This is a genomic window from Microbacterium sp. WCS2018Hpa-9 (assembly GCF_031843745.1).
In the GTDB taxonomy this organism is placed as follows: domain Bacteria; phylum Actinomycetota; class Actinomycetes; order Actinomycetales; family Microbacteriaceae; genus Microbacterium.
On the sequence record NZ_JAVTIY010000009.1, the window covers coordinates 55,663 to 113,333 of the forward strand.

The 57,671-nt window shown below is 68.8% G+C and carries 51 protein-coding genes and 1 tRNA gene (2 of these 52 only partly in view); 23 read left to right on the top strand and 29 right to left on the bottom strand.

Features of this window, described 5'->3' with window-relative positions:
* Positions 1-1,155 carry the 5' portion of an AI-2E family transporter gene (locus tag RQG82_RS17340; RefSeq protein ID WP_311260039.1) on the bottom strand. The gene continues 42 nt to the left of window position 1, outside the view, so the window shows 1,155 of its 1,197 coding nt (coding positions 1-1,155); it begins with the start codon at positions 1,153-1,155; its stop codon lies beyond the left edge, outside the window.
* Positions 1,156-1,234: 79 nt separating this feature from the next.
* Here RQG82_RS17340 and RQG82_RS17345 point away from each other — a divergent pair, with 79 nt between their 5' ends.
* Together RQG82_RS17345 and RQG82_RS17350 are read left to right on the top strand one after the other, a co-directional pair.
* A complete protein-coding gene (locus tag RQG82_RS17345; RefSeq protein ID WP_311260040.1) occupies positions 1,235-2,497 on the top strand; it encodes a DNA glycosylase AlkZ-like family protein in 1,263 nt (420 codons plus the stop codon).
* Positions 2,494-2,979: a hypothetical protein gene (locus RQG82_RS17350; protein ID WP_311260041.1), complete on the top strand. Its 486-nt coding sequence runs from the start codon at positions 2,494-2,496 to the stop codon at positions 2,977-2,979. The genes RQG82_RS17345 and RQG82_RS17350 overlap by 4 nt, the downstream gene beginning before the upstream one ends.
* Before the next feature lie 72 nt (positions 2,980-3,051).
* Here RQG82_RS17350 and RQG82_RS17355 read toward each other — a convergent pair whose 3' ends face one another.
* The 3 genes from RQG82_RS17355 to RQG82_RS17365 all read right to left on the bottom strand — a co-directional run bounded on the left by RQG82_RS17355 (position 3,052) and on the right by RQG82_RS17365 (position 6,263).
* Complete coding sequence (locus RQG82_RS17355) at positions 3,052-3,618, bottom strand: LemA family protein (RefSeq protein WP_056508667.1); 567 nt, start codon at positions 3,616-3,618, stop codon at positions 3,052-3,054.
* An 87-nt stretch (positions 3,619-3,705) separates the two neighbouring features.
* Positions 3,706-5,019, bottom strand: coding sequence for a D-arabinono-1,4-lactone oxidase (locus RQG82_RS17360; protein ID WP_311260042.1), 1,314 nt, complete (start codon positions 5,017-5,019; stop codon positions 3,706-3,708).
* Positions 5,016-6,263, bottom strand: a complete 1,248-nt coding sequence (locus tag RQG82_RS17365) for an alanine racemase (protein ID WP_311260043.1) — start codon at positions 6,261-6,263, stop codon at positions 5,016-5,018. The genes RQG82_RS17360 and RQG82_RS17365 overlap by 4 nt, the downstream gene beginning before the upstream one ends.
* A gap of 313 nt (positions 6,264-6,576) precedes the next feature.
* Between RQG82_RS17365 and RQG82_RS17370 the strand changes: the two genes are divergently transcribed.
* Positions 6,577-6,649 (top strand) — tRNA-Leu (locus RQG82_RS17370).
* Positions 6,650-6,662: 13 nt separating this feature from the next.
* On the opposite strand, the gene RQG82_RS17375 is transcribed toward RQG82_RS17370, so the two are convergent.
* The 11 genes from RQG82_RS17375 to RQG82_RS17425 all read right to left on the bottom strand — a co-directional run bounded on the left by RQG82_RS17375 (position 6,663) and on the right by RQG82_RS17425 (position 16,899).
* Positions 6,663-7,373, bottom strand: a complete 711-nt coding sequence (locus RQG82_RS17375; protein ID WP_311260044.1) for a DedA family protein — start codon at positions 7,371-7,373, stop codon at positions 6,663-6,665.
* Positions 7,370-8,167 (bottom strand): cation-transporting ATPase, encoded by a 798-nt coding sequence (locus RQG82_RS17380; RefSeq protein WP_311260045.1) that lies wholly within the window; start codon positions 8,165-8,167, stop codon positions 7,370-7,372. Before RQG82_RS17380 ends, RQG82_RS17375 begins: the two co-directional genes overlap by 4 nt.
* A gap of 282 nt (positions 8,168-8,449) precedes the next feature.
* On the bottom strand, positions 8,450-9,919 hold the full coding sequence (locus RQG82_RS17385; RefSeq protein ID WP_311260046.1) for an FAD-dependent oxidoreductase: 1,470 nt from the start codon (positions 9,917-9,919) through the stop codon (positions 8,450-8,452).
* Positions 9,920-9,958: 39 nt separating this feature from the next.
* Complete coding sequence (locus RQG82_RS17390; protein WP_311260047.1) at positions 9,959-11,236, bottom strand: S8 family serine peptidase; 1,278 nt, start codon at positions 11,234-11,236, stop codon at positions 9,959-9,961.
* Between the two features lie 11 nt (positions 11,237-11,247).
* Complete coding sequence (locus tag RQG82_RS17395; RefSeq protein ID WP_311260048.1) at positions 11,248-11,790, bottom strand: DUF501 domain-containing protein; 543 nt, start codon at positions 11,788-11,790, stop codon at positions 11,248-11,250.
* 68 nt (positions 11,791-11,858) lie between these two features.
* The gene (locus RQG82_RS17400) at positions 11,859-12,419 is read right to left on the bottom strand and encodes a septum formation initiator family protein (protein WP_311260049.1); all 561 of its coding nucleotides are present in this window, start codon (positions 12,417-12,419) and stop codon (positions 11,859-11,861) included.
* Positions 12,420-12,472: 53 nt separating this feature from the next.
* The gene (gene eno / locus RQG82_RS17405; RefSeq protein WP_311260050.1) at positions 12,473-13,753 is read right to left on the bottom strand and encodes a phosphopyruvate hydratase; all 1,281 of its coding nucleotides are present in this window, start codon (positions 13,751-13,753) and stop codon (positions 12,473-12,475) included.
* A 100-nt stretch (positions 13,754-13,853) separates the two neighbouring features.
* Entirely contained in the window at positions 13,854-14,513 is a 660-nt protein-coding gene (locus RQG82_RS17410; RefSeq protein WP_311260051.1) for an O-methyltransferase, read from the bottom strand.
* Positions 14,514-14,544: 31 nt separating this feature from the next.
* A complete protein-coding gene (locus RQG82_RS17415; RefSeq protein ID WP_311260052.1) occupies positions 14,545-15,495 on the bottom strand; it encodes a type II CAAX endopeptidase family protein in 951 nt (316 codons plus the stop codon).
* 37 nt (positions 15,496-15,532) lie between these two features.
* Positions 15,533-16,552 (bottom strand): DUF1648 domain-containing protein, encoded by a 1,020-nt coding sequence (locus RQG82_RS17420; protein WP_311260053.1) that lies wholly within the window; start codon positions 16,550-16,552, stop codon positions 15,533-15,535.
* Complete coding sequence (locus RQG82_RS17425) at positions 16,549-16,899, bottom strand: GntR family transcriptional regulator (protein ID WP_311260054.1); 351 nt, start codon at positions 16,897-16,899, stop codon at positions 16,549-16,551. The genes RQG82_RS17420 and RQG82_RS17425 overlap by 4 nt, the downstream gene beginning before the upstream one ends.
* Positions 16,900-16,998: 99 nt before the next feature.
* Between RQG82_RS17425 and RQG82_RS17430 the strand changes: the two genes are divergently transcribed.
* Both RQG82_RS17430 and RQG82_RS17435 read left to right on the top strand, forming a co-directional pair.
* Positions 16,999-17,469, top strand: a complete 471-nt coding sequence (locus RQG82_RS17430; protein ID WP_311260055.1) for a DUF4442 domain-containing protein — start codon at positions 16,999-17,001, stop codon at positions 17,467-17,469.
* Positions 17,470-17,518: 49 nt separating this feature from the next.
* Positions 17,519-18,745, top strand: coding sequence for an APC family permease (locus tag RQG82_RS17435; protein WP_311260056.1), 1,227 nt, complete (start codon positions 17,519-17,521; stop codon positions 18,743-18,745).
* On the opposite strand, the gene RQG82_RS17440 is transcribed toward RQG82_RS17435, so the two are convergent.
* Complete coding sequence (locus tag RQG82_RS17440) at positions 18,746-19,549, bottom strand: helix-turn-helix domain-containing protein (protein ID WP_311260057.1); 804 nt, start codon at positions 19,547-19,549, stop codon at positions 18,746-18,748.
* A gap of 2 nt (positions 19,550-19,551) precedes the next feature.
* The gene (locus tag RQG82_RS17445) at positions 19,552-19,785 is read right to left on the bottom strand and encodes a hypothetical protein (RefSeq protein ID WP_311260058.1); all 234 of its coding nucleotides are present in this window, start codon (positions 19,783-19,785) and stop codon (positions 19,552-19,554) included.
* A 102-nt stretch (positions 19,786-19,887) separates the two neighbouring features.
* On the opposite strand from RQG82_RS17445, the gene RQG82_RS17450 reads away from it, so the two are divergent.
* Positions 19,888-20,412, top strand: a complete 525-nt coding sequence (locus tag RQG82_RS17450) for a VOC family protein (protein ID WP_311260059.1) — start codon at positions 19,888-19,890, stop codon at positions 20,410-20,412.
* Here the strand turns inward: RQG82_RS17450 and RQG82_RS17455 are convergent.
* The 4 genes from RQG82_RS17455 to RQG82_RS17470 form a co-directional block, all read right to left on the bottom strand.
* On the bottom strand, positions 20,381-21,193 hold the full coding sequence (locus tag RQG82_RS17455) for an SGNH/GDSL hydrolase family protein (protein WP_311260060.1): 813 nt from the start codon (positions 21,191-21,193) through the stop codon (positions 20,381-20,383). The genes RQG82_RS17450 and RQG82_RS17455 overlap by 32 nt on opposite strands.
* 61 nt (positions 21,194-21,254) lie before the next feature.
* A complete protein-coding gene (locus tag RQG82_RS17460) occupies positions 21,255-22,505 on the bottom strand; it encodes an ATP phosphoribosyltransferase regulatory subunit (RefSeq protein ID WP_311260121.1) in 1,251 nt (416 codons plus the stop codon).
* 65 nt (positions 22,506-22,570) lie between these two features.
* Positions 22,571-23,251: a MazG family protein gene (locus RQG82_RS17465; protein ID WP_396653634.1), complete on the bottom strand. Its 681-nt coding sequence runs from the start codon at positions 23,249-23,251 to the stop codon at positions 22,571-22,573.
* Between the two features lie 34 nt (positions 23,252-23,285).
* A complete protein-coding gene (locus tag RQG82_RS17470; RefSeq protein ID WP_311260061.1) occupies positions 23,286-24,452 on the bottom strand; it encodes a Na+/H+ antiporter NhaA in 1,167 nt (388 codons plus the stop codon).
* An 84-nt stretch (positions 24,453-24,536) separates the two neighbouring features.
* Between RQG82_RS17470 and RQG82_RS17475 the strand changes: the two genes are divergently transcribed.
* Positions 24,537-27,224 carry a phosphoenolpyruvate carboxylase gene (locus RQG82_RS17475; RefSeq protein ID WP_311260062.1) on the top strand — a complete coding sequence of 896 codons (2,688 nt, stop codon included), beginning with the start codon at positions 24,537-24,539 and terminating at the stop codon, positions 27,222-27,224.
* A gap of 150 nt (positions 27,225-27,374) precedes the next feature.
* Positions 27,375-28,745, top strand: a complete 1,371-nt coding sequence (gdhA, locus tag RQG82_RS17480; protein WP_311260063.1) for an NADP-specific glutamate dehydrogenase — start codon at positions 27,375-27,377, stop codon at positions 28,743-28,745.
* 75 nt (positions 28,746-28,820) lie between these two features.
* Here gdhA and RQG82_RS17485 read toward each other — a convergent pair whose 3' ends face one another.
* The 3 genes from RQG82_RS17485 to RQG82_RS17495 all read right to left on the bottom strand — a co-directional run bounded on the left by RQG82_RS17485 (position 28,821) and on the right by RQG82_RS17495 (position 34,183).
* Positions 28,821-30,254, bottom strand: a complete 1,434-nt coding sequence (locus tag RQG82_RS17485; protein WP_311260064.1) for an APC family permease — start codon at positions 30,252-30,254, stop codon at positions 28,821-28,823.
* Between the two features lie 156 nt (positions 30,255-30,410).
* Complete coding sequence (locus RQG82_RS17490) at positions 30,411-33,560, bottom strand: aminotransferase (RefSeq protein WP_311260065.1); 3,150 nt, start codon at positions 33,558-33,560, stop codon at positions 30,411-30,413.
* Positions 33,557-34,183, bottom strand: coding sequence for a gamma carbonic anhydrase family protein (locus RQG82_RS17495; protein ID WP_311260066.1), 627 nt, complete (start codon positions 34,181-34,183; stop codon positions 33,557-33,559). The genes RQG82_RS17490 and RQG82_RS17495 overlap by 4 nt, the downstream gene beginning before the upstream one ends.
* A gap of 196 nt (positions 34,184-34,379) precedes the next feature.
* Between RQG82_RS17495 and RQG82_RS17500 the strand changes: the two genes are divergently transcribed.
* Entirely contained in the window at positions 34,380-35,261 is an 882-nt protein-coding gene (locus RQG82_RS17500; protein WP_311260067.1) for an SDR family oxidoreductase, read from the top strand.
* Between the two features lie 64 nt (positions 35,262-35,325).
* On the opposite strand, the gene mfd is transcribed toward RQG82_RS17500, so the two are convergent.
* Complete coding sequence (gene mfd / locus RQG82_RS17505) at positions 35,326-38,919, bottom strand: transcription-repair coupling factor (protein ID WP_311260068.1); 3,594 nt, start codon at positions 38,917-38,919, stop codon at positions 35,326-35,328.
* Between the two features lie 80 nt (positions 38,920-38,999).
* On the opposite strand from mfd, the gene RQG82_RS17510 reads away from it, so the two are divergent.
* From RQG82_RS17510 to RQG82_RS17540, 7 genes are all read left to right on the top strand, one after another.
* Positions 39,000-39,563 (top strand): GNAT family protein, encoded by a 564-nt coding sequence (locus tag RQG82_RS17510; RefSeq protein ID WP_311260069.1) that lies wholly within the window; start codon positions 39,000-39,002, stop codon positions 39,561-39,563.
* A 46-nt stretch (positions 39,564-39,609) separates the two neighbouring features.
* Positions 39,610-40,473, top strand: a complete 864-nt coding sequence (locus RQG82_RS17515) for a DNA-formamidopyrimidine glycosylase family protein (protein ID WP_311260070.1) — start codon at positions 39,610-39,612, stop codon at positions 40,471-40,473.
* Between the two features lie 272 nt (positions 40,474-40,745).
* Entirely contained in the window at positions 40,746-41,780 is a 1,035-nt protein-coding gene (gene ribD, locus RQG82_RS17520) for a bifunctional diaminohydroxyphosphoribosylaminopyrimidine deaminase/5-amino-6-(5-phosphoribosylamino)uracil reductase RibD (protein WP_311260071.1), read from the top strand.
* Positions 41,780-42,409: a riboflavin synthase gene (locus RQG82_RS17525; protein ID WP_311260072.1), complete on the top strand. Its 630-nt coding sequence runs from the start codon at positions 41,780-41,782 to the stop codon at positions 42,407-42,409. Before ribD ends, RQG82_RS17525 begins: the two co-directional genes overlap by 1 nt.
* On the top strand, positions 42,406-43,674 hold the full coding sequence (locus RQG82_RS17530) for a bifunctional 3,4-dihydroxy-2-butanone-4-phosphate synthase/GTP cyclohydrolase II (RefSeq protein WP_042542090.1): 1,269 nt from the start codon (positions 42,406-42,408) through the stop codon (positions 43,672-43,674). The genes RQG82_RS17525 and RQG82_RS17530 overlap by 4 nt, the downstream gene beginning before the upstream one ends.
* Positions 43,671-44,144: a 6,7-dimethyl-8-ribityllumazine synthase gene (gene ribH, locus RQG82_RS17535; protein ID WP_311260073.1), complete on the top strand. Its 474-nt coding sequence runs from the start codon at positions 43,671-43,673 to the stop codon at positions 44,142-44,144. The genes RQG82_RS17530 and ribH overlap by 4 nt, the downstream gene beginning before the upstream one ends.
* Before the next feature lie 55 nt (positions 44,145-44,199).
* Entirely contained in the window at positions 44,200-44,559 is a 360-nt protein-coding gene (locus RQG82_RS17540; RefSeq protein ID WP_311260074.1) for a Fe-S protein, read from the top strand.
* A 16-nt stretch (positions 44,560-44,575) separates the two neighbouring features.
* Here the strand turns inward: RQG82_RS17540 and RQG82_RS17545 are convergent, their stop codons facing one another.
* From RQG82_RS17545 to RQG82_RS17555, 3 genes are all read right to left on the bottom strand, one after another.
* Positions 44,576-45,661 carry an ATP-binding protein gene (locus RQG82_RS17545; protein ID WP_311260075.1) on the bottom strand — a complete coding sequence of 362 codons (1,086 nt, stop codon included), beginning with the start codon at positions 45,659-45,661 and terminating at the stop codon, positions 44,576-44,578.
* A 137-nt stretch (positions 45,662-45,798) separates the two neighbouring features.
* On the bottom strand, positions 45,799-46,176 hold the full coding sequence (locus RQG82_RS17550; RefSeq protein ID WP_042542094.1) for an SHOCT domain-containing protein: 378 nt from the start codon (positions 46,174-46,176) through the stop codon (positions 45,799-45,801).
* Between the two features lie 44 nt (positions 46,177-46,220).
* Positions 46,221-46,478 (bottom strand): hypothetical protein, encoded by a 258-nt coding sequence (locus RQG82_RS17555; RefSeq protein WP_311260076.1) that lies wholly within the window; start codon positions 46,476-46,478, stop codon positions 46,221-46,223.
* A 159-nt stretch (positions 46,479-46,637) separates the two neighbouring features.
* Between RQG82_RS17555 and RQG82_RS17560 the strand changes: the two genes are divergently transcribed.
* From RQG82_RS17560 to RQG82_RS17585, 6 genes are all read left to right on the top strand, one after another.
* Positions 46,638-49,208 carry a LuxR C-terminal-related transcriptional regulator gene (locus RQG82_RS17560; protein ID WP_311260077.1) on the top strand — a complete coding sequence of 857 codons (2,571 nt, stop codon included), beginning with the start codon at positions 46,638-46,640 and terminating at the stop codon, positions 49,206-49,208.
* 63 nt (positions 49,209-49,271) lie between these two features.
* Positions 49,272-50,396, top strand: coding sequence for an AI-2E family transporter (locus tag RQG82_RS17565; RefSeq protein ID WP_311260078.1), 1,125 nt, complete (start codon positions 49,272-49,274; stop codon positions 50,394-50,396).
* A 14-nt stretch (positions 50,397-50,410) separates the two neighbouring features.
* Positions 50,411-51,853 carry a hypothetical protein gene (locus RQG82_RS17570; protein ID WP_311260079.1) on the top strand — a complete coding sequence of 481 codons (1,443 nt, stop codon included), beginning with the start codon at positions 50,411-50,413 and terminating at the stop codon, positions 51,851-51,853.
* Positions 51,850-53,274 carry a DUF2252 domain-containing protein gene (locus RQG82_RS17575; protein WP_311260080.1) on the top strand — a complete coding sequence of 475 codons (1,425 nt, stop codon included), beginning with the start codon at positions 51,850-51,852 and terminating at the stop codon, positions 53,272-53,274. Before RQG82_RS17570 ends, RQG82_RS17575 begins: the two co-directional genes overlap by 4 nt.
* A gap of 9 nt (positions 53,275-53,283) precedes the next feature.
* Positions 53,284-54,054 (top strand): ion channel, encoded by a 771-nt coding sequence (locus RQG82_RS17580; protein ID WP_311260081.1) that lies wholly within the window; start codon positions 53,284-53,286, stop codon positions 54,052-54,054.
* Positions 54,051-55,673: an MFS transporter gene (locus RQG82_RS17585; protein WP_311260082.1), complete on the top strand. Its 1,623-nt coding sequence runs from the start codon at positions 54,051-54,053 to the stop codon at positions 55,671-55,673. The genes RQG82_RS17580 and RQG82_RS17585 overlap by 4 nt, the downstream gene beginning before the upstream one ends.
* A 25-nt stretch (positions 55,674-55,698) precedes the next feature.
* Here the strand turns inward: RQG82_RS17585 and RQG82_RS17590 are convergent, their stop codons facing one another.
* Positions 55,699-56,682, bottom strand: a complete 984-nt coding sequence (locus RQG82_RS17590; protein ID WP_396653637.1) for a LacI family DNA-binding transcriptional regulator — start codon at positions 56,680-56,682, stop codon at positions 55,699-55,701.
* A gap of 160 nt (positions 56,683-56,842) precedes the next feature.
* Here RQG82_RS17590 and RQG82_RS17595 point away from each other — a divergent pair, with 160 nt between their 5' ends.
* Positions 56,843-57,671 carry the 5' portion of a sugar ABC transporter permease gene (locus RQG82_RS17595; protein WP_311260084.1) on the top strand. Its footprint extends 89 nt past the window's final position, so only the first 829 of its 918 coding nucleotides appear in the window; its start codon is at positions 56,843-56,845; its stop codon lies beyond the right edge, outside the window.

The following is a 57,671-nucleotide window of genomic DNA, read 5'->3' on the forward strand; positions in this document are numbered from 1 at the left end:
GATTAGGTCTGCATTCGGTTGATCACCGGTGCGCCAGGCGCCGGTGCTGACTGTCACCGCGGCGACGTTGACGAAGGCCGCGAGAGGCACCGCGAAGAGCGCCCCGGGGATGCCGCCGACCATCGAGCCTCCGGCGACCACGAGGACGACGGCGAGCGGATGGACCTTGACGGCCGAGCCCATCAGGATCGGCTGCAGGATGTGGCCCTCGAGCTGCTGCACGCCGAGCACGACGGCCAGCATCGCGAGCGCGATCCACGGGCCGTTGTAGACCAGGGCGAGCAGAACGGCGAGCGCCCCGGTCACGACCGCACCGACGATCGGGACGAACGAACCGAGGAAGACGAGCACGGCGACGGGGATCGCCAGCGGAACGCCGAGCAGGGCGGCGCCGACGCCGATGCCGACCGCGTCGATCGCGGCGACCAGCAGCTGGGTTCGCGCGTAGTTGACGATCGTGGCGAAGCCGTTGCTCGCCGCGGCGTCGGCGGCGGGGCGCGCCGCGCGCGGGAAGAGGCGCAGCGTCCACCCCCAGATGCCTCGGCCGTCGGCGAGCAGGCAGATCAGGATGAACAGCGAGAGGACCGCGCCGGTCACGACGTGCGCGGCGGTGGTGCCGACGGCGAGAGCTCCGTTGAGCAGAGCCTGGGTCTGCTCGTTGACGACCTCCAGGCCCTGATCGATGTACCCCTGGATCTGCGACTCGCTGAGGTGCAGCGGCCCGGTGAGCAGGAACTGCCGGAACTCCTCGATCGCCTGGGAGCTGCGCTCCTGCACATCGGGCAGCTGGGCCCGCACCTGCCAGATGACCAGCCAGAACAGCAGGGAGACGATCACGAGAGTGCCGATGATCGAGAGGGCCACAGCCAACCAGCGCGGGAAGCGGTGGCGCAGCATCCACTGGAATCCCGGCCACAGCAGCGCCGTGATGAGGATGCCGACCATGAGCGGGATCACGAGGAGCTTCAGCTCGATGACGAGCCAGATGAATCCGGCCACCACCGCGGCGATCAGCAGGATGCGCCAGGAGTATGCCGCCGTGACGCGCAGCCCTCGCGGGACGGCCTCGTCGGCCTCGGTGGTCACCGTGCGATCAAGGGAGACGGGCCGCGGACGGAAGAGATCTCTCAGCCGCGGACGCTGCTCTTCGCTCATCGCCCAAGTCTACGGCGCAGCCACCGCCGGCCGTGACGGTCAGGGCGCAGATGTCGGCGCTCGGCGCTACCCTGACGAGGTGACCGACACCCTCAGCGCCACCCAGGCCCGTCGCATGGCGCTCGCCGCGCAGGGCTTCTCTCGTGCACGCCCGGCCTCGGTGTCGGCCCGGCACATCCACCGCGTCATGGATCGCCTCGGCGTGCTGCAGATCGACTCGGTCAACGTGTTCGCGCGGTCGCACTACATGCCGCTGCTCTCGCGCCTGGGTTCTTATGACCCGGCGCTCTTCGATCGCGTCTTCCATTCGCGCACGACCCATTACGTCGAGTACATGGCGCACGAGGCGACGTTCATCCCCATCGAGGACTGGCCGCTCTGGCGGTTCCGCATGGATCACTTCCGCGCCAGATGGGCGGCGGAGGACTCCTGGATGAGCACCAACACCCGAACCCTCCGTTGGGTGCAGGACGAACTCCGCGCCAGGGGCCCGCTGCGACCGGCTGACCTCCGAGACGACGCTCCTCGCGAGCGAGGCACGTGGTGGGATTGGGACGACGTGAAGCTCGCGCTCGAGCACCTGTGGCGCACCGGCGACGTCGCGATCAGCGGTCGCAAGGGCTTCGAGCGCAGCTACGCGCTCGCCGAGCAGGTGATACCCGACGCCATACTCTCGCAGCACGTGCCCCGTGAGGACGCGATCCGCGAGCTCACGCGGCGAGCGGCGCGATCGTCAGGAGTCGCGACCCAGTCGGACCTCGCCGACTATTACCGCATCCGTGATCGCGCCGCGGTGTCGCAGTCGATCTCAGATCTGGTCGATGCGGGCGAGATCCTCCCGGTCTCCGTGCGCGGGTGGGACCGCGGTGGTCGCCCACTGCCCACTTGGCGGCACCGTGACGCGGTCCTGCCGCGCAGGATCGACGCTGCCGCGCTCCTGACGCCCTTCGATCCGGTGGTCTGGTTCCGTGACAGGGCTCTGCGCGCCTTCGAGCTCGATTACCGGATCGAGATCTACGTTCCCGCCGAGAAGCGGCGATACGGCTACTACTCGCTGCCCGTGCTCGTCGGCGACCGTATCGTGGCGCGTGTCGATCTTAAGGCCGACCGGGCGACCTCGACGCTTCAGGTGCAGTCGGCCTGGTGGGAGCCTCAGTCCCAGCCGGGCGAGGATGCCGAGAAGATCGCCGCGGAACTCGCGCTCGCGGCGGCATGGCAGGGGCTCGCGCACGTCTCCGTCTCACGCTGGGGCACAGCGGCCGAGGCTCTGCATGCGGAGCTGTCCGGTCGCACAGACACATCGGTGCGTCGCCATGTGCACGCCAGGGAGGCGACCGAGTGAATCGCCGCCTCGCATGGACGGTCGGCGGCGGGGTCGCCGCGCTCCTGGTCGCCGGGGCAGCCGTGTGGCTGTGGCTGGCGTCGAACGCCATCCCCTCGCCACAGACCACGACGACCGCGACGAGCTCGCCGGCACCCGATCCGGATGAGCAGGCCCTCGCGCAACAGGCGCTCGATGAGCATCTCGAGGACTGCACGTCCGACGAGGTCCTCGAGGGCGACGTTCCCGACGGATGCGGGATCAGAATCCCGTGGGGCACCGAGTTCGCCCACGTCGACGACGTCAGCTTCCGCATCGAGCGGATGCCGGTGCTGCAGCTGACGGATGGCGGATTCATCGCCGAGGGCGGCATCCTCGTGGCGACCGTGTCGGGCACAGGGCAAGACGGCAGTCCGAGAACCGAGACCTACCGCACGGACTCATGGACGCTCCGCGGCGACGCGACCGTCGATGACGGAGACGTCGATCTCGACGTGTGGTGAGCACTGCTCCGGGTCAGGGCCCGAAGACGGAGAAGGCCCGATGCGTCGGTGCGCATCGGGCCTTCTCGCAGATCAGAACTGCACGCGTGGAGGCTCTGAGATCGCACCGCTGTCGGCGACCTCGAAGAACTCTCGCTCGGTGAATCCGAGCCCCTTCGCGAAGAGATTGTTCGGGAAGACCTTGATCTTGGTGTTCAGCTCACGGACCCCGCCGTTGTAGAAGCGGCGCGCGGCCTGGATCTTGTCTTCGGTGTCGACGAGGGCCTGCTGCACCTGCAGGAAGTTCTGGCTCGCCTGCAGCTGCGGATACGCTTCCGCGACCGCGAAGAGGCTGCGAAGTGCCTGCTGGAGGTGACCCTCTGCGATTCCCGCCTCACCGGGGCCGCCGGCCGAGAGCGTCTCCGCTCGTGCTCGAGTGACGTTCTCGAAGACCGCCTTCTCATGCGAGGCGTAGCCCTTCACCGTCTCGATGAGGTTGGGTATCAGATCTGCCCTGCGCTTCAGTTGAACCGTGATGCCACTCCACGCCTCGTCGACGCGGACGTTCAGCTGCACCAGCGAGTTGTAGGTCGCCCAGAGGTAGATTCCGATGAGCAGAATCACACCGACGACGATCAGTACCGGCACGAGCCATTCCATCAGAGGCCCACCCTTCCTCGTGTTTGTCTCATCCTATCGGCGCAGCCTGCGCGTCGACTGGGTGCGCCGGTCAGGCGCAGAACCGGGTCATGCGCCGAGCACCCGATCGAGGTACCGATTGGTGAACCGACGATCGGGGTCGAGTCGGTCGCGCAGCGCGGTGAAGTCGGCGAAACGGGGATAGCGCTCCTGCAACTGCTCGGCTGTCTGCGTGTGCAGCTTGCCCCAGTGCGGGCGTCCCCCGTGCTCGAGCATGATCTGCTCCACGGCCTCGAAATACGCGGACGGGTCGGCGCGCCAGTAACGGTGGACCGCGATGTATCCGCTCGCCCTGCCGTATGCCGTCGACAGCCATCTGTCGTCCTCCGCCGCGAAGCGCACCTCGATCGGGAACTCGATGCGCCACCCGCGTCGCTCGATGAGGTCGCGAACAGCGCGGAATGCCGGCACGACGTTCTCGACGGGCACCGCGTATTCCATCTCGCGGAACCTCACGGTGCGGCTCTGCGTCAGGACGCGGTGCGACAGCTCGGTATACCGCCGGTCGCCCGTGAGCTTGACGGCGAGTCTGTTGAAGTGCGGAGTGATGGCCGGCACGGTCTGCCCGGTCGCGCACACCGCCCGATACACGCCGTTCGAGAGCAGCGTCTCGTCGATCCAGCGCCCCAGGACGGGAAGCGGCTGCCGCCTCGTCGACTCGGGCACCCTCGTCTGTCGCTTGGTCAGGGCGATGTCGGTGTGCGGAAACCAGTAGAACTCGAAGTGATCCGATGCCTCGACCCTGTCGTGCAGGGTCTCGAGCACGTCGTCGAGCGGGGCAGGCTCATCGATCGCCTCCATGAGGAAGATCGGCACGCACTGCAGCGTCACGTCCACCAGGATGCCGAGCGCGCCGAGGCCGAGCGCCACCGCAGGGAGCAGGTCGGCGTTCTGCCCCTCGTCCACTCGGAGGAACTCCCCTGCGGCGGTCACCAGGGTCGCACCGACGATCTGGGTCGCGAGACCGCCGAAGCCGGCGCCGGTGCCGTGCGTTCCCGTTGAGATGGCACCCGAGATGGACTGCCGGTCGATGTCGCCGAGGTTCTCCATCGCGAGGCCGAACGGTGCGAGGAGCGACGGGATCCGGTGCAGTCGCGTGCCCGCGAGCAGCGTCGCTCGCCCGCTGGCCGCGTCTGCCGACACCAGGCCCTGCATGTCGTCGAGCTCAAGGAGCACTCCGGGTGCCACGGCGATGCCCGTGAAGCTGTGCCCCGCGCCGACCGCCTTCACCGTGAGCCCCTGCGCGACCGCGGCGCGGACGGCGCGCTGCACGCCTTCAGGGGTCCGCGGGCGCTCGACGCGAAGCGGTGTGACCTGCGCAGACCTCGCCCAGTTCTGCCAGGTGCCCCCGATCCGGGTCACAGGAACGCCTTCCCCTCACCGCGGTACGTCGGAAGCTCGTCGACGATCTCATCGCCCGAGACGAGCTGGTAGCTGTCGATGCGCTCGGCAGGCTCGCCGCTCTTCGCATGGCGGAACCAGACGCGGTCGCCCACTCCGAGCCGCGCGGCCTCCCGACCCTGCAGCGGTGTCTGCACTTCACCTGCGGCCTCACGAGACAGCGTGCGCAGCCCCTGCGGCCAGACGGGCAACGGCTGTCGCGACGCGACGGCCGGGCCGGAGGCGATCCATCCGCCACCGAGCACGGTCGCGATGTCGGCGGCAGGCCGCCGCACCACGTCGAAGGCGAAGGCTGATGCCGGTGCGGGGCGGAACGATCGGTACCCGTCGAAGAGATGCCCGCCGAGCAGTCCGCTGCCCGCGCTCGCCTCGGTCAGCGACTCGTCGCTGCCGGTGAACTCGAGCGATCCGGTTCCGCCGCCGTTGAGGAACTCGAGCGATGCGATCTCTGACAACGCGCCGACGATCGCGGCCCGACGCTCGCGCAGCTCGGATCGGGAACGGGCTTGCATGAGACGGATCACCGGTGCATCCGCTCCTGCGTTGTCTCCCTGGCCCGCGATCTGAGCTTCGTACATCTGCAGTCCGACGAGCCGGAAGCCGGGGCGACGCACGATCTTGCGCGCGAACGCGGCCACCTCGCCCGCGGTGAACAGAGCAGACCTCCGCACTCCGATGTGTCCGAGCGCGACGGATCGCAGTGACGCGTCGGCGTCGATCGCGACCCGGATATCCGGACGGCTGCCGGCCGGCGCGACGCTGTCGACGATGTCGAGGTGCGCCGGATCGTCGACCATCAGCGTGATCCGTTGCGCCGCCTCCTCCGATTCGAAGAGCTGCGCGAGTCCCGCGCGGTCGACTGTCGGGTAGCCGACGACGATGTCGTCGTGGGTCTCGGCGAGCCACAGCGCCTCAGCGAGCGTGAAGGCGAGGATCCCCCTGAACCCGGGCAGCTGCAGCACGGCGTCGAGCACCGAGCGAACCCGCACGGACTTCGACGCGACGCGGATAGGCAGCCCGCCCGCGCGAACCAGCAGGTCCAGAGCGTTGTAGCGCAAGGCTTCGCGATCGATCACCGCCACGGGGGCCGGCAGATGGCCGGTGGCCGCAGACAGGCGCGGCCAGTATCGTGACGGGTCGTGCCACTCGGGGGAGACGGCGTTTCGTCCCTGATCGGGGCTCAGATCGGCGGTGAGGTCGAGCACTCCCCCACCCTATGGGTTGGGCGGACTCGGATTCATCCTTTCTGAGATCGAGTTGCACTGCTCGCGCGGCGTGGAATCCCGATACTTTGGCGGCGATCGTCGTAATGAACACCGCGGATCGCCGTCTTGATCACTGAGCCCGTCATTCGTGGTGGGCTCACCGGCCGTGCCCGGCCGGTTGCCGGGGGGGTAGCGATGCTGTCTCAGCAGCATCACAGGGAGACGGGCGCTGGGGCGCCCGTCTCCCCGTTCATGCGGACAGACATCAGGACGGCTGATATACCCGTGTACTCTGAGCCAGTCACGGCATGGAGCCCCCGTAGCCCAATGGCAGAGGCAGGCGACTTAAAATCGCTTCAGTCTGGGTTCGAGTCCCAGCGGGGGCACGTCGTGCTCTGCTCAGCCCTCCGCGCGTCGATCTGCGGCACCGCGTGGGTGCACGCTCTCTGCCCCCGGGGCGCGCGCCTCACGGACGCGTCGGAGGATCAGCACGGCGAGCGCGATGGCGAACGCTGTGTACACGGCGTAGTCGAGGTAGCCGAGCAGATGCTCGAGCTGCTCATGCTGTGTGCCGAGCAGAGCGCCGACCCCGATGAGCAGCGTGTTCCAGAGGCCGCTGCCCACGATCGTGTACGCGCTGAAGCGGATCAGGTTCATGCGGGTCGCCCCTGCGGGGATCGAGATGAGGCTGCGCACGCCGGGGACCATCCGTCCGACGAGCACCGTCCACGCTCCGCTTCGCCCGAACCAGTCCACCCCGCGGTCCAGGTCGGCATGGCTGACCAGTTTGGTGGCGGAGAGGAGCCGCACCGCTCGTTCGACGCCGATGGCCGCTCCGAGCCAATAGAGCAGCAGCGCGCCGATCCACGACGCGAGCGTGCTCCAGAAGATCAGCCATCCGAGGGTGAGGTCGCCGCTCTGGCTGAGGTATCCCGCGAAGGGCAGGATCACCTCGCTGGGAATGGGCGGGACGAGCACCTCGAGGAACACCAGCACACCCACACCGATGTCGCCGAGCTGCGTGAGAACGTCGGCTGCGAATCCGGTGAGGCCGGAGAACCCGTGGTTCGACGCCGACGTGTCGGCGGCGGCGATGCCGGCGATGCTCATCGGCCGAACAGATCGCCGATTCCCGGAATCCCGAGGTCACCGAGCCGTTGCCCCCACTCGCTCGCCGTATCGCCGAGACCCGAGACGGTCTCGCCGGCCGACCCGAGGACGCCTTCCGCAGCTCCCGCAAGCTCCTCGCCGCCGAGGCCGCTCGCGATCGCCTCGATGTCGACGCCCTGCGCGAGGGCGTCGAAGTCGACGCCGAGACCGGCTGCCTGCTCGAGGAGGGGAGCTGCGACGGCACTGCCGACTGCACCCACCGCGACGATCCCCAGCGCGCCCACCGCAGCTCCGCCGACGGCACCGGCAGCGCCGAACCCGCGCACCCGCGAGAGGATGCCCCGCATGCGCCCCGGACGAGCCGCCTCGGAACGACCGGCCGCGCGGGCGAGATCGTCGGGCGACGACGACGCCGGACGCTCGCCCGGGGCGAGTTCCGTGTTCATGCGCTCCTGCACCTGCGCCCGCTGGGCGGGGGTCAGACGCGCGAACGCCTCGCGATGGATCTGCTCGACGCGGTGCGGATCAGCGGTCTCGAGAAGGTAGTCGTATCGCGCGATCGCGGCCCGGTCGGCATCCGACACAGCACCGGCAGCACCGGCTGCAGGCGGCGAGTAGGGATCCCGACCCGCCGGACGCGCGGGCGGCGGCGCGTAGCGATCGGCCCCGGCCCGACGCCCGACCGGTGAAGGCGGCGTCGCTGCACGCGAACCGGTGCGATCCGTGCGGGATCCGGTCTCGTCGAGATCGAGAGCGCGAGCGGCCATCCCGAGCAGTCGGTTGAGTTTTCCCATGGTGACGGTTCCTTCGTAGTGTGAACGACCACGGGACTCGACAGCAGGGCGGTGAGGGTCCATGGTCGTCCGCGGATACGGACGCCAGGTCTCCTCCACCCTCGCGGGCCGGTGGGCCGGGACACGACTTCGTATCCGTAATGACGACACCACCGCAGACGGGAGTACTCCCCTTGCGTTGCTGAGGCTAGCAAGTCCGCCTATGAGCCGGGTGCGAGACACACCTTCTCCGGAGACGACGAACGCCCCGACTCCGCGGAGTCGGGGCGTTCGAGGAGATGACTACTTGGCAGCAGCCGTCGCGGCGGTCTTCTTCGCGGCCGGCTTCGCGGCTGACGTCTTCTGACCGGCGGGCTTCTCGTCGGCGGCCTTGTCGGAGGCGGTCGCCTGAGCGGCCGGAGCCGTGGTGGCGGGAGCCGGAGCGTCGGCGGCCGGACGCGGACGTGCGGCGAACTCCTCGAAGACGTAGCGCGGGTTCTGCACCGTCTCGAGGTTCACCAGGTCGCGACCGAGCCACAGGTTGTTCCACCAGCCCCCGACCACACGGAACTTGCGCTCCCACGTGGGCATCGCGAGGCCGTGGTACCCACGGTGCGCGACCCAGGCGATGAAGCCCTTGAGGGCGATCTTGCCGGACTGGAAGACACCGTTGTAGAGCCCGAGGCCCGCGACGGCACCGAGGTTCTTGTGGAAGTACTCCTTCGGGTCCTCACCACGCAGCACGGCGACGATGTTCTTCGCGAGCAGCTTCGCCTGACGCACCGCATGCTGAGCGTTCGGCACGCAGAAGCCGCCGACGCCGCCACCCGACAGGTCGGGAACGGCCGAGACGTCTCCGGCAGCCCAGGCTCCGGGGACGAACGCCTCGGGAGTGCCGACGCGGAGGTCGGCACGGGTCTGGATGCGGCCGCGCTCTTCGATCGGGAGGTCGCCACCGCGCACGACGGTCGGGTTCGCCATGACACCGGCGGTCCAGACGATCAGGTCGGTGGGGATGATCTCACCGGTCGACAGCTCGACGATGCCGTCGACGGCGCTGGTGAGCTGCGTGTCGAGGTGCACGTTGGCACCACGCTTCGCGAGGTCTTTGAGCACCCACTCGCTCGTCGGCAGCGACACCTCGGGCATGATGCGGCCCATCGCCTCGATGAGGTGGAAGTGCGTGTCGTCGAAGCTCAGCTGCGGGTACTTGCCCACGAGCGACGACGCGAGCGAACGCAGCTCGGCGAACACCTCGATGCCGGCGAAGCCACCACCGACGACGACGACGGAGAGCAGGCGGTCGCGCTCGGGGCCCGCAGGAAGCGATGCGGCCTTGTCGAAGTTCGACATCAGGCGGTCACGGATCGCGACGGCCTCTTCGATCGTCTTCAGGCCGATCGCGTTGTCCGCGATGCCGGGGATCGGGAAGGTGCGAGAGACCGCACCCGCCGTGACGACGATCTGGTCGTATGCGAACTCGTAGGGCTCGCCCACCGGAGGGGTGATCGTCGCGACCTTCTCGGCGTGGTTGATTCCGGTCACCTTGGCGGTGAGCACGTTCGTCCGCTTCAGGTGGCGACGGTGCGCGACCACCGAGTGTCGGGCTTCGATCGAGCCGGCAGCGACCTCGGGAAGGAAGGGCTGGTACGTCATGTACGGCAGCGGGTCGACCATGGTGACGTCTGCTTCACCCTTGCGAAGGTGCTTCTCCAGTTTCCACGCCGTGTAGAAGCCTGCGTAGCCTCCACCGACGATCAGAATCTTGGGCACAGTGCTGTTCTGAGGCACAGGGGGACAACTCCTCGGGAGTCAGGGATGTGGCGTGCGAGCGCGCGCCGATCGGATGCGCCGGGCAGCTGCGGTGACGCCAAGCGCTATCAGGATACCAGGGACTGTGAGCGCGATGAGCGGCAGGGTACCGTAGCGCAGCGATTCAGCGCTGGGAAGCAGCGGTGAACCGGGTTCTGTCGGTGCGTCCGCATCCGGCAGGGGCGGCACCTCGACCGGCGCGGCGGTGGGTTCGGGTTGCGGAACGCTCTCAGCGCGTCGGAACAGGCGCACCCACTCGGCGAGGTCGCCCATCGGGTTCTCGGAGACCTTGGGAACGTCGGCGGCGATCGCCGCATCGGCATCCACCAGACCGTAGCCGTAGAGCGGATCGGGGAGGTCGGCCATGCCAGGCACCTTGATCGCGGTCTTGATGATGCGATTGATGACGTTCGCGGCATCGAGCTCGGGGTGCGCTGACCGGACGAGGGCGGCGATGCCCGCGACGATGGGCGCCGCACCGCTCGTGCCGCTCCAGGGCACGACCGTGCCGTCTGCCGAGACGCCGCGCAGACCCTCGCTGGGTGCGGCTATCCCGATGGTGATCCCCTGGGTCGACGCCTCGATGCTCGCGGTGCCCGTCTGGTCGACTCCGCCGACCGTCAGCACGCCGGGGATCGTCGCCGGAGCGCCGATGATGTTGGTGCCGCTCCCCCGGTTGCCCGCGGCGACGACCACCACCACGTCGTTCTCGAAGGCGTAGAGGAACGCGTCGTCCCAGCTCCTGTCCCAGTCCAGCGTGTTGGTGGTGAACGAGAGATTGATGATGTCGGCCCCATGGTCGACCGCCCATCGCATGGCCTTCGCGACCTGCTCGGTGAACGGAACCGCGGCGGCGGCGCCGAAGCCCACCGAGATCGACAGCAGATCGGCCTCGGGTGCGACTCCGATCATCCCCTTGCCATCGGCGGAGCCTCGTCCGGCGGCGAGCGATGCCACCCATGAGCCGTGATTGCCGTCGATGGCACCCACCGGGGTGCGCCCGTCGGGGGTTCCGGTGCCCGACACGTCGGTGCCGCCGACGACGGCGTCATCGAACACCCCTGGGACCTTGGCGATCCCGGTGTCGATCACGGCGATCGTCACTCCATCGCCGCGTGTGGTCTCCCACGCATCACGGATGCCGGCTCCGTCGAGCCAGTACTCGGCGGCGCGATCCGGGTCTGCGGGGTCGTCCGGCACCGGTGGAGGGGTCGCTGCCGCGCCCAAGAGCAGGACGGATGCCACGATCGTCGCCATGGCGACACCGTTGCGCAGCATCCGCGGCCGCCTCATGCGGTCGATGCCTCGGCGTCACGCAGGGCCGCACCGGAATCGTCGCACCGGCACTTCTCAGGCGACCAGCTCGAACGCTCGAGAGCCGCGTCGCCGATCGGGTTCACTCCGGGACCGGCCGCGAGAGCGTGACCGGCCAGAGCATGCAGGCACTTGACGCGCGACGGCATGCCGCCGGCGGAGATCCCGTCGATCTCGTTGACCTCACCGAACTGCGCCCGGTCGGCGAGGTAGGCCTCGTGCGCCGCGAGATAGGCCGCGGCGACGCCCTCGTCATCGGCGAGCAGCGCGGCGAGCTCGGGCATGACCTGCGTGGCCTCGAGGGTCGACATCGCAGCGGTCGCCGCCGGATGCGTCAGGTAGTAGAACGTGGGGAACGGTGTTCCGTCGGGGAGCCTGGGCGTCGTGGCGACGACCGTGGGGTTGCCGCACACGCATCGGGCTGCGATACCCACGACGCCGCGGGCCGTCCTGCCCAACTGGGCCGACACCACGGCGAGTTCGGCGGTCGTGGGGGCGGGGAATGGCGGCGTGGTCACCCGTCCAGCGTACGGGAGACGACCGGGAGGATGCTCGGAGCACGCTCCTCGCTCGGCGGCACCGACGGTCAGCGGCTGACCGCCGCCGTGTCGCTCAGCCCCGCGGATGTCAGAGTGCGCAGCAGCTGCGGCATCCAGTCGGAGGGCGTCTCTTCGAGAGTGTCGCTGACCGGCCCCTGCTGCTGCGGGAGCGCCGCGGGGTCGAGGTCGTTGTCGATCAGGTACACGACCTCGCCGGGCTTGACGTAGTACAGGCGCTCACGCGCTTGAGTGGTGATGTAGGCCGGATCGTTCCAGCGCTCGCGCTCTTTCTCGAGCGCGGCGATCTCGTCTTCGGAGACCTGGATCGACTGCTCCAGAGCCGAGATCTTCTGTCTCTGGTCGATGAAGGTGCCGAGTGTCGGCACCAGCACCCACGCCCCGAGCACGACGAGCGACAGCATGATGACCGAGAACGCCGAGAGGCGGATGCCGGAGGCCCACTCGCGAACGTCGACCCGGCGCTCCTGGGAGCCTCGAGTCGCCGAGCCCCGCGGCTGGCGGGCGGACGGACGCTGAGTCGACTTCGCCGCCGGCGCGCTGCGGGATGCGCCCGAAGACGCCGAAGGAGGAGCCGGTCGTCGTGCCACGGCTCCTCCTCCGTATGTGCCGCTCAGGCGGCGTGTGTCTGCCTCTGCTGTGTTCAGCCCTGGTAGCGCGGGAACGCGGAACGGCCGGCGAAGACGGCCGCGTCGCCCAGCTCTTCCTCGATGCGCAGAAGCTGATTGTACTTCGCGACGCGCTCGCTGCGAGCAGGCGCACCAGCCTTGATCTGACCCGCGTTCGTCGCGACCACGAGGTCGGCGATCGTGGTGTCCTCGGTCTCACCCGAGCGGTGCGACAGCATGGCGGTGTAGCCCGAGCGCTGCGCGAGGCTGACCGCGTCGAACGTCTCGGTGAGCGTTCCGATCTGGTTGACCTTGACGAGCAGCGAGTTGGCGACGCCGCGCTTGATGCCGTCGGCGAGACGGGTCGGGTTCGTGACGAACAGGTCGTCTCCGACGAGCTGGACCTTCGAGCCGAGCGCGTCGGTGAGGAGCTTCCAGTTGTCCCAGTCGTCCTCAGCCAGTGCATCCTCGATCGTGACGATCGGGAAGTCGTTGACCAGGCCCTCGTAGTACTCGATCAGCTCGGGGCCGCTCCAGTCCTTGTTGTCGAGGCGGTAGACGCCGTCCTTGAAGAACTCGGTGGCTGCGACGTCGAGACCCAGCGCGATGTCGGTGCCCGGCGTGAAGCCGGCCTTCTCGATCGCCTTGACGAGGAAGTCGAGACCCTCGCGGTTGCTGGGCAGGTCGGGGGCGAAGCCGCCCTCGTCGCCGAGACCCGTCGCGTAGCCGGCAGCCTTCAGCTCGCCGCGCAGCACGTGGTAGGTCTCGACACCCCAGCGGAGCGCCTCGGAGTACGTCTCGGCGCCGATCGGGGCGAGGAAGAACTCCTGCATGTCGATGCCGTTGTCGGCGTGCTCGCCGCCGTTGATGACGTTGAAGAGCGGAACGGGCAGCAGGTGCGCGTTCGGGCCGCCCAGGTAGCGGAACAGCGGCAGGTCGGCGGAGTCGGCCGCGGCCTTCGCGACCGCGAGGCTGACGCCGAGGATCGCGTTGGCGCCGGTGCGCTGCTTGTTCTCCGTGCCGTCGGTCTCGATCAGGATCGCGTCGACGATGCGCTGCTCGCTCGCCTCGACACCCTCGAGCGCCGGACCGAGCTCGTCGATGATGGCGTCGACGGCCTTGAGGACGCCCTTTCCGCCGTAGCGGGTCTTGTCGCCGTCGCGGAGTTCGTACGCCTCGAATGCGCCGGTGGATGCACCGGACGGGACGGCCGCCCGCTGGACCACACCGTCGTCGAGGAGCACCTCCACCTCAACGGTCGGGTTACCGCGCGAGTCGAGAATCTCGCGTGCGCCTACAGCCTCGATCAGTGCCACTGATGTGCTCCTTGCTCAGAGAAAAGGTTGTGTGGAGCGTCGTCGATCCGCGCCCAGTCTAGCCCGCTCGCGGTCGACCTCCCGGGTTCGTCTCGGCGGCTCACACCACGACGGCGAGGGCGAAGCCGTCCCAGCCCTTGGCGCCGACCGTCTGCAGTGCGGTCGCGTCGAAGCGGGGGTCCTCCCCCAGCATCCGCAGCGCGTCTCTGGTGCCGACGACCTTGGAGTCCGTCGAGTCCGCACGCACGATCTCGCCCTCGCGCCCGATGTTGTCGAGCACGATCACGGTGCCAGCGTGCCCGAGTTTCGCCGCCCAGTCGAGGTAGACCGTGTTCGACTCCTTGTCGGCGTCGATGAAGACCAGATCGAAGCCGCCGACCAGCGTCGGGAGCACGTCGGCGCCCCGGCCGATCCGGATGTCGACGCGGTCTCCGACCCCGGCGGCATCGATGCTCGCGCGGGCGACGGCGGCGTTGTCGGCTTCGGCCTCGACCGTGACGACGCGGCCTTCCGGCCCCACGGCCCGAGCGAGCCAGATCGTGGAGTACCCGCCCAGCGTTCCGATCTCGAGCACGCGGCGAGCGCCGCTGATGCGCGCGAGGAGGTGGAGCAGCTTGCCGCCGACGGGCGCGACCTCGATCTCGGGCAAACCGGCATCGCGCTGGGCTGAGAGCGCCGCCTCGAGGCGCGGATCGTGACCGACGAGCAGCTCGGCGAGATAGGCATCGGCGTTCGACCAGGCTGCGGGAGTGGAATCCATGCCCTCAGCAAACCGCGACCCTTCGGGAGCGTCAAGAGGCTTGCGGACGCTGGTCCGCGCGCGGAGCGGACAGCAGTCGACCGGGGGCGCCCGCGAGCTCGGGCTGTTCGCGGAACTGCCCGGTGACGACGAGGACGGCGATGACCGCTGCCGCGACGATCCACCCCGCGACGCCGAGCGGTCCGGCGAGCGCCAGATCAGGCTGCGACGCGGCGAAGATGATGATCAGTCCGGCGGCGGCGTTGAGAGAGCCATGGGCGAGAACGGCCGGCCACACCGAGGCGGATCGCAGGCGCAGCCAGCCCAGCAGCACACCCCAGGCCATGCAGCCACCGATCATGAAGAGCACGCCGGTGATGTCCGTGCGCCCGAAGTTGTAGCCCAGGAGGATCAGCGGGCTGTGCCAGACACCCCAGATCGCTCCGCTGAGGAGCAGCGTCGGCCAGGTGCCCAGCGGACGCAGCGCGGGTACGAGCCATCCGCGCCATCCGAGCTCTTCACCGAACGCCAGCACGCTGTTGATGAGGGCGCCGAGCGGGATCATCACGATCTGCGAGATCACGACGAGCTCGACGGGCGGCATCGGCGCCCCGGCGGGGAGCGCCTTCGCGACCTCGGCGGAGAACGCGGCGAAGGTCAGATCGAGCTGCACGAACCCGAGGGCTGCCGCGACCACGATGCTCAAGGCGACGAGAAGGGGCGGCACGAGCCAACCGGCCACCATCAGCCAGACGACCCGCTTCGCCGGACGCAGCGGCCACAGCCCGAGAAAGCGCACCCGCTCGCCGCGCGACGGGATGCGCATCGTGAAGGTGACCACCAGCGCGGCGATCGCGGGAGTCAGCATCATCACCGGCAGAAGGAACCAGGTGCTCGGCTCGGCGAGTCCGTCACCCAGCCAGAGCGGAAGGGCGACCACCCACGCGAGTCCGCACGCGAGTGCGACGAAGACGACGATGGCTGCGGTTCGGATGCGAGTCATGGGTTCTCTCCCTGTTCGGGTTCGCCGAGGGGCGTGGTCATCGGCGTGCGGCGGCGGCCAGGACGGATGCCGCGGTGGCGGCGTCGTCGACGGTGACGACGAACACCCGGCCGTTCGTGCGGGTGACCTCGAGCGCCTCACCGGCGCGCAGCACGAAGCCGCGCCGTCCGTCCGTGGCGATGCGGTATCCCCAGCCGCCGAACTCGGCGAACGGGTCGACCTGGATCGAACGGGTGCTCGCAATCTCCGTGGCGGGGATCTCGAGTCGTGGCCAGCCCGCTGCCGAGCGCACCCGGAGACCCGCGGCGCTCGCGCGGACCCGGAACGAGAGACCGCTCGCCACGAGGATCACGAGGATCAGCGCGATGACCGCGACGATCCATCCGTCAGCCACGCCCCGTGCAAGGAGCAGCACGCTCATCGCGATCGTGAGGAAGACGCCGATCCCCAGGACCACCTGACCGCTCCGGGCGATGCCGACGGTCTTCATCCATACGGCGCGTTCATGATCGGCGAGCGGCAGGGGTTCCGCCGGCGCCTCGGATGCTGCGGGCGCGAACTGCACCTTCGGCTGCAGGAACCACCCGGCGGCGGCCAGCCCGGCTGAGACCGCGAAGAAGACCGGGACCCACGGCGTGATGTCTGCGGCCTCGGCCGCATCCGTGAGGCCGCGCTGAGCGGCGGTCGAGACGACGGCGAGCATCGACATCATGCCCGCGATGCCGAGGCTTGCAGCTCCGAGCACGCGGGCGGTCGTCGACCACTGCGGTGGTGCACTCGACGTCGCTGCACCGTGCGGGGGCCGTCTGTGGGAGTACAGGGCGATGATCGCGAACAGCACGATCGTCCCGCCGCCCAGACCGATGAGCAACGCCAACGGCGTCCAGCGCGGCCCGAAGCCGTCGACCCCGTCGAGGCCCCAATGGACCGCGGCCGGATCGGGGATCTCGGGCAGCCAGGCGACGACGACGACGGCGGCGAGCGCGATCAGGGCCGCGGGGACGATCACCCCCACCCACCAGAACGCGGTGCGGGCTCGGCGGATCTCGGCGGTCATGCTTCGGTCTCCTTGATGAGGGCGGCCAGGGTGGGGGGCGAGAGGCCGAGTGACGCCGCTCGGGTCACGAGGGCGGCGATGTCGTGGGAGAGCTCGGCGAGTGGGGCGGCGGCTGGGGACACGACGGCTCCCCTGCCCCGTCGCAGATCGATCAGTCCTTCGTCTCGCAGCTGCTGGTAGGCGCGGAGCACCGTATGAAGGTTGATCTCGAGCGCATCCGCGAGCTCGCGGGCGGAGGGGAGTCGGTCGCCCGGCGTGAGCCGGCCGGCGAGGACGTCGGCGCGGACGGACGCCGCCACCTGATCGAAGAGCGGCCGAGCACTGTCGGGGTCTATGCGGATCAGCATCCCGCCTCCTCTCTTCTACTAGTTCTACATAAACTATAATAACTGTTCGAACCCTCCAGTGATCTTTGTGGCGATCCCGGCATCATCCACACTGACTTCATGCGCATCACTCCTCGCCGCCTCGCCATCGGCATGAGCCTGTGGATCCCCAATCTCTTCAGCGGCATCCGCATCCGCCGATTCAGCGAGGACTGGACCCACGCGACCGTCGAGCTGCATGTGAACGTCTTCACGCGCAATTACGTCAAGACGGCCTTCGGCGGTTCGATGTCGGCGATGACCGACCCGTACTTCTTCATGCTCGTCATGCATCAGCTCGGACGCGAGTATGTGGTGTGGGACACGCGCGGCGAGATCGAGTTCGTCAAGCCGGGACGCGGTGTGCTCACGGCCGAGTTCGACGTCAGCAGGGAGCGGGCCGCGGAGATCCGCGAGCGCGCACACGGTGGGGCGAAGGTGCTCGAGTGGTTCGAGACGGTGATCACCGACCGCGACGGCGATGTCGTCGCAAGAGTGCGTCGCGAGGTCTACATCCGCGAGAAGAAGCGCGTCACCGCGGCTCGCAGCTGAACCGCGACCGGGTCACCGGAAGTTCACCCTCGCATGACACGATGACGGGATGCCCCTCGCACGCCGCCTGAGACTCGGCGACGCCGTCGCCATCGGACTCGGCTCGATGATCGGCGCCGGCGTGTTCTCGGTGTGGGCTCCCGCGATGAGTGTCGCCGGCAGCGGCATCCTGGTCGCCCTGGCGATCGCCGCGATCGTCGCCTACTGCAACGCCACCGCGTCGGCGCAGCTCGCTGCAGCGCACCCTGTCGCCGGCGGCACCTACGCATACGCCAGAGCAGAGATCGGTCCGTGGTGGGGCTTCGTCGCCGGCTGGAGCTTCGTGATCGGCAAGATCGCGAGCTGCGCCGCGATGGCCATGACCTTCGCCGCCTACGCCGCACCCGAGAGCTGGCAGGTGCCGGTGGCCGTGGGGGCGGTCGTCGCGCTCGCGACCGTGAACTGCTTCGGAGTGACCCGCACGGCTCTGGTCACCAGGATCCTCGTGGTGTGCTCGCTGCTCGGGCTCGCCCTGGTCGTCGCGACCGGACTCGGCGGATCGTCTGCGGCGTCCCCCGCCCCTCTCCTGGACGCCAGCGCCTACGGCGTTCTGCAGGGCGCAGGTCTGCTCTTCTTCGCGTTCGCCGGATACGCGCGCATCGCGACGATGGGCGAGGAGGTCGTCGATCCGACCAGGACCATCCCCCGCGCCATCGCCCTCGCTCTGGGCGGCGCGGTCGTCGTCTACACGCTCGTCGCGATCACGGTCATCGTCGTCCTCGGCGGCGACGCGGCGACGAGCACGACGCCTCTCGCCGATGTCGCCGCGGCCACCGGGTGGCAGGCTCTCACCCCGGTCATCCGCGTCGCGGCGGCGGCAGCCTCGCTCGGCGCTCTGCTCGCTCTGCTCACGGGCATCGGGCGGACGACCCTGGCCATGGCCCGCGAGCAGGACCTGCCGCGGTTCCTCGCGAAGATCGACGAGCGGTGGCAGGTGCCGCGTCGTGCAGAGATCGCGATCGCGCTCATCGTCGCCGGCATCGTGCTCGTCGCCGATCTGCGCGACGCGATCGGGTTCTCCTCGTTCGGGGTGCTGCTGTACTACCTCATCGCGAACGCCGCGGCGTTCCGGCAGCAGGATTCCGCGCGCCGCTATCCCCGCGCGCTGCAGGTCGTCGGGGCGCTGGGCTGCCTGATGCTCATCAACACCCTTCCGGTGCTGGCGTCGGCGATCGCAACCGTGGTCGTGCTCGTCGGGGTGCTCTATCGGATGGCCCGCCTCCGACTGTCGCGGTGATCAGGTCTGCGCACTCGCGTCCGGGGATTGCTCAGACGCCCCGGCACGGTACGTGCGAGGGGCCATGCCGAGGATGCGGCGGAAGTCACGCGTGAGGTGCGCGTGATCGGCGTATCCCAGGTCTGCCGCGAGGCCTGACAGCTCCAGCCCCGGGTCGAGGCGCAGCCGTTCGGCGGCCTGCTGAAGACGACGACGACGGATCATCGCCGCCGGTGAGACGCCGATGTGTCGGTGGGCCAGTCGCTGCAGTGTGCGCACCGAGACGGCCAGACGCATCGCCGCCTCTTCGACCGTGTCTGCGGCGTCGTCGCCCATGAGCACGTCGACGAGCGCGTTCGCGTGCTTCGCGGCATCGTCGACGGGCCCGACCCGGCGCACGAGCCAGTCGGAGAAGACTGCGACGGCGCGCTCACGGCGCCCGTCGCCCGTGCACATGGCGGCGCCGATCGCATCCGCAAGGTCGGGCGCGTCGATGATCGTCTCGGTGTCGACGAGCTCAGCCGGGTCGTCGACGAGCGCTGCCACAGCGGCCGGTCGCAGCAGCGCGCCGACCGCCCAGCTCGTTCCGCGCAGGTCACGATGCGACGCCCGTGTCGTCGCGCCCGACAGAGTGACCGCGCCCTGCTCGACCACGAGGTTCAGCGCCGGGTAGCCGACGACCTCCTGCCGCGAGGACCGGCCCGGCTCGATCGACCACTCCGGGATCCAGAACCACACGGCGAGATCCCGCGCGGCTGCCGCGGGCGGCAGCCGATGGAACTCGGGCAGCCGGGCCGGGTACAGCACCCCACGGGTCGAACGCATGTCTACTCGTCGCTCGGGCGAGCCGCTGGGGGCCCCGCGACACTCGGGGCCGGCGCCGGAACGGGGTCAGCAGGCGGCCACACCACGAGCAGGAACGCCGCGATCGGCCCCAGGAACACGGTCAGCACGAACCATGCCAGTGCAGACCTGTTCCGCGTTCGCGCGAACCCGCCGGCGAGGATCGCCACGGTCAGCCACATCGCCGACACTGTCCCTCCGAGGTAGTCAAGATCCATGCCCTCGACCATACGACCCTCAGCCCTAGGAGCGGACGCACCCGGCGAAGCCTGTCGCCGATGTTCAAGCGCACTCCCCTGAGGGTTCCGTACCGTGAACGCATGACCACCGAGAACACGACCGGCGTGACCGGCGAACACACCACCGACGGCCGCCCGCACAGCGCGACCTCGCTCACCCCGTTCCTCGCGATCGCCGGGGCCAGAGACGCGATCGACTTCTACCGAGACGTCTTCGGCGCTCGCGTCGTCGACATCACGGAGTTCGGGGGCGTCGTCGCCCACGCCGATCTCGACTTCGGCTTCGGCCGCCTGCAGCTGGGTGAACCGAGCCCCGAATATCACCTGGTTCCCGCGCCGTCGGGCGACGATGACTGCTATTCGATGGGCCTCTACGTCTCAGACGTCGACGCCGTGGTCGAGCGGGCGGTCGCCGCGGGGGCGACAGTGCGTGAGGCTCCGTCTGCCTTCGTCTCGGGCGACCGATTCGCGAGCATCCGCGACCCCTTCGGCGTGAGGTGGTCGGTGATGACCCGCGTCGAAGACCTCTCGGACGACGAGAGCGCGCGTCGCGTCGCCGACTGGGCCGCGTCGTTCAGCGCCGCACCGTCTGACGACGCGAGCTGAGAGCCGCCTCCGCCGCGAGGCACGCGGCAGGGAGCAGCACCTCGGCCGTGCGCCGGTAGCCGAGCGGGCTCGGATGGAAGCGATCCAGGCTGAACATGGCATCGGGATCGTCGAAGAACATCGGGCCCACGGCTCGGCGGAGATCGACGGGCCGCGCCCCGGCCGAGCGTGCGGTCTCGGCCTGCGCTTCGGCCAGCCTGCGCGACACGCTCGAGATCAGCCTCCGCAGCGGCTGTGGCACGGGGCGCAGAGCGCCGAGGTCGGGGCACGTTCCGACGACGACCTCGGTGCCCTGGCGGCGCAGGTGCAGGATCGTGTCGCGTAAGTGCTGTGTGGAAACGGCGATCGGGAGTCGGTGCGTGACGTCATTGCCTCCGACCACGATCACAGCCACGTGCGGTGCGTAGCCATCGGGCAGACCCGCGAGCTGAGCGGCGAGATCGGGCGACTCCGCACCGACGGCCGCGGCGGTGCGCAGGCGCACGGGCCGCCGCATGCGCCGTGCCATTCCTTTCGCGAGCCGTCCGCCGAGCGTCTCCTTGCGGCGCTCGGCGCCGAGACCCGCCGCCACCGAGTCGCCCAGCACGAGAAGCTGCACAGGATCGCCGTCGAGCGAGCGGCGCCAGACGCGATCGGCATCGATCGACTGCTCGCCGAGCGGCTTGCCGATGCGCCGACGCGCGATCGCCGCCTGACGCCTGAGCACGAACCGGATGCCGACGACGGCCGAGACCGACGCGGCACCGATCGCGGCGAAGGCGACGAGATGCGGTCGACTCATGCCTCGATTCGATCCGACCGGCGTGAACGCCGAGTGAACGGCATCCGCAGTCGTACGGGATTCAGGCCAGCGGCTTGAGCTCCAGCTCGGCAGTGCCCGTCGACACCGTCGCGAACTCGGTGTACCCGTCGGCGGCCGAGCGCTCGAGCAGCGCCTTGACGTTCTTCGTGCGCCGCTCCAGTCGCACCCTGGCACCGGATGCCACGAGTGCAGCCTTGTGCGTGACGAGCTCGGCGACCGGCACGTCGGCGTCGTGGATGAGCACGACGGCGCGTTCGCCGGCATCCGCTCCCGCCGTCACGAGATCGACGAGCCTCTCGAAGCCGAGCGAGAAGCCCACGGCCGGCACCTGCTGACCGAGGAAGCGCCCGATCATGCCGTCGTAGCGTCCGCCGCCGCCGAGCGAGTACGACACCGACGGATGCGCGAGCTCGAAGATCGTGCCGGTGTAGTAGCCCATGCCGCGCACGAGGAACGGATCGAAGATCAGCGGGATGTCGGTCGCACCACGACCCGCGGCGACGGCCTCGCCGATGCCCACGAGGTGCCCGACGATCTCGTCCGGGGCGTTCTCAGGAAGCGCCTTGCGGATCTGCCGCTCACCGAACGGGTTGTACTCCATGGTCTGCGGACGGAGGAGGAAGGCCTCGAACGCGTCGACGGCCGCCGCTGCCGAGCCGCGCTCGCGCAGTTCGGCAGCGACGCCGTCTGGGCCGATCTTGTCGAGCTTGTCGATCGTGATCAGAACGCCGGGGCGCTCCTCGCCGGTGAACCCGAAGCTGTCGAGCATCCAGTCGAGCGCTCGCCGATCGTTGATGCGGACGGTCGCTCCTTCGAGGCCCAGCGCGTCGACCGCGTCGAGAGAGGCGACCATCAGCTCGGCCTCGGCGCGAGACGAGTCGTCGCCGATGATGTCGATGTCGCACTGCACGAACTGGCGGTAGCGACCCTTCTGAGGGCGCTCGGCGCGCCAGACCGGCCCGATCTGGATGGCGCGGAACACACCGGGAAGCTGCCCGCGGTTGCTCGCGTAGAAGCGTGCGAGGGGAACAGTGAGGTCGTAACGCAGACCCAGGTCTGCCAACGCGCTCTGGTCGCCGGCAGCATCGCGGATCGCGTCGGCGTCGAGGCCGCGTCGCAGCACGTTGTATGCGAGCTTCTCGTTGTCTCCGCCGATGCCGGCGTGCAGTCGCGAGTACTCCTCGAGCGCGGGGGTCTCGATCTCGTCGAAGCCATGCGAGCGGTAGCGATCGCGGATGACGGCGAGGACGCGCTCGCGACGGGCCTTGTCGGCGGGGAGGATGTCGCGCATTCCGCGCGGCGGGTTCACAGTAGCCACGGCTCCATCTTTCCAGGTCGACGGGACGGGCTGTGGCCTCAGGCCCCCGATTCCGCCTCGCGGACCTCAGCCTCGACCACTCTGAGCCGTTCTCGCAGCGCTCGTTCCGCATCCCAGCCCTCGGCGCGGGCGACCGCGACGAGGCCGAGCAGCGCGTCACCCAGCTCTGCCTCCGAGGTCGGCGCAGCGGCAGCCACCACTGCACCAGCCCCGGCAGTGACGACGCCGGCCCCCGCAGCTCGACCGACGGTCTTCTGCGCCAGGGCGAGCGCCGGCATCCCGCGCGGGATGCCGTCGAGAACGCTCCGCCTCGTGCGCTTCTCCGCCGCCTTCGCGGCATTCCAGTGCACGAGGACCTCTTCGGGCGTCGTCGCGACCTCTCCGGCGAAGACATGAGGATGCCGCCGCACCATCTTCTCGGTCAGAGTCGCCGCCACATCGTCGATGTCGAACGGGTCGTCCGCATCCTGCGCAGCGATCGCGGAGTGGAACAGCACCTGCCAGAGCAGGTCGCCGAGCTCTTCGCGCAGATCGTCGCGTGTGCCGTTCTCGACGGCGTCGATCACCTCGTGCGACTCCTCGATGAGGTACGGCACGAGATCGCGGTGCGTGATCTGCTGAGACCAGACGCAGCGCTCTCGCACCTCGCGCATCGTCTCGGCTGCGGCACGCAGGGGGTCGTGGTCGGGCTCTGCGCTCACTGGCCATCCTTCGGACATCACTTCTCCTGCCTTCGTCGTCCCTGTCCCGTGATCACGGGTTCACGACGCCCTGGCGTCGGTACGCGCGTGCACGCAGGGAGACGATGACCCCCGACAGGACGAGCGCCACGAGCGAGCCGACGAGCACGCCCAGGATCGCCTGGTCGCGGATGCCCGCATCGGTCGCGAAGGCGAGGTTCGCCAGCAGCAGCGAGACGGTGAAGCCGATTCCCCCGAGCGCACCGGCGGCGAAGATGTCGGCGAACGGCAGGGCGGGGGCCGCACCCCGGGGGCGGATCCGCATCGCCAGCCACCCGAACAGGGAGATGCCGATGACCTTGCCGACCGGCAGTGCTACCGCGATCCCCCAGAAGGCGGGCGACAGCTCTGACGGGGCGAGAGCGGGAATCACCACGAAGGCGGCGACGAACGCGAAGGTCGGCAGAATCGCGCCGTTCACCGTCGGTTCGAGAACGTGCCGGGTGCGTGCGGCGGGAACGGGCGACATCACGAGCCCGAGCATCACGCCGGCGATCGTGGCGTGGATGCCGGAGGAGGCCACGAGGCCCCAGGCGACGATGCCGACCACGATCATCGCGACGGCGATCGCCGGATGCCCCTTGGCATGCAGCAGTCGACTGAGCAGCCAGAAGGCGACCACGGCGGCCACGGCGAGCGCGAGGAAGAGCCACTGCACATCGTGTGCGAAGAGCACCGCGATGAAGATGATGCCGATGATGTCGTCGAGGATCGCCAGCGCGAGCAGGAACACCCGCACGTTCGACGGAAGCCCCCGGCCGAACATGGCGAGGACGCCGAGCGCGAAGGCGATGTCGGTCGCGGTCGGGATGGGCCATCCGGTGGCGGTCGCCGAGTCGCCCGCGATGAGGAGGTAGACCGCGATCGGCACCAGCACACCACCTGCGGCGGCGATGGCCGGCTGCACGGCCTTGCTCGGCGAGTCGAGCTCACCGTGGGTCAGCTCATGCCGCAGCTCGATCGCCACGACGAGGAAGAACACCGCGAGCAGTCCGTCGGACACCCAGTGCTCGATCGAGAGGTCGAGGACGGTGCCGGGGACCGCGATATGGAAGTCGAGCACTGCGGCGATCGCGTCGTGCGAGGGCAGATTCGCCAGCAGGATGCCGAGCCCGGCCGCGACGAGCAGAAGGACAGCGGGAAACTGCTGCCCACGGAGAGGGTTCGCGGAGATGCGCATCGCCCCCATGGTAGTTGCGGCCGCCCCGCGTCTCACATCGTCATGCGTTCAGAGCACTGCCCCGGCCCGGGATACTCTCGAACGGTGACCCCCGAACACGCCTTCCCCGAGCCCACTGACACCTCGGCCATCCGCATCATCGGTCGTTTCGAAGCGGGCCGCGGCATTCCGGATGCCATGCGCACCGATGTGAGAATGCTCGGCGCCCTTCTCGGCCAGGTTCTGCGCGAAGCGGGCGGAGACGACCTCTTCGAGGACGTCGAGCGCCTGCGGCTGGCGACGATCCAGGCCTACGACGAGGAGACGTCCGACGCCTTCGACCGCGCTGCGGCGATCGCCGAGTCGTTCACGATCGCCCGTGCCGACGAGGTCGCCCGCGCGTTCACCTGCTACTTCCACCTCGTCAATCTCGCCGAGGAGCATCAGCGTGTGCGGGTGCTGCGCGAGCGCGCCGGCCAGCCGGGCCGCGAGGATGCGGCAGACACCGTCGCCACCGCGTACGCGCGCCTGAAGACCGAAGTGGGCGATGACGAGGCTCGTCGTCGCCTCGAGGGACTGCGCTTCCACCCCGTGTTCACCGCTCACCCGACCGAAGCTCGTCGCCGCGCCGTGTCGTCGAGCATCCGCCGTCTCTCCGAGCTGCTCACCCAGCACGACGCGGCGAGTGAAGGCGGAGCCGAGGAGCACCGCGCCCGACGTCGGATGCTGGAGGAGATCGACACCCTCTGGCGCACGGCTCCGCTGCGCGCCGAGAAGCCGTCTCCGACCGACGAGGTGCGCACGGTCATGGGCGTGTTCGACGAGACTCTCTTCACCACCGTGCCGCACGTGTACCGCCGCATCGACGACGCGCTGCGCGGAGACGACTCCGGCTCCAGTGCACCTGTCGTCCCCGCCTTCGTGCGCATCGGCTCCTGGGTCGGCGGCGACCGCGACGGCAACCCCTTCGTGACGGCATCCGTCACACGAGAGGCCTCGCAGATCGCCTCCGACCACGTGCTGCGTGGCCTCGAGCGCGCGCTCGAGCGCATCGGCCGCACGCTCACCCTCAGCGCCGAGGACACTCCTCCGAGTGACGCCGTCTCGGCGCTCTGGGATTCGTTCGCGGCCGCAGAGCCGCGGATCGCAGGCGAGCTGGCCGCCCGCTCCCCCGGCGAGCCCCACCGACGGGTGCTGCTCGGCCTGGCACATCGCGTCGCGGCCACCAGGCACGGCGACGAGCAGGCGTACGCCCGCCCGGAGGAGCTGCTCGCGGACCTCCGCGCGGTGCAGTCGTCGCTGTCGGACGCCGGCGCGAAGCGCCACGCCTACGGCGGCGTGCAGCACCTGATCTGGCAGGTGGAGACGTACGGATTCCACCTCACCGAGCTCGAGGTGCGTCAGCACTCGCAGGTGCACGCCAAGGCCCTCGCAGAGCTCGAGAGCGGCGAGCCGATCGGCGCGCAGACCGAAGAGGTGCTCGAGGTCTTCCGCGCGATCGCCGAGATCCAGCGCGACCGGGGCCTCCGCGCCGCCGGGCGCTACGTCGTGTCGTTCACGCAGGCGGCCTCCGACCTCGCGAACGTGCACCGGCTCGCGAAGCACGCGCTCGGCGACGATGCGCCCGTGCTCGACGTCGTCCCCCTGTTCGAGACCTTCGCCGACCTGCAGGCGGCCCCCGGCATCCTCGCCGAGGCGGTGACGTTCCCGGAATTCCAGGCGCGCCTCGCAGCGACGGGCAACCGGCTCGAGGTCATGCTCGGATACTCCGACTCGTCGAAGGACGTCGGCCCGGTCGCCGCCAACCTCGCGCTGTACGAGGCGCAGGAGAAGATCGCGCAGTGGGCGCAGGAGTCGGACATCGAGCTGACACTGTTCCACGGCCGCGGCGGCGCCCTCGGACGTGGCGGCGGACCGGCCAACTCGGCGATCCTCGCGCAGCCGCCGCACTCGGTCGACGGGCGCTTCAAGCTGACCGAGCAGGGCGAGGTCATCTTCGCCCGTTACGGCGAGCCGGCCATCGCGATGCGCCACATCGACCAGGTCGCCGCCGCGACCCTGCTCGCGTCCTCGCCGAGCGTCGAGAAGCACACGAGCGACGCCGCGGCGCGTTTCTCCGACATCGCCGCCGTCATGGACACCTCGTCACGCGAGCGGTTCTTCTCGCTCGTGAAGGCCGAGGGCTTCGCGCCCTGGTTCGCCACGGTGACACCGCTCGAAGAGATCGGCCTGCTCGCTCTCGGCTCGCGACCTGCCCGGCGCGGGCTGTCTGTCGAGTCGCTCGAAGACCTGCGCGCCATCCCGTGGGTGTTCGCCTGGACCCAGGCCCGCATCAACCTGGCCGGCTGGTTCGGTCTCGGAACGGCTCTTGCCGCCGTCGGCGACGAGGCACGACTCATCGAGGCCTATCGCGACTGGCCGCTGCTGCGCACCATGATCGACAACGTGGCGATGAGCCTCGCGAAGACCGATGAGCGCATCGCCCGCCAGTACCTCGCGCTCGGCGACCGCGACGATCTCGCGCAGCTCGTGCTGGAGGAGCTCGCGCTCACCCGCGAGTGGGTCATCCGCCTCACCGGCGGCGTCGGACTGCTCGAGAACAAGCCGATCCTGCAGCGCGCGGTGCAGCTGCGCACGCCGTACGTCGACGCCCTGTCGCTGCTGCAGCTGCGTGCTCTGCGTGCGCTGCGGGACCCCGCCGAGGCGACCGGATCCGGTGCCGATGACGAGCAGAAGCGCCTGCTGCTGCTCTCGGTCAGCGGCGTCGCGGCCGGCCTGCAGAACACCGGGTGATCGACGCCTATCGCCCCTGAGCGAGTGCATGCCGGTGTGAAGGACCTCGCATCGGCGTGCCCGCTAGAGTGAAAACTCCGCCCGATCCGGCGTACCCTCACGCGACACGATCGCACGCAGCACCATCCACCGATCAGAAAGCTCTTTCGCGTGACCTCTTCGCCATCCGCCGACTTCCACCCGCTCGCAGAGTCCGTTCAGCCCGTGTTCGACACGGTGCTCACCCGCAGCCCGCACGAGCCCGAGTTCCAGCAGGCTGTGCACGAGGTGCTGAACTCGATCGCACCGGTGCTGGCACGCAACCCGCAGTTCGTCGACGGCGGCATCCTCGACCGTCTGGTCGAGCCCGAGCGTCAGATCCTGTTCCGGGTGCCGTGGGTCGACGACGCCGGTCGCCTGCAGGTCAACCGCGGCTACCGCATCCAGTTCTCGTCTGTTCTCGGCCCGTACAAGGGCGGCCTGCGCTTCCACCCCTCGGTCAACCTGTCGATCATCAAGTTCCTCGGGTTCGAGCAGATCTTCAAGAACGCACTGACGGGTCAGGGCATCGGCGGCGGCAAGGGCGGCTCCGACTTCGACCCGCACGGTCGGTCGGATGCCGAGATCATGCGCTTCTGCCAGTCGTTCATGAGCGAGCTGTACCGCCATCTGGGTGAGCACACCGACGTCCCCGCAGGAGACATCGGCGTCGGCGGCCGCGAGATCGGCTACCTCTTCGGCCAGTACCGCAAGATCACCAACCGTCACGAGTCGGGCATGTTCACCGGCAAGGGCACCGGCTGGGGTGGCGCCGAGGTGCGCACCGAGGCCACCGGGTACGGGGCCGTGTTCTTCGCGCAGGAGATGCTCGGCGTGCACAACGACTCGCTCGACGGCAAGCGCGTCGGAGTCTCCGGCTCGGGCAACGTCGCGATCTACGCGATCCAGAAGGCATCGCAGCTCGGCGCGACCGCTGTCACGGCATCCGACTCGTCTGGTTATGTCGTCGACGACGCCGGGATCGACGTCGATCTGCTGCGTCAGATCAAGGAGGTCGAGCGCGCGCGCATCGTCGAGTACGCGAACCGACGCCCCGGCGCGCGGTTCGTCGAGGGCGGCAGCGTCTGGGAGGTGCCCGTCGACATCGCGGTGCCCTCCGCGACACAGAACGAACTCGATCTCGACGCTGCCGAGGCACTCATCGCCAACGGCGTGCGCGCCGTCTCGGAGGGCGCGAACATGCCCTGTGTCCCCGCAGCCGTCGAGGCGTTCCAGGGCGCCGGCGTGCTCTTCGCCCCCGGCAAGGCCGCGAACGCCGGCGGCGTGGCGACCTCTGCGCTCGAGATGAGCCAGAACGCCTCGCGTCAGCGGTGGAGCTTCGATGCCAGCGAGAACAAGCTGCGCGAGATCATGGCCGACATCCACAGCGCCGCGTTCGACGCCGCAGAGCGCTACGACGTCGCGGGCGACTACGTCGCGGGAGCCAACATCGCCGGCTTCGAGCGCGTCGCCGGCGCGATGCTCGCCCAGGGCGTGATCTGACGCACTCGCGCCTCGCGCGCCCGTGCACGCATGAAGAGCCGCCTCCCTCAGGGGGCGGCTCTTCTGCATCCCGCGTCAGCTCTCGTCGACCGGCGTCTTCACGACCTTGTTGAACCCGGTCACCGGCTGATTCTCATCGAACGCGACGACCTTCTTGCGGAACCCCCTCGTGATCACGGCGAGGTAGATCAGGCCGAGCGCCGTCCAGATCAGACCTCCGGTCAGGGCGTCCGCGTGCAGGTTCACCCACAGCAGCCCGGTGAGCAGCATGCCGATCCCCGGCATCACGATGTACGAGAAGATGTCGCGCGGCGTGTGGCGACGACCCTTGCGGATCGCGAACCACGCGATCACCGAGATGTTGACGAAGGTGAAGGCGATCAGCGCGCCGTAGTTGATCCATGCCGCGATCAGCTCGAGGGTGAAGGGGATGGCGAGCAGCGAGATGGCGCCCACCAGCACGATGTTGAAGGTCGGCGTGTGCGTGCGGGGGTTGATGTAGCCGAAGGCCTTCTGCGGCAGCACGTTGTTGCGCCCCATCACGAGCAGCATGCGCGACACCGATGCGTGCGAGGCGAGCCCCGATGCCAGCGTCGCGCAGAAGCCCGCGGCCGTCAGCACGGCCATGAGCACGTTGCCGCCGACGAGGTTGCCGATGATCGGCAGCGTCGAGTCCTCGACGTACTGCATGTCGCCACCGGGGGCGAACTCGTTCCAGTCCGGGAACCGCAGCTGCGTCACGTACGCGGCCACGAGGAAGATCGCTCCGCCGAGCAGCACCGTGAGCAGGATCGCCTTCGGCATGATCTTCGGGTCCTTCGCCTCCTCGGCGTACATCGTCACGGCGTCGAAGCCGATGAACGAGAAGCAGACGATCGTGGCGCCCATGAGCACCGCGCTCATCGTCGCCCCGTCGTGGATGAAGGGCGCTGCAGACGCGATGGTGCCCGCACCCTCACCACGCATCAGCTGGGCGACGACCATGACCACGAACACGACCATCACGACGATCGAGAACACGAGCAGGATCATGTTCATGTTCGAGGTGCCGCGCATGGTCATGTAGATGATGCTCGTGACGAGGATGCAGTACAGCACCACCCAGATCCAGCCGGGGATGTCGGGGAACAGCGCCTCGAGGTAGCTGCGGATGATGAGGCAGTTGACCATCGGAAGCAGCACGTAGTCGATGAGCGAGGTCCAGCCGACCATGAAGCCGAGGTTCGGATGGATCGATTCACGCACGTACGTATAGGCGGAGCCGGCGCTCGGGATGGCGCGGGAGATCTTGCCATAGCTGATGGCGGTGAAGACCATCACGACGAGGGCGACGAGGTAGGCGGCGGGGACGACGTTGTCTGTATCGCGGGCGACCATGCCGAACGTGTCGAACACGACCGTCGGGGTCATGTAGCCGAGGCCGAGACCGACGATCGCCCAGAGACCGAGATTTCGTCGCAGTGTTCCGCCACCCTGCGCGAGCGGCTTCGTCTTGATGGGCGTGGCCATGAGTACTCCTTCGGGAACAGCGCAGGGGCCGGACTTCGGGCGGTCCGACACTGACGCTCAGTATGTACCCGGGATATTCCTCAGCGGAAGAGCAGATCTGATTCGAAATACGCATTTAACATGCCGAATCTCCGCGTGATTCGAAGACGTGGCAGATCACCAGCCTTCGGTGAGCACCCGATCCAGCATCGCGACGACATGGTCGGCGCTCTCGATCGTCAGACAGAGCGGAGGTTTGATCTTCAGCACGTTCGAGCGCTCCGAGGTCGTGAGCACGATCACGCCGAGCTCCCGCATCCGCTCGCAGATCGCCGCGGCTTCAGCATCCGCCGGCTCCATCGTCTCGCGATCGCGCACGAGCTCGACGCCGAGATAGAGCCCCTCGCCGTGGACGAAACCTATCAGCGGATGCCGATGCGCCAGCGCACGAAGGGCGTCTGCCAGATGCCGGCCGACCTCGAGCGCATTGCGCTGCAGGTCGTCTTCGACAATCGCGTCGAGGACGGCGAGGCCGACGCTGCTGCTGACGGTGCTGCCACCGGCTGAGGAGAAGAACTGCCCCTGGGTGCTGAGCGCGTCGGCGATCCGCTTCGATGTGATCACACCCCCGATGGGGAAGCCGTTGCCCATCGGCTTGGCGATCGTGACGATGTCGGGGACCGCGCCGGACTGCTCGAACCCCCAGAAGGTCGACCCCATGCGTCCGAAGCCCACCTGCACCTCGTCGGCGATGCAGAGACCACCCCGCGCGCGCACGAGTTCGTAGGCACCCATCAGATAGCCGTCTGGCAGGAGCACTCCCCCGGCGTTTCCGAGCACGGACTCGCACAGGAAGGCGGCGGGGTCCCTGCCGCCTGCGGCGAGGCGGTCGAGGTCTGCGGAGAGGTCGGCCAGATACCGGTGCGCCGTGTCGGCACCGCGATAGGTGCCTCGAACGGGGTTGGGCACGTCGGCGACGTGCACCCAGTCGGGCCGCGTAGCGAGAGCATCCGGGTTGTCGTAGGCGCTGGTCGTGACCGCATCGCTCGCCATCGTCCACCCGTGGTAGGCCTCTCGGAGCGCCACCACGGTGCGTCGACCGGTGGCCGCCTGCGCCAGTCGGATGCCGAGGTCGACCGCCTCCGAGCCGCTGTTCACGAGCAGCACGGTGTCGAGACCGCTCCCCTCGGGCATCAGCGCGATCAGCCTCTCGCTGTACTCGGCGAGATCGCGGAACAGGAACCGCGAGTTGGTGGCGAGCGTCTTCAGCTGTCGATTCGCCGCCGCCGCGACCCGGGGATGACCGTGTCCGAGTCCCGCGACGTTGTTCACCATGTCGACGTAGCTGCGACCGGTCGTGTCGACGAGATGATGCCGCCAGCCGCGCTCGATCTGCGGCGGATGCTCGTAGTAGCGCTCCTGCGCGGCCGCGAAGATGCGCTCCCTGCGCCTGAGCTCCTGGCCGGCCTCGTCACGCTGCGCGTGGGAAGCGAGCCCGAGCAGCGCGGCCGGATCTGCCGTGAAGCGGCTCCACGCCGCGACGCGATCAGGGGCCACGAGATGCGCGGCAGTTGGCGCATCGGGCCGCGGAGCCGGAAGCGACGGAGCATCGACTCGCCCGAGGCCGACGACGATCGTCCTGTTCTCGAAGGATGCCGCGAGCCTGCCGATGCTCTCGCCCCGCTCGACTCGCCCGCTGCGATTCGGCTCGAGGTCGGCGCTTCGGAGCTCGAGCACCCACCCGCCGTCGAGTGCGATGCGTGCGCCGACCTCGGTGATCTTCAGCTCGCCCCCTGCCGGCGCGATCATCCGCGACGACGGCCCAGGGGCGACGTGCACCTCGGTCTCGACCGGCCAGGTGGCTGCAGCACTCGCGGTGTCGATCGTCGCACGAGTGAGCCGGAACACACCGTAGGGCACGACGGCGGCACGAGCGCCCTTCGCATGCGCCTCGGCGACGAGGAGCGCCTCTGCGTCGGGATGCGCCCACCGCCCGGCGTCCAGCCCCTCGGCCTCGACACTCGGATCGACCACGACGACGCGACCGTCGAGCTCGGGCAGAAGGGTCGACAGCTCGGGGCGCACATCGTCAGCGGTGTCGAGCGGTGACGAGCCGGGCTCGGTCTTCTCGAGCTCGGTCTTCTCGGGCGCAGGAGACTCTGGCTCAAGAGTCTCTGCCGCTGCTGCCTCGGGGTCTTGAGTGTCGGGGTCTTGAGTGTCGGGGTCTTGAGTGTCGGGGTCTTGAGTGTCGGGCTCCGGCACCGCCGGGTGTGAGGCCGTCTCCGTCGGCATCTCGAACTGAGGCGACTCGAACCCGAGCCGAGCGAGCACCAGCTCGGTCGCCTCGGTGAGCGGAACGGCAGTCGCGGCGTCGAAGATCGCCTGCTCGCCCGCGATCCGCTCGCGGGCGTAGTCATTGTCCCCGTCGATCGCGAGCTGTCTCCAGCCGCTGGCGACGAGAAGGGCGGCGCGCAGCACGACCAGTGGCCAGACGGCGAGCGCCTCCTCACGGGTGAGCGGTGCGTCGGCATGGAACGCGGCCACGGCGTCGAGCGCACGGAGCGGGCGCTCGGGCTCGTGGTGCAGCATCGAAGAGACGCACACCGCCAGTTCGGCGACCCGCCACCCGAGCCCCAGGTCGCCCAGATCGAGCACGGTGTGCGGGTGCAGTCGGGCATCGTCACCGCGCCTCCCGGTGACGTTGTCGTCGGTGAGGTCGCCGTGGATCGGCTGCACCGGCAGTGCCTCGGCCACGATCGACAGTGCCGTCTGCGCCTCGTCCGCAGCCGTGCGCACGCGGGAGCGCAGCTCGGCCTCCGTCACCGCCGGGGCGAGAGCGCTGATCTGCTCGTACGCGACGCGCATGTCCCACATCTGGTCACGCTCGAGACCCGGGTGCTCAAGGCCGGCGAGCGCGTTCACGGATGCCGCCGCCAGGGCGCCGAACTCGGCGAGGACGACGGGGGCGAGATAGCCCGCGTCGACCAGCGGCTCCCCCTCGGCGAACTCACTGCGGCGCACCGCGAATCCCCGCCAGCGCTGCGTGAGCTGCCCGTCATGCCCTGGAAGCACGGCGGGAACCCGCACGCCGACCGCACGATACGCATCGAGAGCCGCATGCTGGGCGGCGCGCGCGTCATCGCCGAAGACCGGGTTGTCGACACGCAGGACACTGCGCGATCCGTCGGCTTCGACCAGCACGAAGTTGCGATCCTGATTGCTGCCGAGCTCGCTCGCCACCGCCTCGACTCCGTAGCATTCACGAGCGATCAGCGCGGCGTCTTCCGTGCTGATGTCCGGTCGGACGAGCCCTGCGCCGTCACTCACCCTCGACCCGCCGCGCGGCCGTCGGCGTCGAGACGCACATCGTCAGCATGCCGGGCCAGCGAGCTGCCGTAGCGCTCGGTCAGCTGCACCATGAGGTCGGGGGTGTCGCGATCCACGCCGAATACGTGCCCTGGGAAGTCGAGTTCGGGTTGTGCGGCCGAGATCTCCGCCTCCCGGTCAGGAGACAGGAGCTGCACGGGATCTCCGACCGCGACCCAGCCGATCGGCACGACCGTTCCCGACGGCAGCACCGCTCGTCGGTGCACGATGGCGTTCACACGGACCTCGCATCGATCGCCCACCAGAGCCCCGTTGAAGACCCGTGCGCCGGACGCGAAGAAGACCTCCTCGCCGACGGTCGCCCCCGCGATGCTCGCGAGAGTTCCCACGAGCGTGTGCGAGCCGATGTGCACGGCGTTCGCGGCCGTGGCCCTGATGAGCGCGTTCTCCATCACGATGACGTGCTCGCCGATCCTGATCGGGCCGCCCTCGGCGGTGATGACAGCGCCGTGCAGCACTTGGCAGTCTGGTCCGATCGTCACGTCTCCGGAAATCACGGCGGTGGGAGCGACGACGGCGGTGTCATGGATCCGGGGCCGAGCCCCGAGGTGCTCGTACAACATGACGCCAGCGTAGCGCCGACGCGATGGTGCCGAGAGTCACTTTTCTGGTCGCCACGCGACGACCCTGAGCACACGGACGAGAGCAGCGATCGTCCTGCTACGCTGACGCCCATGCAATGCAGGTGACTCGATCCCTCCCCGTCCCCGGCCGCCCTTCGGCGTGCCCGCGGCTTCTCCGATCGAAAGGCTCATCGCCATGCACTCCACCGACCTTCCCCTATTCGGACGCACCGCCCTGGTGACCGGTGTCTCCCGCAGACGCGGCATCGGATTCGCGACCGCGACGACGCTCGCGTCTCTCGGCGCGAACGTGTTCCTCCACCACTTCCGCCCCCATGATCTCGACCACCCCTGGGGCGGGGACGACCTCGACGCGGTTCGCGCGGGCATCCGCGACTCCCTCGCATCGGGCGCCGTGATGGGCGACGTCCAGGCGGATCTCCGCGACCCCGACAGCATCGAACCGCTGCTCGACGCCGCCTCATCGCTCTCGGGCCGGCTCGACATCGTCGTCTGCAACCAGGCGATGAGCGGCGGCGACGGCACGATCTTCGACATGACCGCCGACCGACTCGACGCGCACTGGCAGGCCAACGCGCGCGCCTCGCTGCTGCTCACCGCCGGCCTGGCGAGGCGAGTCCGCCATGAGCTCGGCGGTGCCGAGACTCCGGTCGCCCGTCCGGGCGACCGCGTCCCGTCGCTCGGGCCCTTCGAGAAGCCGACCGCTCACGTCGTCTGGATGACCTCCGGTCAGGGGCACGGAGCGATGCGCGGCGAGATCTCGTACGCGACGAGCAAGGCCGCGCTGGCGGGGATCACGCGCTCGACCGCCGCTGAACTGCTCGATGTCGGGATCGTGCTGAACACCGTCAATCCGGGCCCGGTGAACACGGGCTACCTCGACGCCGACACCACTGATCGCGATCTGTCGGGCGTCGACGAGTGGATCGACGGCACGCCGTTCGGCCGCATCGGCCGCCCCGATGACCCGGCCCGCCTGATCGGCTGGCTGTGCACCGACGCCGGCTCGTGGGTGGTCGGTCAGGTGCTGACCACCGACGGCGGATTCTCGCTCTAGCCCAGCGGCAGAGCACGCGGGGCGTCGAACTCCCGGACGAGTCGACGCCTCGCGTCTGCGCGGTCTACGCCCCCGCGGCCGCCTCGGCGGCGACCGGCTCGGCGACGACCGGCTCGGGGAAGATCGCCGTGAACAGCTGGCCGACCCACTCGAGCAGCTCGGCCGCCTGCAGCGGTTCGAGTCCGACTCCCACGGCGGCGGGCACGGTCGGCATCGGCACGACGATCGCCTCACCCCCGCCGACCAGCTTCGCCTTGGGGTACAGCCGCTGCAGGCGCACCTTGATCGAGTCCTCGAGTCGGGCAGGCGCGATGCGCAGGTTCGAGCCCATGACCACGACGTCGGAGAGCCCGGCTCTGGCCGCGCGACGGCGAAGGCGGGAGACGGCGATCAGGCCGGTGACCTCGTCGGGAGGGGTGCCGTAGCGGTCGGTGAGCTCGTCGATGACGAGATCGATCGCGTCGTCCTTCGCCGTCGCCGTCGACGCCGCTGACAGCTTCTGGTATGCCTCGAGACGTAGTCGCTCGCTGTCGATGTAGTACTCGGGGATGCGCGCGTCCAACGGCAGCTCGAGGCGCAGCTCCTGGCCCGACTCGACGTCTTCGCCGCGGAACGTCGCGACGGCCTCGCCGATCATGCGCAGGTAAAGGTCGAAGCCGACTCCCGCGATGTGGCCGGCCTGCTCGCCGCCGAGCAGGTTTCCGGCGCCGCGCAGCTCGAGGTCCTTGAGCGCGACCTGCATTCCGGAACCGAGGTCGTTGTTCACCGCGATCGTCTGCAGCCGGTCGGCCGCCGTCTCGCTGAGCGGCTTCATCTCGTCGTAGAGGAAGTACGCATACGCGCGCTCGCGACCTCGACCGACACGGCCGCGCAGCTGATGCAGCTGGCTCAGGCCGTACTTGTCGGCCCTGTCGATGATGATCGTGTTCGCGTTCGCGATGTCGAGACCCGTCTCGATGATCGTGGTCGAGACGAGCACGTCGAACTTGCGCTCCCAGAAGTCGTCGACGACCTGCTCGAGCGCGTGCTCGCCCATCTGGCCGTGCGCCACGGCGATGCGCGCCTCGGGCACCAGCTCGGCGAGCTGGGCAGCGACGCGCTGGATCGACTGCACGCGGTTGTGCACGAAGAACACCTGACCCTCGCGCAGGATCTCTCGGCGGATCGCCGCCGCCATCTGCTTGTCACTGCGGGGGCCGACGAACGAAAGGATCGGATGCCGGTCCTCCGGCGGCGTCGCCAGCGTCGACATCTCGCGGATGCCGGTGACCGCCATCTCGAGCGTGCGCGGGATGGGGGTGGCGCTCATCGCGAGGATGTCGACGTTCGTCTTCATCTTCTTGAGGGTGTCCTTGTGCTCGACGCCGAAGCGCTGCTCCTCGTCGATGATCATCAGGCCGAGGTCTTTGAACATGACCTGATCGGTGAGGATGCGGTGCGTGCCGATCACCATGTCGACCGTGCCGTCGAGCAGGCCGTCGAGAGTGAGACGCGCCTCCTTGTCGCTCTGGAAGCGCGACAGCGGACGCACCTTGACGGGGAATCCGGCGAAGCGCTCGGTGAACGTCTCGAGGTGCTGCTTCACGAGGAGCGTGGTCGGCACGAGCATCGCGACCTGCTTGCCGTCCTGGATCGCCTTGAACGCCGCGCGCACGGCCACCTCGGTCTTGCCGAAGCCGACGTCGCCCGAGAGCAGCCTGTCCATCGGGATCGGTCGCTCCATGTCGGCCTTGATCTCGTCGATCGTCTGCAGCTGATCGAGGGTCTCGGCGAACGGGAACGCCTCTTCGAGCTCGCGCTGCCAGGGCGTGTCGGGGCCGAACGCATGACCCTTCGCGCTCATGCGCGCCGAGTACAGCTTGACCAGCTCGACCGCGATGTCGCGCACGGCCTTGCGAGCCTTGCCCTTGGCCTGCGACCAGTCACTGCCGCCCATCTTCGAGAGGGTCGGCCCCTCACCGCCGACGTACTTCGAGAGCAGGTCGAGCTGATCGGTGGGCACGTAGAGCTTGTCGCCGGGATAGCCGCGCTTCGACGGGGCGTACTCGAGCACGAGATAGTCGCGCACCGACTTCGTCGCGTTGCGCCCGCCGGTCGACACCTCGCGCTGCGTCATCTCGACGAAGCGGCCGATGCCGTGGGTGTTGTGCACGACGAAGTCGCCCTGCTTGAGCTGCAGCGGATCGACGACGTTCTTGCGACGCGACGCGAGCTTCTTGACGACGCGCTGGTCTCCGCCGATCGTGCGCCCGTAGAACTCGTTATCGGTGAGGACGGCGAGCTTCGCCTCGCGGATCTGGAATCCGGCCTCGACCGAGCCGGTGACGAGAGTCGCGACGCCGGTGTCGGGCGCGTCGGTCAGCTCGGACACGATGCGAGCGGCGATGCCCCGGTCGGACAGCACGTCGCGGGCACGGTCGACGAGGCCCGCTCCGGCGGCGATCACGACGACCCGCCAGCCGTCTGCGATCTTCGCCTCGACGAACGAGATCGCACCGTCGACGTTTCCGTGGAACGACGGGATGACCGAGGCGTCGATGGTCTCGGCGTCCTCGCCGCCCATCGAGAACGGGCTCAGCCGCCACCAGACGCCGCCGCGATCGCGGACGACCTCGCGCAGCCGGGCGATGGTGAGGAAGTCGCCGGCACCGAGATCGATGGGGGCCGATGCACCCGAGGTCGCCGCACTCCAGGCCGCGTCGAGGAACTCGCGGTTGGTCTCGCCGAGCGTGATCGCACGGGCGCTCGACCGTTCGGGGTCGACGACGGCGGTCGCGACGCCCTCGGGCAGGTACTCGGCCAGTGACTTGAGCGGACCGGAGACCGCCGGAAGAAGAGACTCCATGCCCTCGACCGGGATGCCCTCGGCCATCTTCTCGAGCATGCCGGCGATCGCCGGGAACCCGCTGATCAGCGCTCGCGCGCGATCGCGGACGTCAGGGGTCAGCAGCAGCTCGCGGCTCGGCGGCAGATCGACACCGTCGACATCGCCCGGAAGCGAGCGCTGATCGGCGACCGAGAACGAGCGGATCTGGTCGATCTCGTCGCCGAAGAACTCGACGCGGAACGGATGCTCCGAGATCGCGGGGAAGACGTCGAGGATGCCGCCGCGCACGGCGAACTCGCCACGGCGCGACACCATGTCGACGCGCGAGTAGGCGCGCTCGACCAGCTGCTCGACGACGTGATCGAGCTCATGACCTCGACTGCCTGCACGAAGCTCGAGCGGGGCGATCTCGCCGAGGTTGCCGGCGATCGGCTGCAGTGCGGCTCGCACGGAGGCGACGACGACGAGGGGGTGGTCGCCCGACCACTCGGCGATGCGACGCAGGGTCTGCAGTCTCTGACCCACCGTGTCGGTGCTGGGGCTGAGTCGCTCGTGCGGCAGCGTCTCCCACGCGGGGAAGGTCACGACCTCTGCATCGGGGATGTACGCGGCGAGTGCGGCAGCGAGGCTCTCGGCGCGTCTGCCGGTCGGGACGACGGTCAGGAGCGCGGCGGGATGCCCGGCCGCCCGGCGCTTCTCGAGCAGACCGGCGAGAGCCGGAGCGTCGAGTCCGTCGACGAGGCCGAGGTCGGCATCGGTCTGCGCCCAGCTGAGGGCGTCACGAAAAAGAGACGCCTCTTCCAAGGCGCGCAGAATCCCCGGAACAGTCACCGGACAAGCCTAGCCGCGACCGCCGACACTGGCATCGGGATCGGCAAGGACGCGCGCCTCGCGAGCCGTAGGATGCCGGGATGGAACCGGTCATCCTCACCACCGAGCGCCTCGTCCTGCATGTGCCGGACGAGTCGGACATCGACGCGATCACGGCGGCCTGCCAGGATCCGGAGATCCCTCGATGGACGACCGTGCCGAGCCCGTACACCCGTGAGCACGGCGAAGGATACGTCCGTCTGATCGGCGAGTGGTGGGCCGACGGCAGTCAGGCGATCTGGTGCGCCTATCGCGACGACGAGCTGGTGGCCTCGATCGGACTGCACCACATCGTCGAGCATCCGACCGGCGGGCACGCCGAGATCGGCTACTGGGTCACGGCATCCGCCCGAGGCAACGGCTACCTGGTCGAAGCGGCTCGCGCCGTCGTCGACTGGGCATTCGTCGAGCTCGGCCTCGCCCGACTGGGCTGGCGTGCGGTCGCCGGCAACGTCCCGTCGGCCCGAGCTGCCCGTGCGCTCGGGTTCCGGTACGAGGGGCTGGGGCGCCAGGCGCTCACCAACGAACGCGGGCGCGACGACGGATGGTTCGGCGGGCTCCTCGCGACCGACGATCGCACCCCGGTGGACTGGCCGGTCTTCTGAGGGGGTGACCTAGCCGCGTGTCCGACGTCGGTGGCAGGATGAGCGCATGCCTGAGATGCCGGAGGTCCAGGGCCTGACCAGCTTCCTCGCCGAGCGCACGGTGGGGCGCACGATCGTCCGCACGAGCGTGGGGGCCATCGCGGCTCTGAAGACCTACGACCCGCCCAACACCGCTCTGCACGGGGCCGAGATCACCGCGGCATCGCGCCGGGGCAAGTTCGTCGTGCTCTCGTGCGGCGACGACCTGCACCTCGTCTTCCATCTGGCCAAGGCGGGCTGGCTGCGTTGGTACGAGACCCTGCCGACGACCCTCATCAAGCCGGGCAAGTCGCCCATCGCCGTTCGAGTGGGCCTCGACGACGAGAGCGGATTCGACCTCACCGAGGCCGGCACGAAGAAGTCGCTCGCCGTCTATGTCGTGCGCGACCCCGAAGAGGTGCCCGGCATCGCCCGCCTCGGCCCCGACCCCCTCGCCGAGTCGTTCACACGCGACGCGTTCGCCGCCCTGCTCGACGGCCGGCGAACGCAGATCAAGGGGCTGCTGCGCGACCAGAGCGTGATCGCGGGGATCGGCAACGCCTACTCCGACGAGATCCTGCATGCCGCGCGCATGTCGCCGTATGCGATCGCCGACAAGCTGGGCGACGACGAGATCGATCGCCTGTACGCCGCCATGCGAACGACGCTGACGGATGCCGTCGTCGAGGCCTCCGGCAAGCCGCCGGCCGACCTCAAAGACGCGAAGCGCCGCGGGATGCAGGTGCACGCCCGTCGCGGCGAGGCATGCCCGGTGTGCGGCGACACCGTGCGCAGCGTCTTCTTCGCGGACCGCTCGATGGAGTACTGCCCGACCTGCCAGACCGGGGGCAAACCGCTCGCCGATCGTCGCCTGTCACGGCTGCTCAAGTAGCACTTCGACGCGGAATGAAACGCAGTCAGATGTGTTGAGTACACTCAGAGCATCAACGTGCTCCGGGGTCGGTGAGAATCCGAACCGGCGGTGACAGTCCGCGAGCGTCTCGGTTCTCCGAGATGCCGATCCGGTGGAATTCCGGGACCGACGGTGGTGCGAGGCGCAGCCTCGCTAGTCCGGAAGGGAGGCAGCACGGTGCGCCGCCGCGCGCGCGTTCTGCCGACGTCTCCTCCCGAGGAGAATCCCCGGAGCCTCAGAGAGGACCACGGATGGCAGTGAACGAGGCGGAACGGCGGGCGATGACCCGTGCGCTCGAGCTCGCGACGCTCGGCCCTCGAGGCGTGAATCCTCAGGTCGGCGCCGTCATCCTCTCCCCCGAGGGCCAGATCATCGCCGAAGGCTGGCACCATGGTGCCGGCACGCCGCACGCCGAGGTCGATGCGCTCTCGAAGCTCGCACCCGGCGCGGCCGACGGTGCGACCGCCGTCGTCACCCTCGAACCGTGCAACCACACCGGGCGCACCGGCCCGTGCGCCGTCGCGCTCATCGAAGCGGGCGTCTCGCGCGTCGTCTACGCCCTCGACGACCCCGGCGAGGTCTCGGGCGGCGGCGGCGATCGCCTGCGCTCGGCGGGGGTGAGCGTCGATTCGGGCGAACAGGCCGATGTCGCGCACGAGATCATCGACGGCTGGCTCACCGCTCAGCGTCTGGGGCGCCCGCACGTCACCGTGAAATGGGCCCAGTCCCTCGACGGCCGCGCGGCGGCATCCGATGGCAGCAGCCAGTGGATCACCGGGCCGGAGGCCAGGGCCGATGTCCATCGACGTCGAGCCGCTGCGGACGCGATCGTCGTCGGAACGGGCACCGTGCTCTCTGACGACCCCTCGCTGACGGCCCGCGACGGCGATGCGCTCCACGACCGGCAGCCGATCCCCGTCGTGATCGGCTCGCGCCCGACCCCCGACGACGCGGCGATCCGCCGCCACCCGAAGACGCCGCTCTTCTACGACATCCACGACCTGAGCGCCGTGCTCGCCGACCTGCATTCGCGCGGCATCCAGAGCGTGTTCGTCGAAGGGGGCCCGACCCTGGCGAGCGCCTTCATCGCAGCAGGGCTCGCCGACCGCGTGCTCGCCTACATCGCGCCCGTGCTGCTCGGAGGCGACCGACTGGCACTCACCGACATCGGCGTCGGCACCATCGACGCCGCCCGGCGCCTGACGATCGAGGAGTGGCTGCCCCTCGGCGCCGACCTGCTCGCAGTCGCGCAGCCGTTGCTCACCACCGAAGAAGGAGCCGCCTGATGTTCACCGGAATCATCGAGGAGATCGGCGAGATCACCGCGATCGCGCCCGCCGGAGACGGATGGCGTCTGACGGTGCGAGCCCCCAAGGCGGTGTCCGACGCCGTGCACGGCGAGTCCATCGCGGTCTCGGGCGTCTGCCTCACGGTCGTCGACTCGACGACCGACACCTTCGACGCCGATGTGATGAAGCAGACCCTCGATGTCGCCGCCCTCGGCGGAGCATCCGTCGGCACCCGCGTGAACATCGAGAAGGCGATGCCGGTCGGCGCCCGCCTCGGCGGCCACATCGTGCAGGGGCACGTCGATGGAGTGGGCAGCGTGCTCGAGGTGCGCCCCGGCGAACAGTGGAGCGTGCTGCGCATCTCTCTGCCAGACGACCTCGCGCCCCTCGTCGTCGACAAGGGCTCCATCTCCGTCGACGGCACGTCGCTCACGGTGAGTGCGGTCAGCCCCGTCGATGTCGATGCCCAGTGGTTCGAGATCTCGCTGATTCCCGAGACCCTCGCCGCCACCACCCTCGGCTCGCGCGCGGTCGGCGACCGTGTGAACCTCGAGACCGACATCCTCGCCCGCCACGTCGAGCGTCTGCTGGCGTTCAGGGCAGCACCGGAAGGAGGCTCGCGATGAGCCTTTCCACCATTCCCGAGGCCCTCGAGGCCCTGCGCGCCGGGCGACCGGTGCTCGTCGCAGACGATGAGAACCGCGAGAACGAGGGCGATGTGATCCTCTCGGCCGAGCTCGCCACGCCCGAATGGGTCGCCTGGACGGTTCGCTGGTCATCCGGCTTCATCTGCGCGCCGATGCCCGCCGACCTCGCCGACAACCTCAACCTGCAGCCGATGGTCGCGGCATCCGAGGACGCACGCTCGACCGCCTACACGGTGAGCGTCGACGCGGCAGAGGGCGTGACCACCGGCATCAGCGCGCACGACCGCGCCCACACGCTGAACGTCCTGGCGAACCCCGAGTCGACCGCGACGAGCATCATCCGCCCCGGACATGTGCTTCCTCTCCGCGCGGTCGACGGCGGCGTGCGCGAGCGCAGCGGTCACACCGAGGCCGCTGTCGACCTGATGAAGCTCGCGGGTCTGCGCCCGGTCGGCGCGATCGCCGAGGTCGTCGCCGAGGACGGCAGCATGATGCGGCTTCCCGGGCTCATCGAGCTGGGTGCGCGCGACGGCGTGCCGGTCATCACGATCGAGCAGCTCATCGCGCATCTCAACGAGACCGACCCCACCGGCTGGTCTCCCGAACGAGCCAGCAGGCGCGTGAGCCTGCGCGCGGATGCGACCGTGCCCACCACGCACGGCACGTTCCGCTTCCTGGCGTACAAAGACAGGGTGACCGGCACCGATCACATCGCCGTCGTGTCGGGCGAGCTGAGCGAGACCGCTCTCGTGCGGGTGCACTCGGAGTGCCTGACGGGCGAGGCGTTCGGGTCGCTCAAGTGCGAGTGCGGCCCCCAGCTCGACGCCGCTCTCGACGCGATCGAGCAGGACGGCGGCGTCGTCATCTACATGCGGGGCCATGAGGGCCGGGGCATCGGGCTGATCAACAAGCTCCGCGCGTACAGCCTGCAGGAGGAGGGCCTCGACACGGTCGACGCGAACCTCGCGCTGGGGCTCCCGGCCGACGCCCGCGACTACGCGGCTGCGGCGGGAATCCTCGCCGACCTCGGTGTGTCGAAGGTGCGCCTGCTGACGAACAACACCGACAAGGTGAATCAGCTGCGCGGCCTTGGGCTCGATGTCGTCGAGCAGGTGCCGCTGATCGTCGGCGTCGGACCCAACAACCACCAGTACCTCGAGACCAAGCGTGACCGGATGGGTCACATCATCGGAGAGGCGGAGCTCGCAGAGGCTCTTGCCGACGGACGGAAGGACGACGCATGAGCGGCGCAGGAGCACCCAAGACCGAGAAGATCGACGGACGCGGGCTGAAGGTCGTCATCGTCGCCGGCACGTGGCATGACGTGATCACCGACGGCCTGATCGCCGGTGCGCAGCGCGTCCTCGACGAGGCCGACGCCGCATACCGGCTCGTGCGCGTGCCGGGTTCGTTCGAGCTCGCTCTCGCCGCGCAGGCCGCGTTCGCGGGCGGGGCGGACGCCGTCGTCGCGCTCGGCGTGATCATCCGCGGCGGAACCCCGCACTTCGAGTACGTCTCGGCCGCGACGACCGACGGACTGACCCGCGTCTCACTCGATGCGGGCAAGCCGGTGGGCTTCGGCGTTCTCACGCTCGACGACGAGAAGCAGGGCCTCGACCGCGCTGGTCTCGAGGGCTCGAAGGAGGACAAGGGCGCGGAGGCGGCGGATGCCGCACTGCGCACTGCCGTCCTCGTGCGCGAGCTGCGCGGCTGAGAGGTCAGCCTGCCCTTGCTGGCGCGCGAACCCCACGTGCTTCTAGCGTGAGGGCATGGAGACTCTGCGCCACGTCGTTCTGTTCGTCCACCTGATCGGCTTCGCCGTGCTCTTCGGCGCTTGGGCGGTGCAGGCTTTCGGCGGCAAGCGCGAGTTCACCCGTCTGATGAGCATCGGCATGACGATCGCGGCGATCGCGGGCCTCGCACTCGCCGCACCGTGGGGACTCCCCGAGGGCGTCGAGATGAACTACGCCAAGATCGGCACGAAGCTCGTCGTGCTCCTGGTGATCGGTGCGCTCCTCGGCATCGGCACCTCGACGCAGCGCAAGTCCGGGTCCGTCCCTGTCGCGATGTTCTGGCTCGTCGGCATCCTGACAGCGCTCAACGCCGGCATCGCGGCCATCTGGCGCTGATCCGCCGACCACTCGCTCACGAGCGCAGCGGCACTCGCACGTCTGCTCCGGCCTCTTCGGTCAGCCGCTCCCCCATCTGCGCGAACGTCGGCTGCGCGATGAACCCCCCGGCGAAAAGCGCCTGTCCCTGAGCGAATCCCTGGGCACGGCGGATGTCGTCTTCTCCGACGAAGCCGAACACATCGGCCAACTCGGCGATGTCGCGCGGGGCGTTGACGCGCATGAGTCCGAGGTTGTCGCACTGCGAGAGCACGTTGGGGTGGATCTTGGTCGGGCGCTGCGTCGACAGGAAGAGCCAGAGACCGAACTTTCGTCCCTCCGCCGCGATCTGCACGAGCCTCTCGGTGAGAGCTTTCTCGACGGCGGTGCGCGGCTCGGGTGAGCAGAGGTTGTGGGCCTCGTCGATCACGATGAGAAGAGGACGGCGGCTCTCGCGCTGCATCCACAGTGCCTCGAGCACCGCGAGTGCCGCGACCTTCGGCTCCGCAGGGTGGTCGAATCCCCCGAGGTCGAGGACGGTGGCCCTCGGCCGTTCAGCGATCACATCGACGACGGATCCGGCTCCTCTCGACCAGAGGTCCCACTCGAGCACCTGCAGGTTCTCCATGCGATTCGCGAGCCGGATATGCGCCGGGTCTCCTGTCGCGCGGAACTGTCTCAGCATGTCGTCGGCGTCGAACTCCGTGGTGCTGACGGGCCAGTGGAGCAGGACGTTGTACTCCTCGGCATCGGCGATCGGGTCGATCTGCAGAACCGCGGCCTTGGCGGCCGGAGATAGATCGATGTATCGGGCGTGCAGCTTGTCGCCCTCTCCGTGACCCGATCGGAACACGCGGATGTCGGTCTGCGCGATGGCGGCCGCATGCTCGGTCGAAGCGCCTGCTCTCGTCTCCGCCAGCCTCACGAAGTCGGCATTCGGATCGAGGATGAGCATCGGCAGTTCGGTGTGCAGCAGGAGCTGCTCGAGCACGACGCCGAGCGCGTATGTCTTGCCGCTGCCGCTCTGGCCGCACCAGAACGTATGTCGGTTGAAGCGGCGTGCGTCCAGCTGCACGAACGTTTCCGCATCATCCGTCATCGTGCCTATGGTCAGTTCGGTCATGCCCGGCCTCCAGTCCCTCTTCGGCCTCCAGCTTGCCTCGGACTCCGAGCAGGATCATCACACTTCTCGGGTGACGCGGCTCGCCCGTCCAGGTGGTCGACGGACGTCCTCCGCCCGTCGGCCGCTCCCTGGATCGGCTAGGACGCGAGCGCCTTCGCCTTGAGCGTCTCGAACTCGGCCTGGGTGATCACGCCCGAGTCGAGCAGACCCCGCGCCTTCGTGATGTCGTCCGCCGGCGAAGAGCCTGCGGTCTCCCGGATGTAGGCGGTCTGGGCCGCTTGCAGTTCGGCGATCTGCTCGCCGCGCCGCTGCGCCATCCCCTGCCCGCGGGCGATGAGATACACGAGTGATGTCAGGAACGGGAGGAAGACGAGGAAGATGATCCACACCGCCTTCAGCCACCCGTTGAGAGAGCTGTCTCGGAAGATGTCGCCGATGATCGTGAAGACGACCATGAGGTACGAGATGAAGACGAAGGCCCAGAAGAACCAGGCCACGAGATCCCAGATGGACATGCGCGATCCCTTTCGATCGGAGGTGGTGAGTACCAGGTCCGAAGCTAGCCAGGCGCGGATGCGCCCGCGTCACCCTGCCCGGGTGACCCGGCGTCAGGTGCAGGGACGGGATTCACCGAGATGACCTCGATGTGGAGGTCATCGAACGCCCCGAGAAGGCCCAGCAGACGCGGCTGATCATCGACAGGTCCGAGGATGCTCGTCAGTCCACCAGGCCGCGCCTGCACCGTGAACCCGTCCAGCGCCTGCGCGAGCTGCGAGCTCATCCGTCCGCGGACGAGCACTTCGAAGACCTGGGTCATGACGGCAGCCTCCCTGGGATGCACGGGCAACGAGGACGCGCGAGCGCGACGGTCCCATGATGGACGCGCAGATCGCGGGCGTCCTCATCCTCTGCGGATGATCTGAAGTCGCTGTGGATGGTGCGACCGCGCCCTGCCATACTGACAGCGGAATCGCCGATGACAGCCATACCTCCCCCGCCGGCTCACGCCGTCGAGCGACCACGATTGCGTAGCCGACTCGACGCGGCGCTGAACGCGCCCCTCAGCGTGGTCGTCGCCCCGGCCGGTTCCGGCAAGACCGTGCTGGTGTCGCAGTGGGCGGCATCGCACCCCGACGTGCGTGTCATCTGGATCGGGCTGGAGCCGGCGGACAGCGATCCACGACGCCTCCTCGACCATCTGCTGAGCGCTGTGCTGCCCCCGGGCCGCGAGACGAGGGACCTCGGACGGCCGCACGCAGTCAACGCGCGAGCCTTCGGGCGCCCGGTCCTCGAGTCTCTCGTCAACGTCTTCCGCGAGCATCCCCCCGTCGTGCTCGTGCTCGACGACCTGCACCACCTCGCCGGATCCCCGCTGCTGCCCGACCTCTGGTGGCTCGCCGACAACGTCCCCGAGCACACCCACCTCATCTTCTCGTCACGTATCGACTACGGCCTCGGCTGGGGTCGCCATCGGCTGAGCCACTCGTTGATCGAGCTGCGACAGAGCGACCTCGCGCTCGACGAGGCCGCGAGTGCGACCCTGCTCGAACGGATCATCGGCGCTCCCGTCAGTCCGCGCACTCTCACAGCAGTGATGGAGCGCACCGAGGGATGGGCCGCCGGAGTCGTGCTGACCGGTCTCGGTCTGCGCAGCGAAGCCGACCCGGAGCACTTCGCGAGTGAGCTTCGCGGCACCGATCGCCTCATCTCCGAGTATCTGAGCGAACAGGCCCTGGCCCAGCAGCCTCCCGAGCGCCGATCGCTGCTGCTGCGCCTGTCAGCCCTCGACCGGATGTCCGCAGAACTCGTCGAGTCGATCCTCTCCGTCGATGACGCGACGTCGCTGTTCGAGGAGCTCGAGAGAGAGTCGATGTTCCTCGTCGCCCTCGATCGGAATCGGGAGTGGTTCCGCTTCCACCCGATGTTCCGAGAGCTCCTGCGCTACCGGTTGAAGGCCGAGCGCCCCCGAGCGGCGACCGAGATCCGCACTGCCGCGGCCGACTGGCATCTCGCGAGGGGCGATGCGCCCTGTGCCATCGACTACCTCCTCGAAGCCGGATCGTGGGAGCGCGCGGCGACCGTCATCTCCGGACGCGGCCGCGAGGTGCTCGAACGCAACGACACCGTGTCGGTCAGCCGGTGGCTCGATGCGTTGCCGGCAGAGTTCCGTGCGACCCGACCTGACGTCGAGATCCTGCGCGGCATGCTGCTGATGATGAACGGAGACGCGGCCAGAGCCGAGGACGTGCTGCGCGAACAGGCCGATCGGCCAACTCTCACGCCGGGCCGTTCGGCGATCATCCACACCTTCCTCGCGGCGCGGGCGCAGTTCCGGTCTGATCCCCACATCGCACTGCAGGCTGCGGAGTCGGCTGCAGCGCTGCTCAGCGAGCATCCGGATCTGCACCCACCCGAGCTGCTGGGCCTCACCCACCCGCACCTGCTGCGCACGAGTTCGCTGACCTCGGCGGGCCGAGCGCTCTTCCTCTCGGGTGATCTGATCGCTGCGCGACGACGATTCGACGAGGCGCTCGCCGAGCCAGGGGCCCAGTACAGCCTGTATCGCATCCATCTTCTCGGCTCGCTCGCGCTGCTGGAGGCGTGGGCCGGACGGCTGCGCCGTGCCGCGGCGTTCTCCGCGGAGGCCCTGGACCTCGCCGCCGAGACCCGTCTGCTCGCACATCCGTCGCCGGCGGACGCCTTCCTCGCCGCGGCACTCGCATCGGTCGAGCGAGCCACGCCGTCCTCCGCCGCGGCGCCCTTGCACGAGGGCGCACTCCGCGCCGCCGCGAACCACCGCACTCAGCTCATGTGGATCGCGCACCTCGAGAGGGTTCTCAGCGAGGGAGACGCCGTGGACCCGGTCGAGGCTCTGCCGTCGACCCCGCCTCCGATCGTCGCGGTGGCGCTCGAGGCCGAGGAGGCTCGCGCACTCCGCCTCGCGCACGCATCGAACGGCGGGTTGCGTCATCCGACGGCAGGACGCTGGTCTCCTGTGACCTTCGAGGCGACTGCCACAGCACTGACGCGCAACCGCCCCGGCCTCGCGCGCGCCCACCTCGATGCGGTCACCCCGGAGCCCCCCGAATCGATGCCGCGCGCCAGTGTGGAACAGCTCATCCTCCGCTCGTGGCTCGATGCCCGCGAGCGCGGCACGGGCGCGGGCGCGGAAGCGATGCACAGGGCCCTCGATCTGGCGTCACAGCATGATCTGATCGCCGTCTTCGTGCGCGCCGGCCCCGAGGTCATGCGTCTGATCGCCGACCTCCCCGGCACCTCGACGCCGTTCCGCGCCACCGTGCTGGAAAGGGCGAGCCTGCTCCGCCGCACCCGCGCGACCTCGCCCGAACTGGCCGAGCAACTGACCGACCGTGAACTCGAGATACTCGCGTACCTGCCCACCAGGATGACCAACCTCGAGCTAGCCGCCCGCTGCTATGTGTCGCCCAACACGATCAAAACCCACATGGCTCACATCTATCGGAAGCTCGCGGTGCCCAATCGCAACACCGCCGTCGCGCGCGCTCAGGACCTCGGGCTGCTCTGACGCCGCGGTATATCGCCCTGAAAGGGTGACGCGGCCGTGCGCCCTGCGCCCGAGAGTGGCACCGTGAGCGATGCGAGCGTGCCTGAGGAGTCACCCCCTCAGCTTCGGCGCGCCTCGCGTGGGTCGCAACCACGCAGCATCCAGATCACCGTCACCCGCCCTCTGCTGTTCGGCTTCGCTCTGGTCCTCGGCGGGCTCGGCGCTTTCGTCCTCGGCGTCGCCGCGAGTTCGGTCGCCACGATCCTCGTCTACATCGCGATCGCCCTCTTCGTCGCGCTCGGCCTCGACCCGGTGATCCGCTGGCTGGAGGCACACCGGGTGTCACGAACCCGCGGACTGCTGATCGTCTCCGGCGGCTTCCTCGTCTTCCTCGTCGTCGTGATCGGGTTCATCCTCCCGCCCGCCCTGGTGCAGGTGGGCGAGTTCGCACGCTCCATCCCCGCGGCCATCGCGGACTTCCGCACCTCGGAGGCGTACACAGCCTTCGAGGCGCAGGTCGGAGACGTCGTCGGAACCGCACTCGATCAGCTCGCGGCGTTCTTCGCGGATCCCGGCAACCTGCTCGCTGTCGGAGGCGGAGTGCTCGCCGTGGGCTTCGGCGTCGGCAACGCGATCTCCGGGGTCATCATCGTCGTCGTCCTCACCCTGTACTTCCTCGCGTCGCTGTCGTCGATCAAGTCCGCGTTCTACTCGCTCGCACCCGCGCGCGATCGAGCCAGACTCCGATCGCTCACGGAGCAGATCACGGACTCGATCGGCGGATATCTCATCGGGATGGTGGTGCTCGCCGCCTGCAATGCGGTGTTCGCGACCCTCCTGCATCTGATCCTGGGGCTCCCGGCCCCTGCCTTCATGGGGCTGGCCGCCTTCCTGATCACACTGATACCGCTCATCGGTCCGGTCACATACTGGATCTTCGCCTCGGTCGTCGCGCTGTTCAGCGACCCCCTGCTCGCACTGATCTTCTCGGTGCTGTATCTGATCTACATGCAGTTCGAGGCATATCTGCTGACTCCGCGCATCATGAACAAGGCGATCGCGGTGCCAGGGTCGCTCGTCATCATCGGGGCGCTCATCGGCGGGGCCCTGCTCGGTCTGCTCGGCGCCCTGGTGTCGATCCCGATCACGGCCGCGATCCTGTTGATCATCAAACAGGTCCATATCCCGCGTCAGAACGCGAGAGTCTGAGGACGGAGAATCCCATGGCACGATCCACGGTCCAGGAGCTGCAGCGGCGCCTGGCTGCCCTCGAAGCCGAGAACAGCGTGCTCCGGGGCGGCAACCCTGCGGCAGTCCCCGCCCCTATGCCCGATCCGGTTGCCTCGCGCCGTCGATCCCGCGGGTGGGGGCGCACCCTCTCGGCTACCGTCCTCATCGTGCTGGGAACGCTCATCGCACCCGTCGCCCTGGTGGCCGCCTGGGGCAACGTGCAGCTCACCGACACCGACCGTTTCGTCGCGAGCTACTCCGTGCTCGCGAGCGATCCTGCCGTGCAGTCCGCCGTCACCGATCAGGTGGTCGAGGCGATCGAGGGGCAGGTCGACATCCCCACCCTCACCACGGATGTGATCGACGGCGTCATCGAGCTCGGCACGGGCCCCGCGGCGACTCGTGCGCTGGAGCTGCTCAAGGGCCCCGCCGCGCAGGGACTGCAATCACTCGTGGGCACCGTGGTCGAGCGCTTCGTCGAGTCCGAGGCGTTCGCGAACGTCTGGGCATCGGCGCTCCGCATCAGCCACTCGCAGGTGGTGTCCGCGTTGCAGAACGATCCGGATGCGGCCATCGCACTCGGGTCCGACGGCACGATCGGGATTCAGCTGGCGCCGATCATCGACGCCGCGAAAGACGTGCTCGTCGACCAGGGCGTGGGATTCGCGGCGTCGATCCCGACGGTCGATCGCACAATCACCGTCGCGCAGGTCGACTCCCTCGCCTCCGTCCAGCTCGCCTACGAGCTGGTGGTGGCGGCTGGACTGTGGTTGCCCTGGGTGGCGATCCTGTTCCTCGCCGCCGGGGTGGTCGTCGCGCGACGACGCTCGGTCGCACTGGTCACCGCCGCGCTCTCCCTCGGCCTCGTGATGCTGATCGTGCTCGCGGGCCTCGCCATCGGCAGGGTGTTCTTCGACGCGGCTCTGCGCAGCAACGGCATTCCCGCGGATGCCGGGGGCGCGATCTACGAACTCGTCGGCGGCGCCATGCGCGATACCGCCGTGGCTGTGCTCGTGCTCGCGCTCGTCACTGCTGTGGTCGCGTGGTTCGCCGGTCCCTTCGACGTTCCTCGACGACTTCGCGCCATCGTGCACGGTGGCGCAGCCTCGCTGCGCGACACTCTGGAACGGCGCGGCCTGAGCACCGGACGCGTCGGCGCGTGGCTGTACTCGCGACGCGCTCTCCTGAGAGCCGCGATCATCGTGGCGGGTGCGGCGGTCGTGCTGCTCGTACGGCCGCTCAGCCCCGCACTCGTGCTGTGGACTCTGGCTCTGTCGCTGCTCGCCGTTCTGATCCTGGAGGTGGTCGAACGTCCACCGTCCGACGATGCCGATGTCATCGACGTCGTGTCGGCCGAGAGCGATGCGCTCGACGACATCGCGGACGAGAAGGCGGCCCTCGCCTCTGTCGATCCCCTCGGACCTGCCAGCTCATGACTCTCCCGCCGGAGGTCGCGAAGCCGTTCGCCGAACGACGTGACGAAGGACGCGCCGCCCGCTCGCGGATGCCCCGGGCGCAGCTCGGCGCGTGGTCGTCTGCCCCGGAACGGCCGGACCCCATCGCTCTGCTCGAGGAGCAGGGACGATCACGGGTGCAAGAGCTCACACCGCTGCGGTACACGCGGATGGCGGTGTCGCCGCTCGCCTTCTACCGGGGGGCGGCCCTGCTCATGGCGTCGGACCTCGCGGAGTCCCCCCACACCGGCATCATCGCGCAGCTCTGTGGAGACGCGCACCTGTCGAACTTCGGGCTGTTCAGCACCCCGGAGCGGCACATGATCTTCGACATCAACGACTTCGATGAGACGCTCCCAGGGCCGTTCGACTGGGATGTGAAACGGCTCGCGGCGAGCTTCGCGGTGGCCGGCAGGCAGCGTGGTTTCAACGCTGAGGAGGAACGTGCCTGCGTCGTGGCAGTAGCGCACGGCTATCGGACGGCGATGAGGAGGGCGGCGAAGTCGACTGTGCTCGACGCGTGGTACGACCGACTCGACGCAGAACGTGCGCGGTCGTCGATCCGCCAGGCCCAACTCGACCAGCGGGTGGGAGACGAGGAGGTGCGCCGGCTGGACGCGACGATCGAGAAGGCGCGGAAGCGCGATCATCGGAAGGCCTTCAAGAAGCTGGTGCGCGTCGTCGACGGTCACCTGCGCATCGTCGCGGCGCCGCCGTTGATCGTCCCCGTCGAGGATCTCATCCGCGAAGCGGGGCGTGCGGCAGACGAGGCGGATGTGATGCACCAGGTGCTGGGCGCGTATCGGACGACGCTCGTCGGCGAACGGCATCCGATCGCCGAGTATCGGTACCGACACATGGCGCGAAAGGTCGTCGGCGTCGGAAGCGTGGGGACGCGCGCCTGGGTGGTCCTGCTCAGCGGACGCGACGACGACGATCCGCTGCTTCTCCAGGCGAAGGAGGCTCAGGCATCCGTGCTCGAACGCTTCCTCGGGCCGAGCGAGTTCGACGATCACGCAGAGCGCGTCGTGCGCGGGCAGCGGCTGATGCAGGCATCCAGCGACATCTTCCTCGGATGGCAATCCGTCGTCGGCCTCGACGGGCAGCACCGAGACTTCTACATCCGGCAGCTGCAGGACGGGAAGGGAGGAATCGACCCGGAGACGATGACCGTGCGGGGTGCGGTCCTGTACGCGCGGATCTGCGGCGAGACGCTGGCGCGAGCCCACTCCCGATCCGGAGATCGGGTGCAGATCGCGGGGTATCTGGGGCGAAGCGACACGTTCGAGGAGGCGATCGCGGACTTCGCGGTGGCTTACGCCGATCAGAACGACAGCGACTTCCGCGCCCTGAAAGCCGCCCTTGCGTCAGGGCGACTGCCGAGCGAACACGGACCCGCGTGAGGCGCCTCCATGGGATCCCGAGGCACGATGCGTGAGCCCGCGACTCTCGGGGCTCACGTCGCGAGACCGGTGTCCGGATGGCCGTCGGGGTACTGGCTCGTGCTCGCGCTTCTCGTGCTCACCTACGCGCTGTGCGCCGCTCAGGGCACCACTGACCCGAGCCCATCGGCGTTCGTGGTGCAGCTGGTCACCGTCGCCGTCGTGCTTCGCGTGACGGATGCGCATCCTCGGGTGCAGCGCATCGCCTGGATCGTGCTCACGGTCGCGGGCATCGCCGCGGTCGTGGTCGCGGTATTCGACCTGCAGGGACACGCACTCGACATCTCCCTGTCCGCCGCATCGATGGTCGCGTTCCTCATCGCACCGGTCGCGATCATCAGGCACCAGGTCACGCGTCGGGGCCTGGATGCCGAGGCTCTGCTCGCCGCGATCTCGGCGTACGTCCTGGTGGGCATGTTCTTCGCTCTCGTCTACAACCTCGTCGCGCTTCTGACCATCACGCCGACCTTCGGTGCGGAGGTCGTCGATTCCCTCTCGAGCCAGCTGTTCTTCTCGTACACGACGCTCACGACCACGGGCTACGGCAACATCGTGCCGGTGAGCCCCGCCGTGCAGGGGATCGCCGTCGCCGAGGCGATCACCGGACAGCTGTTCCTGATCACGGCCGTGGCGCGGATCATGCGCGGCAACCGCCGTCCCGCGTACGAGGCAGAGGCGGCATCAGCATCCGCACCCGCATCCGCACCCACATCCACATCCGCACCCGAGGAGACCTCTTGAAGAAGTGGAACGTGGTCATAGTCCTCGGCGCCGCGCAGTTCGTGATGGTGCTCGACGGAACCGTCATGAACGTATCGATCTCGACGGTCGTGAGCGATCTCGACACGTCCGTGACGGCGATGCAGGCGGCGATCACGTTCTACACCCTGACGATGGCGGCGTTCATGCTCCTCGGCGCCAAGCTCGGCGATGTGTGGGGACGACGCCGCGCCTTCGTGATCGGCTCGTGCGTCTACGCCGCAGGCTCCCTCATCACCGCGCTGAGTCCGTCCGTGGGGTTCCTCTTCCTCGGCTGGTCGATCATCGAGGGGCTGGGCGCGGTGCTGGTGATCCCCGCGATCGCCGCACTCGTCGCCGACAACTACCGAGGTGCTGAGCGCGTCACCGCCTTCGCCGTCATCGGCGCCGTGTCGGGTGCGGCGGTCGCGGCCGGTCCGTTGATCGGCGGGGCGGTGACCACCTACTCCAGCTGGCGGTTCGTCTTCGTCGCCGAGGTGGTGATCATGCTGGGGGTCGTCGTGTGCGCTCGCATCATCACCGATTCCACCCCACGACAGAGCATCCGCATCGACATCGGCAGCGTGCTGCTCTCGTCGGCCGGTCTCGTCCTGATCGTCTTCGGCATGCTGCAGAGCAAGACGTGGGGGTGGGTGGTCCCCCTGTACACGCCGGAGATCGCGGGCGTCCCCATCGCGCCCCTCGGAGTCTCTCTGACGACCTGGTGCATCGCGCTCGGAGCCGCCCTGATCGCGCTCTTCATCGGCTGGCAACGACGGCTGATACGACACGGCCGCTCTCCTCTCATGCAGCCGGATCTGTTCTCCATCACGACTCTGCGCAGCGGGCTATCGGTGCTCGGCGCCCAGTACGCCGTGACGGCAGGGCTGTTCTTCATGGTTCCGGTCTACCTGCAGATGACGCTCGGATACGACGCGCTCGAGACGGGCCTCAAGATCTTCCCGCTCTCGGTCTCGTTGATCCTCTTCTCGATCGTCGGCACCGCGCTGTCGCGCAGGTGGTCGCCTCGCCGCATCGTGAGAGTCGGGCAGTCGACCCTCGTGCTCAGCGCCGTGCTGCTGCTCGGTTCGGTGACCGAAGACCTCCGCGGCGGCCTGTTCGCGTCCGGCATGTTCCTCGCCGGCGGCGCCCTCGGGCTCCTGGCCTCACAGCTCGGCAACGTCAACATGTCGAGCGTGAGCGAGAAGGACACGAGCGAGGCAGGCGGACTGCAGGGCGTCTTCCAGAATCTCGGCTCATCGCTCGGAACGGCGCTGATCGGGTCGCTGCTGATCGGCGCGCTGTCGACCTCGTTCGCGTCGGGAGTCGCTGTGAGCGACCTTCCGAGCGAGGTGCGCGAGACCGTGAGCGCCGCGACAGACCGCGGGGTCACAGTGGTGCCCGCAGCGGACGTCGCCGGGATCGGCGAAGCGGCCGGTCTCAGTGAAGAGGACTCGAGCGAACTCGCCGAGGTCTATCGCGAATCGCAGCTCTCGTCGCTGCGCGTGTCGTTCGTGGGACTGATCCTGATCAGCCTGCTGTCGATCCTGTTCTCGCGGGGCATCCCGGCAGAGGTGTCGATTCGTCGAAAAGACGACGCCGACCTGGCCGAGAAGCCCTGACCGCGCGATCGCCCGTCTGGCGGGCTCAGCTCCGAGGGGATGCCGTGCTCGCGCGGACGACGAGCTCCGTGCCGACGAGCGGGGTCTGGATGCGCTCTCCCCCGTCGAGCTCGGCGAGCAGCGCGTCGACCGCGAGGGCGCCGACCTTCTCAGGATGCTGCTGCACGGTGGTCAGCGGCGGCCACAGCTGCGCGGCATCCGGCAGTCCGTCGAAGCCGACCACGCTGACGTCTCCCGGAATATCGCGGCCGGCTTCACGGAAGGCGCGCACGACGCCGATCGCCATCTGGTCGTTCGCGGCGAAGACAGCGGTGACGGCCTCGTCGTCACGCAGCCGGAGCCCCGCGCGGTAGCCGGACTCGGCGGACCAGTCGCCCTGCAGCGGCTCGGGCGCGACGACCCCGCGGGATTCGAGGGTCTGCCGCCAGGACTCGCGACGGCGTTCGGCCGAGTACGACTTCGCCGGACCCGTGACATGCCAGACCGTCTTGTGACCGAGGTCGAGAAGATGCTCGGTCGCGAGCCGCGCGCCCTGCGCCTGGTCGGTGTCGACGAAGGGATGAGTCGCTCCCCGGTTGGAGTCGACCAGCACGACGGGAAGCCCGTCGGGGATCTCGACCTCGGCCTCATCGAGCTGGTGCGCCTCGATCACGATGATGATGCCGTCGACCGCGTGCTCCTCGAGGCGGCGGAAGGCGCCTGCCACGGTGTCACGAGCGCTGGACTCCACGGGGATCAGCGTCAACGCATACCCCATCTGCGAGGCGCGCACCGCGATCGCGTCGAGCGTGCGCTGATTGCCGTAGGAGCTGAAGGAGAACATGATCACGCCGATCGCCCGGAATCGACCTGAGCGCAGTGCGCGGGCGGCGCTGTTCGGCCGATAGCCGAGCCGCTGCATGGCGTCTTCGACGCGCTCCCTGGTGGCGGCGCCGACGTAGCCGCGCGCGTTCACGACCCGCGAGACGGTCTGCCCGGAGACTCCGGCCTCTCGGGCCACGTCCTCCATGGAGGGGTCTCGCCGCCGCTGCGGCGGCTCTGCCGACTGTTCCGAGGTCACGAGCACTCATCCATTCATGTGTTGACGTTGACACACTAGCAGCGCATCGAATATGTTGACGTTGACACACGGCGCCGTGAGCGCCCGATCTCTAAGAAGGTTCTCGTCAATGACGACTCAAGATTCCGCAGCCCTGGCGGACCACGGCATCCGCCGGCGTGAAAAGCGCGACTGGAAGGGATGGGCCTTCGTCGGCCCGTTCATGGTCGTGTTCGCCCTGGTTTTCCTCACACCTCTCGCCTATGCGTTGTACCTCAGCTTCTTCCAGGAGAAGCTGATCGGCGGCACCGCGTTCGTCGGGTTCGACAATTACGTACGCGCCCTCACCGACCCGCAGTTCTGGGAGGCCTTCGGCCGCGTCGTGCTGTTCCTCGTCGTGCAGGTGCCGATCATGCTGGTCCTGGCCCTCGCCGCAGCGCTGGCGCTCGACAGCGCTCGGCTGCGCGGAGCATCGTTCTTCCGCATCCTGATCTTCCTGCCTTATGCGGTGCCCGCCGTCGTGGCGGTGCTCATGTGGGGCTACATCTACGGCGACCAGTTCGGCCTGACGTCCAACTTCAACGACCTGCTCGGCAGCGACCTCATCACCCCGTTCGCCCGGGAGTGGATCCTGGTCTCGATCGGCAACATCGTGACGTGGCAGTTCGTCGGCTACAACATGCTGATCTTCTACTCCTCGCTGAAGACGATCCCGACCGACATGTACGAGGCGGCATCGCTCGACGGAGCCGGCGCGTGGCGCACGATCTTCTCGATCAAGATCCCGTCGGTGCGCGGCGCCCTCGTGATCGCGACGATCTTCTCGATCATCGGCAGCTTCCAACTCTTCAACGAGCCCAACATCCTGCGACCTCTGGCACCGAACGTGATCACGACGTACTTCACACCCAACATGTACGCGTACAACCTCTCGTTCGCCGGACAGCAGTTCAACTACG

Bases quoted from the DNA above. Each gene is read 5' to 3' on its own strand.
- RQG82_RS17355 (WP_056508667.1), bottom strand. From the start codon at position 3,618: ATGGAATGGCTCGTGCCGGTACTGATCGTCGTCGGTGTGATTCTGCTC.
- RQG82_RS17470 (WP_311260061.1), bottom strand. From the start codon at position 24,452: ATGCGCATCTCCGCGAACCCTCTCCGTGGGCAGCAGTTTCCCGCTGTC.
- RQG82_RS17530 (WP_042542090.1), top strand. From the start codon at position 42,406: ATGAGCCTTTCCACCATTCCCGAGGCCCTCGAGGCCCTGCGCGCCGGG.
- RQG82_RS17485 (WP_311260064.1), bottom strand. From the start codon at position 30,254: ATGGCCACGCCCATCAAGACGAAGCCGCTCGCGCAGGGTGGCGGAACA.
- RQG82_RS17590 (WP_396653637.1), bottom strand. From the start codon at position 56,682: ATGGAGGACGTGGCCCGAGAGGCCGGAGTCTCCGGGCAGACCGTCTCG.
- RQG82_RS17390 (WP_311260047.1), bottom strand. From the start codon at position 11,236: ATGCTGCGCAACGGTGTCGCCATGGCGACGATCGTGGCATCCGTCCTG.
- RQG82_RS17580 (WP_311260081.1), top strand. From the start codon at position 53,284: ATGGGATCCCGAGGCACGATGCGTGAGCCCGCGACTCTCGGGGCTCAC.
- RQG82_RS17555 (WP_311260076.1), bottom strand. From the start codon at position 46,478: ATGACCCAGGTCTTCGAAGTGCTCGTCCGCGGACGGATGAGCTCGCAG.
- RQG82_RS17440 (WP_311260057.1), bottom strand. From the start codon at position 19,549: ATGCGTTCGACCCGTGGGGTGCTGTACCCGGCCCGGCTGCCCGAGTTC.
- RQG82_RS17560 (WP_311260077.1), top strand. From the start codon at position 46,638: ATGACAGCCATACCTCCCCCGCCGGCTCACGCCGTCGAGCGACCACGA.
- RQG82_RS17465 (WP_396653634.1), bottom strand. From the start codon at position 23,251: ATGTCCGAAGGATGGCCAGTGAGCGCAGAGCCCGACCACGACCCCCTG.
- RQG82_RS17375 (WP_311260044.1), bottom strand. From the start codon at position 7,373: ATGAGCATCGCCGGCATCGCCGCCGCCGACACGTCGGCGTCGAACCAC.
- RQG82_RS17435 (WP_311260056.1), top strand. From the start codon at position 17,519: ATGCCCCTCGCACGCCGCCTGAGACTCGGCGACGCCGTCGCCATCGGA.
- RQG82_RS17545 (WP_311260075.1), bottom strand. From the start codon at position 45,661: ATGACCGAACTGACCATAGGCACGATGACGGATGATGCGGAAACGTTC.
- RQG82_RS17570 (WP_311260079.1), top strand. From the start codon at position 50,411: ATGGCACGATCCACGGTCCAGGAGCTGCAGCGGCGCCTGGCTGCCCTC.
- RQG82_RS17515 (WP_311260070.1), top strand. From the start codon at position 39,610: ATGCCTGAGATGCCGGAGGTCCAGGGCCTGACCAGCTTCCTCGCCGAG.
- RQG82_RS17540 (WP_311260074.1), top strand. From the start codon at position 44,200: ATGGAGACTCTGCGCCACGTCGTTCTGTTCGTCCACCTGATCGGCTTC.
- RQG82_RS17510 (WP_311260069.1), top strand. From the start codon at position 39,000: ATGGAACCGGTCATCCTCACCACCGAGCGCCTCGTCCTGCATGTGCCG.
- RQG82_RS17445 (WP_311260058.1), bottom strand. From the start codon at position 19,785: ATGGATCTTGACTACCTCGGAGGGACAGTGTCGGCGATGTGGCTGACC.
- RQG82_RS17460 (WP_311260121.1), bottom strand. From the start codon at position 22,505: ATGCGCGACATCCTCCCCGCCGACAAGGCCCGTCGCGAGCGCGTCCTC.
- RQG82_RS17455 (WP_311260060.1), bottom strand. From the start codon at position 21,193: ATGAGTCGACCGCATCTCGTCGCCTTCGCCGCGATCGGTGCCGCGTCG.
- RQG82_RS17415 (WP_311260052.1), bottom strand. From the start codon at position 15,495: ATGACTCGCATCCGAACCGCAGCCATCGTCGTCTTCGTCGCACTCGCG.
- RQG82_RS17420 (WP_311260053.1), bottom strand. From the start codon at position 16,552: ATGACCGCCGAGATCCGCCGAGCCCGCACCGCGTTCTGGTGGGTGGGG.
- RQG82_RS17525 (WP_311260072.1), top strand. From the start codon at position 41,780: ATGTTCACCGGAATCATCGAGGAGATCGGCGAGATCACCGCGATCGCG.
- RQG82_RS17575 (WP_311260080.1), top strand. From the start codon at position 51,850: ATGACTCTCCCGCCGGAGGTCGCGAAGCCGTTCGCCGAACGACGTGAC.
- ribD (WP_311260071.1), top strand. From the start codon at position 40,746: ATGGCAGTGAACGAGGCGGAACGGCGGGCGATGACCCGTGCGCTCGAG.
- RQG82_RS17380 (WP_311260045.1), bottom strand. From the start codon at position 8,167: ATGGGAAAACTCAACCGACTGCTCGGGATGGCCGCTCGCGCTCTCGAT.
- RQG82_RS17425 (WP_311260054.1), bottom strand. From the start codon at position 16,899: ATGCTGATCCGCATAGACCCCGACAGTGCTCGGCCGCTCTTCGATCAG.
- RQG82_RS17550 (WP_042542094.1), bottom strand. From the start codon at position 46,176: ATGTCCATCTGGGATCTCGTGGCCTGGTTCTTCTGGGCCTTCGTCTTC.
- RQG82_RS17500 (WP_311260067.1), top strand. From the start codon at position 34,380: ATGCACTCCACCGACCTTCCCCTATTCGGACGCACCGCCCTGGTGACC.
- RQG82_RS17410 (WP_311260051.1), bottom strand. From the start codon at position 14,513: ATGGATTCCACTCCCGCAGCCTGGTCGAACGCCGATGCCTATCTCGCC.
- ribH (WP_311260073.1), top strand. From the start codon at position 43,671: ATGAGCGGCGCAGGAGCACCCAAGACCGAGAAGATCGACGGACGCGGG.
- RQG82_RS17450 (WP_311260059.1), top strand. From the start codon at position 19,888: ATGACCACCGAGAACACGACCGGCGTGACCGGCGAACACACCACCGAC.
- RQG82_RS17430 (WP_311260055.1), top strand. From the start codon at position 16,999: ATGCGCATCACTCCTCGCCGCCTCGCCATCGGCATGAGCCTGTGGATC.
- RQG82_RS17495 (WP_311260066.1), bottom strand. From the start codon at position 34,183: ATGTTGTACGAGCACCTCGGGGCTCGGCCCCGGATCCATGACACCGCC.